Source organism: Paenibacillus sp. OK076, assembly GCF_900110055.1.
GTDB lineage: Bacteria > Bacillota > Bacilli > Paenibacillales > Paenibacillaceae > Paenibacillus.
The window spans coordinates 115,344-173,014 of the sequence record NZ_FOCH01000006.1 but is presented as its reverse complement, the minus strand read 5'-3'; the positions used below and the strand labels follow the sequence as shown (position 1 = coordinate 173,014).

Here is a 57,671-nt window from a genome sequence, read left to right as displayed (position 1 = left end):
GTGCCCGGAGTTGATGGATCTGGCGTGGATGTCCCAGGATTTGGTGTTCCTGTACTTGGTGTTCCCGGATTATAGGGCTCACTTGGCCCGCCAGGTACGGGAATGGCGATATTCGTCTTTTCCACCACTACGGTTTCCGTCTGTTTATCCGTAATCTCGAATTCAACCGACGTTTTGTCCAATTTATAACCTGCAGGTGCTTTTATTTCAACCAGTTGATACTTATTGGGTTCCAAATCCTTCAGAACGATTTCACCATTGGAATTGGTAGTCAGATTTGCTTCATCTACCCCTGTTACCACATCGAATCTCCAGTTTCCTTCCGCATCCAGCAGGGCCGTTTGAGCACGCAATTCAAATACAGCTCCTTGTAGATGCTGTGTTTTGTTTGCATTGAATTTAATCAGTTTCACGGAACGATCGTTTGCTTTGTTCTCAATGGTCAATTGCGTTTCCGGCTTCGTAATGTTGACTTGCGTTTCCGGCTGTTCGATTACAAAACCTTCTGCCTTGGTCTCAACCAAGGTGTATGGCCCATAAGGCAAGCTGTCAAATTGTATCATGCCGCTCATGTCCGTAACCTTCGTAGCGATTACGGTATCTGTACGATCGTCACGCAGTTCAAATTCGATTCCGCTTAACACCGACTTGTCCTTGGCATTTACTTTGGTAACCACCAGCTTGGCATTCATGCCCTGCCCATTGGTCTGGATGAGGGTTACAATCTGTGTTTGATCCGCTACAATCGTGAACGGTATGGGCGTTTCATCCAGTTGGTAGAATTCAGGCGCTGTTACTTCGACTAACTCGTAATTCCCTGGCGCCAGATCACCTTTGGCAATCGTTCCATCCTCACCCGTTGTTAACGTGTCGATCAACTCTCTGGTTTGAGCATTTTTCAAGTACAACTCGAACGTTGCGCCTTTTAGCTTTTTGTTGCTGTCAGCAGCATCTACCTTGGTTAATTGGAAACCTTGACGAATTTTCTCGTTGACAACTTCAAACGATTCATCTGCATCCTTAAACTGAATTGTTTTCCCTGTGGCAGCACTATATTCTGCATTAACAAGGTAACCCGCTGGTGCTGATACTTCCTTCAGCCTGTAGGCTACACCATCGGTTTGATGTAATCGATAATTCCGGGAGGTAACTGCCTCACCTTTCGCATCTGTCGGTTTCAACGTTTCCAGCAGCGTCGTTCCCGATGCATTATAGATCGCGAATACCGCTCCTTCCAGCGGAAGGCCTGCGTCATCGACTTTGTGAATTTTGATTTTACCCACACCTGTGGATGCTCCACCGCCAGCTCCAGCCATGTAAACGCGAATACCACTCTGCTGATCTGAACCCGTCACTGATGACGATTGACCCGCAAATTGAACTTTATTTTCGATTCTCGCACCACTATCGGCATTAATAAAGGATTGATATTCCAAAATTAAAGCACTTTTCATCTCATTCTTAAAGGTGAATGTAAAGGTGTTGCCTTCCACCACTAGCTCATACTCATCGGCATCCACCAAACCTGCCTTGGTTGATACATTGCCTGAGTTGTTCGCAGGCAGATCGGTTGCATACAGCTTTAACGTATCTGCGAGCAAAATCTGATTATCTGATAACTTATCCGTTAATACTGAGCCTGCTGCAATATATGATTGGCTTGGGTTGATATTTACCGTCCAGGAAGCTTTATCACTTGAACCGATTTGCTGCCCTGTTTTGTGTACATATATACCACCGTGTGCTGGTGTGACTTTCGCTTCTTTGTCAAATCGAACTGTGCCACCCTCACCATCTGTCAGGATCGCATGATTGGCGTACGTGCCCTCAACATCAAATTCCCCGTCCAAACTCGTTTTATACACGATCCGGTAGGCTGCTTTTCCGATGTTGCCAAGGTCTAAAGCGAAGCCTTTACCATCCGGGTTCAATTGGAATTGGTCTGGTGTCAGAGTAACCTCGTCACCAATCGCAGTGACATTATTGCTTCCCTGTAACAAGAGCTTATTCACTTTCAAAGAACCATCTACAAAAGATTGATCCCCCGTGTACGCATCCTTGAGAATAGCGTTCTGAATGTCGTACAAATTATAATTCACATCAATTGTCCAAGTGATCGTTTTGTCCTTGGCGCTATATTCTCCCTTTTTATTACCGTTCTGTATCGTGTAATCAAGCGGTCTAACTTCGGCAGATTTGGTGATTGAAGCTTGTGCTACATTCGCTTCTTTCCAATTCAATGTAGCCTCATTCCGATATACATTGTCGGTTGGCATACCTGCCGTCGGATCAAAGCTGGTCTTATACGTGATTACATGCTCTTTGTTGATCAACCCGCCAGCCTTCAATCGAATGGAGAAACCTTTTTCAAAGTTCACATCATCACTTGGGTCAGCTACGGGCTCCGTTTCAAACTGATCTTGCTGATCACCACTAATTTGCAGACTGCCCGGAATCAACTTCATATTTCTTCCTGCGTAGTTGTCTGTAATGACGATGTCCGTCATTTCCTTCAAATCACGGTTCAGCACAATCTGCCACTCGATTTCTTTCGTATTGAAGTTTTCACGTTTTACACTTTTCGCAAAAATGACTTCCTCAATATTCCTCGTGCCTTCTTTGGTTGTTCCATCGTGCATGGTCACTTTATTCTTTACCGTACCATTCGCATACACACGATCAATCGACTGGGTTTCATATTCGATCTCGTAGGCCTTCTTGATCCCCTCGTTAAAATGTAACTTGAAGCCTTCATCGAAGCCTGTGCCGACCCCGGTGAGTGTATATTCATTGGAATCTACTTGAGTCTTCCCTGCTGGTTTTCCGCTAGTATCGATGTCCACCTGGTATACTTTGACCGAGCCAGCAACCAATTGTTGTTTTGCAGTATCAAAACGATCTTCTATCCATGCATTCGCCTGAGCGATCTCTTGTTGATTGTAATTGTATTGCACTTTCCATGTGATCGTTTGGGTCACCGGGTTGTAGGCACTCTCTTGCCCTGACTTGTTCAGTGGTTCATTGAAACTCACTGTCACTCGACCGATATCCGTTTCGTTATGCTCGCTCTGATCCCCTGTAAGCTCCACCTTGTTCTCATACTCAATGTTTGTAAAAGGGGCAGTTGTTGGCGCTTTAATACTTGTTTTGTACGTCACCCGGTACGCTTTATCAATATCACCCAGGTTAATCGGAAATTGAGATTCGGTACTAAACAGATTTCCTAATTTGACAGATCCATCTAATTGAACCTGCAATTCACGAATCTCAATGTTCCCCTTGAGCTCCAAATTTGCCGGAAGTGTATCCGTCAGCACCGCATTTTGGATTTGTTTCTCCCCTTGGTTAAAATCAACAGTCCAGGTAATTTCATCCGAGTTAAAGCCGTTATTATTCGCGAATCCCGATTTCGTAAGTTCATCCTTGGCTGTATTCGCAAAGTGTACATTTAATGTAACAGCACCATCACGAATGAAATCAAATACGATCGGCTGCTTCAAGCCACCATCCATTTTGCTCTCGTCGAACTTGATCCAGACGTAGAAGTTTCCTTCTAATTTGGAACCAACGATCTGCTCGTTGAAGGTAAATACAACTTTGCCGTCTGGATGAACCACGTACTCCCCAACATCACCATCCAATGTTCCTTTTAACTGTGACTCGATCTTGAATTTGTCAGGCAGGTTAAACGTATACGTGGAACCTGCCTCATACCCATGAGAATCGTTTGGCAGTGCCCATGTAAAGAAGACAGCCACCTCATCCTTGATACTTGGTCTGACTGTCTCAATTTCGTCCCCTTGAGGCCGAACCGTGCCATTGCCATCCTCTATCGGTTTTTGATTATACATTTGAACACTTGTAATTAATTGATCCGTGATCTCTTGTGGAGCAGCACTGGCTGCCGCCATAGCAGCTTCATTCGCAGCATCATCTTGATCGAGATCAAGCTCTGCAGGTTCAACCGTGTCGTGTTCCAATAATGATTCCACCGTCGTATGTTCTGTCATCGTATCTTGTGCATATATGTTTGGTGAAAATAACCAGCCTTGCATCAATTGCGTGATCAACAGCAAAACAATGGCCACAATGCTCAATTTTTTCTTCATTTGTTGCTTATTCCTCCTCGTGCGTAGTGTCGGCATACGCCAAAGATCAGAATAACAAAGCAACCTATACAAAAAATATACAACACACATGCATGTGAATGTACACCATAATATCATTTTGAATCTAGGCGATAAGTGACTTCCCCTCGCCAATAGCCGGTGGAATAGAGTAATGCAACATGCTCACAGCAAAAAAAGAACGCTCCTCTTCGGAAGCGTCCCTGTAAAATAACAACATCAATTTACGATTGGAATAGTCCAAGCTACATATTACATGGTCCAGGTAATTTTCACACGCAGATCGACAGTATCCTCCATGTTGGACACGTAATACGATATCGACTTCATGCCAAGCTGATACAAATCCTGCAAATCCTCCACTAGCCCCGTTTCAGTACCCTTGTATCTGAAAGTCAGCGAGGTTCCGCCATCCTTGAGCACACTCTGAACTTTAGTTTTCAGCGCGGCATGACCACTAATCGCATCACTTTCGTCGTAGAGCGAGTATTCCAGTGTATGATACAGCTTCTGGTACGCGGTTGCCTTGCTTCCTCCCGCCTTCACCAAAGTTTGCAAAGCTTCACGATAGGGAGCAGATGCAGCAGGATACTTGCCTTTAGCTGTCCAGACATGGTCACGTGCCATCTCATCATCACTGAGCAAATAATAATTATGACTTACCTTACCCTTACGGTCAGGAGTAGGATCGTCCCACGTCGTATCCATATGGTACCACTTGCCATCCAGCTTGACGAGATTCCAGGCGTGTAATTGCTCACCAGCCGTTCCTTCCACAATCCGGTTTTCTATACCCACCTGCTCCAGCATGCGATAAGCCAGCAATGAATAGCCCTGACATACAGTACTGCCGGTAACAAGTCCATCGTATGCAGTATATTTCTGCAAGGATGTATCGTAGGAAAGGTTAAGTACAATCCAGTCATGAATGGCTTTAACTTTCTCATGATTCGTCATACCGGGCACGATAATCTCTTTCAGCACGTTGGTCACCTTACGGTTCACATAATCGGTCTGCTCCTTCGTTTCCCGATAGGCCAGCTTTACATGTACCTCTGCGGATACATTGGAGCCTTTATAATTAAATGCGTAACTTTTAACGGTATATTGAATATAGGGATCACTGGTCATTGCTTCGTCAATGGAGCTCTGCAACTGTTTTTTGAGGCCTTTCACATTGCCTTTGTATGTAAAAACAAGTTCCTCCGTTCGCTGGGACATCGCGGTAAGCAACGTCTCGCGCAGATCCGTATTCGTGGATATGTCTGATGTTCCCGACGCCGCATACAGCTGATCCAGATCGACTGCATGTGGCAGTGCCACAGCGACGAGACAGCCAGCCAGTAGCAGGGTTATCACTCGTTTTCCGTGCTTGCCCATGAAAGGATACCACCTCTCTTTGCAAAGTTCTCATGCCTCATTGTATCACAAAAGGGATTGACGGCAGGCTTCTAGTTTTGTCGAAAAGCATCAAAAGAGACCCTCCGCAGAAGGCCCCTCTGTCTTCAGTAAAACAAACCTAACCTACCCCGTTATCCTCATCATATGACTCTTCCGGGCAATTATGCAACAAACTCCAATCAATATAAACGATTTCCGCTCATAAAGGTATCCGTCTTGCCCTGAAGCTTGGCCAGACGTTCCAAGACCTGAGCCGCTTCGGCAACCGTCACTTTGCGTGCAGGCATGAAGCGTCCTTCGATCGACGGCAACAATCCCAGCTTGATACTGAGGGAGACAGCTCCCTTGTTGTTGACCGCACTGGCATCTGCCAGATTGGGAAGATCCGATGGCAATGTGTAGAATCCGGCTAATTTCTCATAGCGCAAAATGCGCACGAGCAATACCGCCAGCTCTTCACGAGTCATCTCCTCTTCTGGATTTAGCTTCGTTTCAGAGTCGGCACCCGCTAACCAGCGCTGATCGATCAATGTCCGCACAGCTTGGTAATAAGAGCTCTCTGGGGTAATGTCAGCATATAGCTTCTCGCTCCCGTTTCCACTGTAATACATATCCATATTCGGGTTGACCGCTCTTGCCAGATAGGTAAACCAATCACCCTTTGTGATGACCCGGTCTGGGAATACACGACCCTGCTCATCTGCAAGAATTACGGCATGTTGAGTCATATTCCGAAGTGCAGCCTCCGCCACATGACCTGAAATATCACTAGGTTCAACATTCGCAGTGGCACTTCCGCTACCATATAAAAACTTCCATTCTCCAGTATTAGCATCAAGTACTTCATAACTGGCGGAAATCGAATTTCCATCTCGTGTAGGCTGGTAAACCAGGTTTACAGCCGAGGGAACGACCTGACCGGTACTCATGGCATAACCACCGCAGCGGGAGTAAGCCAGTGTTAACTTGAATGCTTCCAGATAGGTTGCCTTTGCCTTTTCATAACTGATGGCTGGTTTGGTGTTTCCAGGCAACTGTTCAGGCGTTGCAGCAATCCTTGTATAAAATTCGTTGATGGCTCCATCCTTCAGGACTTGTACTTGCACTGTATCATCCATAACCGCAATTCCGTTCATATAGCGCTGGAACATAAATGTACGTGCACCTTCAAATTCAAGCACACTGGACAACCGGAATTGTTCTGATGCACTCGGAACCAATGCAATCACCTTATTGATTGCAAGTTTCTCGGCTTGTGTCCGGGTTACGGACTTAGTCTCATTCTCATCCGCTGGTTTCTCCTGCGCAGCACCCGGCTCCACCCGCTGATACAAGCTGTAACTGTAAATCTGTCCAGTAAGCGCATCTACCTGTGCTGAAATATCTCTCATGAACATGTAGGATACATTCGCATTTCGATTGCTCCAGCTCAGGCTCCATACTTGATTGTTAGGACTTGCATACTCACCTTTGCTTAACTGACTATGCTCCAACTTGTAACCTTTCGGAATATCAAAGTTCTTTTTAATTATGTTCTCGGCTTGTTGTGCATTTAATTTCTGACCGTTCGCTGCGACAAAAGGAGCTACACTTCCTTTTAAAGGTTTATTCTGCTGTAAAGAATCTTCATCACCAATAGCTTTTCCAGTCATCTCGTTAATCGGCTCCAGTGTACTAGCATCCAGCGGAACCATGCTGGAATTCTTCGGCATATAACCAAGATAATACTTTTGTCCTTTGGGCGAAGATAGACGATCAGTCGAGATATAAGCGAGCTGTACATCAAATTGCTCCTCAAATCGTTGACTGGCCTTCTCTTCCGATACTGCCGACTTCGATGAAGGATATTCAGCTCCGGTTGTACTTCTTGAATATCCTGTCACCAAGCCACTTTCATCCACACTTATGTAGATCGTCTCTGCCTCAGACAACAAACCTTCATGCTTGAGCTGGTAGCCATATCGATATTCCGTTCTGCCAAACAAAGATTGCTGTGCAGTAGATTGATACACATCTCCAAGAGAAGCAAACTCATTTTCTTTCAATCCGGGAATAGCTTTGAACAGTAATGCCTCTGCATACACCTCAGCCTCGTCTTTAGTCAATTTGACATCAGAATCAGTAGACTGCTTATCCAGTAATTCAGAAGGCAAATGTACGCTTAGTACTTCCCCCGTGCCCGCATGAACCGTTGCGCTGAATCCCATCGTATGATTTCCTTCGACAATTTGAAAGCCAATCTCCCACGCCTTGTAATCCGGCGGTGGATAAGAGTTCGGTGAATCGAATCGTACGGATGCAATCGTCGCCTTTTTCAACAATGGAAATAATTTCAATATATTCTCGCTGGCTTGCTTGGAGGAGATTTTGGCTCCTTCAGGCACCTCGTTGTCTGTTAATCCAAGTGGTTGTTCCGTTTCCCCCGCTGCCGATTCTGTTACCTGTTCCGCTGTCGCTGCCGACGCACTGCCTGCAAACCCTGGTGTCTGTGATGCCAGAAGCAAAGTTGCCATGGCTGCTGTAGCCGCTTTGGCTGTAAACATTTTGAATCGCACATTAAAATTCCAATCAAAACTCAAATCTGGACCTCTCCCTTCAATTTCATACAAGGATGCATGCAAAATAACCTCGCATGAATATTGCCAGTCTATTCTATGATACCATAAGCTTCCTTTTTAATCGTCATTTTCCCAACAATTTTACAAATGTGAATTTCTGCATATTGTATAGAAACAGCAAAAAAACGCCAACCGGGTTGGCGTTTCGAGGATCAGCCTGAGCATCAAGTGGGCTGAATTTTCTCTATATTGACGTTCGGTATAACAGATTCATTGGACTGAGCCTGCACCTGTACATGAGTTTTCAAGAAGGGAATCACCGTATTCCAGAACGCAGGATCCTCCTCTGAACAGCTATGGCCACCGCTATTGACCCACAGATGCTCCACGGGCGGGTCCGCTTTGGACATAAAATATTCAAGTTCGCTCGGTGGAATAAAGTTATCACCTTTGGAATGTACCATAAGCATCGGCAGCTGCATGCCTTTCCGCCGTTCATTCAGCAGCATGACTGGATCACGCTGGCGATATGTTTTCAGAGATTCACCAAGCCGCCAGAACCAGATTCGTGGAATCAGCTGGGCCAGGGGGAACAGAGGCAGACGCCGGCGCCTCAGCTCCGAACTGACGATAACCTCGAATTGGGATGGCATGGAGTCCGTGATCACCGCAGATACAGGAATACCCTCCGTCACAGCGAGGATCGTGCCTAGTCCGCCCAAGGAGTGCCCAAGCACACCGATTGCTGCTGGATCAATTTCCGGCCGTGAGGATGTATATTGCAATGCTGACAGCAGATCATCGCGGAATAGGTAAGCTGAAGCTGCTTTAACTGGATCACTGGCTCCATGGCTTCGAACATCGTACATAAAGAGCGCATAACCTGCTTCCCAAATGGGACGAGCATAACGGAGGACACGTGATCGATTGGAGCCCCATCCATGTGCAATAATAATCAAAGGCCAAGGCTTCGGGACATGAGCTCCAGCCGGAATGAACCAGCCATGGACTCGCCCGCCTCCACTCTCGAAGGTTATATCTTCAAATGGCATGGGCGGTGTGAGCGTAATCGGAATCTTTTTGGGGGTCTGACTCTTCACCGCTGCCTTCCATAAACCACCCGCAGTTACCGCGGCAACCGCAATCATCCCGCCAATCATCGTTTTAGCTTTCACTGGTGTCACTCCTCTCCGTTTTCTGGCCTGACTCCATCATACGACAGCAAGGTTAACAGGACGTTAATCCACATCACTTCTTATATTATCTATTTGGTTCAGAAGCACTTCTTAATATATAACCTGATGAGTGTAATCCACTTGCGTTGGCTTCAAGGTTCAATCCTTGATTTTCGCTATTTCCACAAAAGCACGAGTGCAAGTAGCAATATGCTCATCATTCCCTGCTGCAAGTGCTTCTCGTGGTAAAAGTGCACTTCCAAGCCCCACTGCCGCCGCACCCGCAGCATAATAATCCGTAATGTTATCCAGTGTTGCTCCGCCTGTTGCAAGCAGTGGAATATGATTTAGTGGTGCCTTGATTTCACGTAAATACGGAATGCCCAGACTCGCCATGGGGAACAGCTTCACCACTCTTGCTCCTGCTTCATAGGCAGCCACAATCTCCGTTGGAGTCATCGCTCCGGGCCAGATCTCCACGCCATGTTCTACAGCATATTCAATAACGGACAGATCGACATTAGGAGACACGAGAAATTGAGCGCCCGCTGCAACGGCTTCTTTGGCCATCTGCACATTGAGTACCGTGCCCGCTCCGATATAAGCCTTACCCTCATGCCTTGCACGCCAGTCTGCAATAATATCGTGTGCCCCAGGCGTGTTCAGCGTCACTTCCATCAGACGGATTCCCCCATCAGTCATCCCCTGCCCTGCTGCCTGAGCAGATTCCCGGCTAATACCACGCACAATAGCTACCAATCTCGATTCCAATAATACTTCCGTCAGATTCATGCCAACTTCCCCTTGTTTCATAGATTCGGCAGCCGAAGACAAGTATTCGTTATCACCGCTTTTCCGTTAGTCACTATTGTAAAGCATATCGTCCCCTGGATGTAATCATTTGATCCAATTTCTTGTGAGAGAGTGTGCATCCAAGTTTCCGGCAGACAGTTAAATAGAAACACAAAAACCTCTCCATGGAAAAGGGATTATCCATCCTCTTTATTCCAAAAGAGAGGTTCGCTTTAGGCTTTTTCCAGCACACTATTATCTTTCTCAAGATCCTTAAAATACCGATCGTTATACAACATGCTGGGATGTGTCGGATGGTACATCAAAGCAATGTCATTGTGCTCTTTGGCTTTCGCCCGATTACCCATCCGGTCATAACACACACACAATTGCAAATGCGGCATCCATGTCCAGGCAGCCTCATTCAATACTACCATTGGATCGGTCGGGCGTACGGCGCGGGTCGCCTGTTCATACCAGTATAAGGCTTTGCGGTAATCGGCACGATCGGCAAAATATCCACCCAATCGGCAGCAAATCTCGGCCCTCGGCAAATCAAAGGCAAAGGATCTCAGCAATGCCGAGATTTCCTTTTCCGAACGTTCAAGCGCTGCTTCGCAATCAGCTATCTTCTGGCATGCCGCAATCTGATCCTCCACCCATCCCAGCCCGGTGTCCAGAAATTTTCCATAGTACTGCACCGCATCTTCAAGATGCCCGTGGTCTTTCAATTCATTGCCAAAATAATATAAATCACGCGGAGAGAATTCCTCCCCTGCCTGTTCGCGTTTACGATAAATCTTTAGATTGCGATCCGTGTATTCCTTATCTTTCTTATGCGTGACTGCCACGTCGCTATGCAGCAGATGACCGGCCACTTCCAGATATTCATGCACTGCACCAAACCAGCGATAATTCCGATCCCGCCGCACCAGCCGGTTCCGCCTGAGACTATATGCCACCTTCCCCTCCGCCGTAAAGGACAGATGATAATCCATCGTGACACTATCCACAGCAGGGTCCAGGGAACGCTTCAGTTCAATGAGCTTCACACGATCATCCGGTTCAAACACATCATCTGCATCCAGCCATAGTATATATTCACTTGTTGCTTGTTCAAAGGCAAAGTTCCTTGCTGCCGCAAAATCATCCACCCATTCAAAATCGATGATGCGGTCCGTATAACGAGCTGCGATCTGACGCGTCTGGTCCGTCGAACCCGTATCTACAATCACAATCTCGTCAGCGATCCCGTTAACCGAGTCCAGACATCTGGCGAGGGAAGCCTCTTCATTTTTCACAATCATACACAGCGAAATACGGATCGATTCCTCTCCGCGTTTGGCTCTGCGATTAAAAGCAGCTACTCCCGGCAATTCCGATAGTCGGTAGATGTGATAGGCCGGATAATGTGTATCCACATATAAACGGAACCCCAATGCCTGAGCACGGATGCAAAAATGGCGATCTTCTCCCCAGAAAGATACATTCGGAATCTGGTTATACGAAACCCCGGACTCTAATACATTCCTGCGAATAAGGGTACAGGCCCCCAAGCCCCCCACTTCATAACAACCCGGCGTACGCAATTGCCTCAGGAATGTATCCGTTTGTGTACCTTCGTCCTCTGCTTCCTCCCCTGCATTGCGTTTGCCTCCCTTGCGAAACAGGGCGTACTCATCCTGCAACCAGACTTGTGGCATTTCCCTTGTGCCCGGCTGCCATCGTGTCCAGAAGATATTGGAAACAATATCCTTCCTGTTTGAAACGAGCTGTTCCAATGTGCGAGGATGCAGGACGAGATCGGAATCAATCAGGAACACGGCATCGTACTTCTGGTCACGGGCGTATGCCAATATCCGATTTTTCAGACCCGCCACCCGCCAGATCTGTTCGTCGCGCCAATAATGCCCGCCCTCGTCCTTGTTGTATATTCCTTTTCCCTGATTGGCATCTGCTTCATCTACATTGGCATCCATAAGGTTACCTTCGTACCGAAGGACAAACTCATGGAGCATATTGGATGCCGCTTCTTCTTCATTATCGTCCACAAACAGATAGTCGGTTGTTACCGCCGTTCGCTCAAGCGATTCCAGGGACTGGAGAAATTCATGGAGTACCGCTGCCGTCTGCCGAACAGGGCTGGCGATAAGAATCTTTTCCTTTGGCTCTTCTTTGCCTTTTTCTTTTTCCTTCTTCAAATCTAATGTCCTCCTTCCCTTATTCCGACCATTGCAGAAGTCTTGGCTCTGCATCCAAAATGGACTCGTACTGTTCCTTCCAGCCATATCTCGCATCCGGGTCAAGTTCCTGATAGCGCTCATATTTACGAATCCGGTCCTCTGCACGCGCCCAGCCATAATGCTTCACCCGAGGGGAATGACATCCATAGGCAAAATGCTGAATCGTTAGCGGAAAACGGCCGCAGTGCTGCGGAGTTTCCTTCCATTCATAGGTCCATTCCGGGCGGTATCTGACCAGAAATGGCCGATAATACGCATGAGCCTGCCAATATTGGTCTTCCCGGTAATGTGTATCGCTCCACATATCAAACAACCTGAAATAAATGGCGTCCTCCGTTCCACTCAACAGTTGATTCCGAACAGCACCAAAATCGGTTGTCAGAATTTCATCCGCATCCAGGTTTAAAATCCATTCCGGTCCGGTAGCCACCGTCGTCTCCCACTGCTGCTTGCGTAAACTTACCTCGTCTGCAAACAGGGAGCCCGGGTTCACAATCAACGTAAGCGGAATTCCCTCCAGCATTTCCTGGCATAAAGCGACGGTATGGTCCGTACTGCCGTCGTCAATAATCACTGCACGATCAATCCACGGTCGGTGAGTTTCGAGCGCCTGTCTGAGATACCTGTGCTCTTCATTGCGGACAATCATGGACAAGGTGACATGCGGCCTTGTGGTTTCTTCACGATCTTCCAACTCCACACCTCCAGGCTGAGTCTGTCACACGTAATAACTGATGTGTTATGGATAATTAATTGGCTGAACCTCTACTAACCTCAATATTTAATCTATGCGCGTCTGGAACAGGGTTATGTCTGGCAGGGAAACCTTTCATGACGTTTAGGAACCTTCAAAAACGAAATGTCCTTCTTTTCTCCGGACAACGACAAAAAAGGCACCCGCTTTCGCAGGTGCCTCCTTAATGTAATATTTCATTGGTTTAATATTTAACTGAATTCATATTGAATGACCTTAAGTCATTACCCTACCGGAAAACATTGAATTAACGGTACTCGGCCAAACGGTCATTCAGGCTGCGCGTTTGCCCGTACACATCCTGATACAGCGCGAACAGTTCATCATATACCTTAACCACTTCCGGGTTAGGCGTATAGGATTTGGCAGGACGAATGAATGCTGCTGCACAGTCCTGCAAAGATGGGAACCACCCACAGCCATAAGCTGCCAACATGGCTGCGCCCATTGCTGGGCCCTGCTCACTTTCCAATTTCACAATGGTTGCATTGAAGACATCGGCCTGCATTTGCAGCCAAGCTTCATTTTTGGCACCACCACCAATGGAGATCACTTCGTTGACCGTTTTGCCAGCGTTACGCAGAATATCGATGGACTCCCGCAGAGAGAACGTAATGCCCTCCATCACTGCACGTCCAAAATGCTCCAGCTTATGACCGGCATCCATACCGATAAAGCTGCCACGAATGTTTGCATCCGGGTGCGGTGTACGCTCGCCAACGATATAAGGCGTGAACAACAACCCGTTGCTTCCCGCTGGAATCGCATCAATGCCCTGCAAAAGCACATCAAATGATTTGTCCGCCGCAAACGTATCCTTGAACCAGGACAGGCTGTATCCTGCCGCAAGCGTTACTCCCATAATATAGAAGGCATCTTTCTCGCCATGGTTAAAAAAGTGCACTTTGCCTTCAAAATCGAGATCTTTACGCTCTTCATAGGAAAGCACTACCCCGGACGTTCCGATGCTGCACATCGTCTGTCCTTCACTCAGAATGCCTGCACCGATGGCTCCGCATGCATTGTCCGCACCGCCTGCATATACTTTCGTAGCGGCTGCAAGTCCGGTTTGATCCGCAATCTCAGGCAGCAATGTGCCTACTTCCTCAAATGACTCCACAAGTCGTGGGCACAAGGATAACGGCAGTTCAAAAGCTTCCGCGATTTCCTTGCTCCACTGCTTGCCTGCAACATCCAGCAGCAAAGTGCCCGCTGCATCCGAATAATCCATGGCATAATCACCTGTCAGGCGATACCGCACATAGTCCTTCGGTAACAGGAACAGAGCGGCCTGTTGCAGCAATTCCGGCTCGTTCTCCTGTACCCACAGGATTTTGGGCAGAGTAAAACCTTCGAGCGCACGGTTACGGGCAATACTTAACAATTTCCCGTCCAGTACTTTCTCAATGCGACGGCACTGAGCCGTTGTCCGTGTATCGTTCCACAGGATGGCATTGCGCAGCGGTTTACCCTCGGCATCCACCAGCACCAATCCATGCATCTGTCCGGAGAAACTCAGCCCTTCGATTTCCGAAGGATGCACGCCGGACACCTCCAGCAATTTGCGCAGTGAAACAATCGTCTGCTCTACCCAATCCTCGGGGTTTTGCTCACTGTATCCAGCTTTGGGCTGGTACAGCGGATAAGCCTCGGACGCTTCAAATGCCACTTTTCCTTCACGGTTAACCAGCACCGTTTTCACTGCGCTGGTTCCCAGATCGACACCAATTACGTAACTCATGAGTTAACTCCTCTCGTTTGTAACAGGATTGTATAAATGAAACTTTGATGCTCATGTGGGCACTCCGTGATCAGAAAACCCTCGGATCGCCGTTACCCCCGGATTTCCTTTATACCCTTTGGCAAGGGAGAAATCCGGGGATAAATGCGACCGCTTTGCTTCCTCCGGGTCCTTTCTGCTCACTCCGTTCTGCATGCACCATCTTAGACAAACATTTATATCAAAACAGTAAAAACGTACTCGTTCTTATAGCGGAAAGATTGATCCAATGACCTTGATTCGTCATTGGTTATAAATGAAACCTTGATACGCCTGTAGGTCACTCATGTATCATTGGCTTAGGTATCAAAAAACCGTCCCCGCCTTCCCAGGGGAAAGTCGGGGACGGTCCGAATGTCATGCTTGTTCAGGCGTTCCGTGGTACAAGCTTAGGCTATGCTGGCGTGCACACTTTGTTATACTCCTGCACAAGCGTCACTACAGGCAAAACGTATTCGTTGGTTCACAATCTTCCACACCCAAAGCTTAACCGGTATTAGTCAGCCAGGATGTATTGGTTGAGTTTTGCTCTCAGCAATTCCTGACGTCCGGATTGATTTTTGCGTGGGCTTTCGTTGTTCAGCGCGTATTCTGCAAGGGAAGCCAGTGTTGCTTTACCTGCAACCACATCAGCACCGATACCTTCGCTGAAGCTGCTGTAGCGTTTTTCGATGAAGTCATCAAATACGCGATCTTCAATCAATTTCGCTGCTACTTTCAAACCTTTAGCATACGTATCCATACCAGCGATGTGTGCGAGGAACAGATCGTCTGCTTCGAAGGAACCACGACGTACTTTGGCGTCGAAGTTCACACCACCACGGCCGATACCGCCGTTTTTCAATACTTCGTACATTGTCAATGTAGCATCGTACATATCAACCGGGAACTCATCCGTATCCCAGCCGATCAGCATATCGCCTTGGTTGGCATCGAGGGAACCGAGCATACCGTTTGTACGGGCAACGCGGATCTCGTGATCAAATGTGTGACCAGCCAGTGTTGCATGGTTAGCTTCCAGGTTCAGTTTGAAGTGTTTGTCCAAACCGTATTTTTGCAGGAAGGCAATGGAAGTTGCTGCATCATAGTCGTATTGGTGTTTCGTTGGCTCTTTCGGTTTAGGCTCAATCAGGAATTGTGCATCAAAGCCAATTTCCTTCGCGTAGTCTACTGCCATGTGGAACATGCGAGCAATGTTGTCTTGCTCCAGCTGCATGTCTGTGTTGAGCAATGTGTCATAACCTTCACGACCGCCCCAGAACACATAGTTTTCTGCGCCCAGACGTTTACCCACTTCCAGACCTTTCTTGATTTGCGCTGCAGCGTGAGCGTACACATCTGCGTTGCAAGTGGAAGCTGCTCCAAACATGAAGCGTGGGTTGGAGAACATGTTCGCTGTATTCCAGAGCAATTTTTTGCCGCTGGATTTCATGTGATCTTCAATCAGGTCAACAATCGTATCAATGTTGCTGTAGAACTCACGCAGGCTGTTGCCTTCTGGTGCGATGTCCACATCGTGGAAACAGAAGAACGGGAGATTCATTTTTTCCAAAAATTCAAATGCCGCTTCCACGCGGACTTTCGCGAGGTCCAGACCGGAGTATTTATCCCAAGAACGAACAGCAGTTTCTGCACCAAACGGGTCACTACCGCCCGCTGTTAATGTATGCCAATAAGCCATGCCGAAACGGAAGTGCTCTTCCATCGATTTGCCAGCTACAACTTCTTCCGGATTATAATGTTTAAAAGAAAATGGATTCGTGGAATCTTTACCTTCGAATGAAATTTTATTAACGGATTCAAAATAGGCCATGGTAAATGCCTCCTCAATAGTTTTGAAAGTAATCGTTTACAACGTTATCCTAACACATCAGTTATACTTTGTCTATTGGTTAAACAAAGTAAAAATAAAATTTTTTTTGCTCGTTTGTTTACGCTATAATAGTCGAATAGCTTGTTTACGGATTGCGGGTCTGAACCCTTTTTTAGAAGAATAGGAGTGCCATATGGATATGAAAATTACCGGAGACCAGATGCTGGTCAAAAAAATAAACAAGTCGATCGTCCTGGATACGATACGGCGTCATGCCCCCCTCTCCCGTGCACGGGTATCCGAGATTACAGGGCTGAATAAAGCAACGGTATCCAATCTGGTTGCCGATCTGATCAATGATGAGCTTTTGCAGGAAATTGGCCCTGGGGAATCCAGCGGTGGACGCAAACCTCTCATGCTGCTATTTCGCGGTACATCGGGATATGCCGTAGGCTTGGAACTTAGCGTGACCCACTTAAAAGGTGTGCTTACCGATCTGGAAGGTCACATCATCACAGAATATGCCGTTAAGTTGGAACATCATGATGTGTCCTCTGTATTTGAACAGTTGAAACTTGCAGCAGAACATCTGATTCAGGCAGCCCCTCCCTCCCCTCACGGGGTAATTGGTATTGGGATCGGGGTACCGGGCATGGTGGACGAGGAAGGAACGGTGCTGTTTGCACCCAACTTGGGGTGGGAGAAGGTTCCCCTGCGTGCCATGCTGGAAGAAGTATTCGAGTTACCTGTCACGATCGACAATGAAGCGAATGCAGGTGCGCATGGAGAATTGAATTTTGGTGCAGGCATCGGTGTACGTCATCTGATTTACATTAGTGCAGGCATCGGGATCGGTTCAGGCATTATGGTGGATGGCGAGCTGTACAAAGGAGCCTGGGGATATGCAGGAGAAACAGGCCATATGTCCATTGAAGCAGAGGGCAGACCTTGCTCCTGTGGCAATCGTGGCTGCTGGGAGTTATATGCTTCGGAGAAAGCTTATGAGCACCCGGATCATCAGTTGCTTTTGCCGGCACATACGACACGGGAATTGATTGATTATGCACAGCAAGGCCATGAAGATGTATTGAAGCTATACCAGGAAATTGGCCGCAAACTGGGAGTTGGCATCACCAATATCGTTAACAGTTTCAATCCTGAGCGCATTATTATCGGCGGCCCTCTCTCTGAAGCAGGACCCTGGATTGAAACGGCGCTGAAACAAGTGGTGGAGGAGCGTACGTTGCCCTATCACCGCCGCAGTTTGCAGATAGAATGGGCTGCTCTGGGCAGTCGGTCCACACGTGTTGGTGCCGCTTACTCAGCAATTTCCCAATTTCTAGGTAAAATAAGAGTTTCCGTCTAATAACCGCTGAAAATTGACATCATTTTGCCCCATTTCCTCCCTTTTTGTTAAAGAAATCCAGAGGTATAATAGGGTTATGTGATTTTTGTCATGGCGGCATGAATGTCGCTGTGTTAATTCCGATGACGAAACGGAGTGAAAATTCGTGACCTACGTGGATACTTCAGATATCTCGGCGCAAATGTTTGTCACCGTACTCCTGTTCCTGATCGTGCTTGCGCCGCTGTTCAGCCTTGGCATACTTCGATTGTTTCAGAGCAAAAAGAAGGCTGGTTTCATGTACATGCTGTCAGGCGTACTGGTGTATGTAGTATTTCAGACCTTTATGAGTATCTTTTTCTAGATAAAATATGTTTCATTTTACCGTCAAATCCCTTTTTACATCCACAAAAGAGTTCATGAAACATGTGCTCTATTGTAGCTGTGAAAGGGGATTTTTCATGTTGAAGATAAAAGAAGCCTCAGTCCTGATTCGGACCAAGGCTTCTCCAATATATATTCAAACGGCTCGCGCGAACCGGAATAGCTGCATGTGACTTGAACTTACCCTATAGAGGGTAAATTAAGCGTCAAGCGCTTTAGCAAATTGAGTTTTGTTCATACCCAGAATGCGGTGTTCACCAATGATAGTCAGAGGTACGGCACGTACGCCCATGTCCCATACTTGTTGTGCGAACTCATCGCTTGTCTCGATGTTGCGCTCTTCATAAGAGATGCCTTTGTCAGCCAGGAAGCTTTTTACCGATTTGCAGTTTGGGCAGTTGGTCGATGTGTATACAATTACGTTTTCCATGTTGATTCACCTCATATTGTTATTTTATAGACTGATCTATTGCTCAAAACAGCTCTTCCCTTACAGGACTACTGCGCTATGCTCCAAGCTCTCAATATATTTCTCTGTATCCATCGCAGCCATACATCCGCTACCTGCTGCTGTGATCGCTTGTTTGTAACGGGTATCCTGTACATCACCACAAGCGAATACGCCTGGGATATTGGTTTCGGATGTTCCCGGTGTAGTCAGAATATAACCGTGTTCGTCGGTTGTGATCTGTCCGCCCAGGAATCCAGTGTTTGGTGTGTGACCAATCGCTACGAATACACCACTAGCAGGAATGATTTCTTCTTCACCTGTTTCGTTGTTCAGTACTTTCAATCCTGTTACGCCGTTGTCGCCAGCCAACACTTCCAGAGGGGTACGGTTCAATGCCATTTCCACTTTCTCATTGCTGCGTGCACGATCCTGCATGATTTTGGAGCCACGCAGTTCTTCACGACGGTGTACCAGGGTTACTTTGGAACCGAAACGGGACAGGAAGCTCGCTTCCTCCAGCGCGGAGTCGCCACCGCCAATAACGATGATTTCTTTGTTGCGGAAGAAGAATCCGTCACATGTCGCACAAGTGCTGACACCACGGCCCACATTCGTTTCTTCTCCAGGAATACCAAGGTATTTAGCAGATGCGCCCGTAGACAGGATCAAGGTTTCGGATACGAGTTCACCCATGCCTTCAACCTGAATTTTGAATGGACGCTCGCTCATATCGATGTTGTTTACCCAGCCTGTACGGAATTCTGCACCGAAGCGTTCTGCTTGTTTGCGCATATTGTCCATCAGTTCAGGACCCATAATACCGTCAGGGAAACCTGGGAAGTTCTCCACTTCTGTTGTTGTTGTCAGTTGACCACCAGGTTGTGGTCCTTCAATAACGAGTGGGTTCAAGTTGGCACGTGCCAGATAGATTGCTGCTGTCAGCCCTGCAGGGCCTGTTCCAATAATAATTGATTTATACATGTATAGTTCCTCCCCCGGGTTCTGCAAAAAGGTCAGGCTCTCCGGCATCAAAAGCAAATGCTTTTGCATACACTAGAACGAAAGCCTACATCATGTCCACATGAACTGCCCGTTATGACAATTAACCTATGCAGAAACGGAATTCTAATTTATAATCATTCTAATCTGTTGTTCATTATGATCTCTTTTATGTACGGTGTCAATGCTCGGCAGCGATTATGAAGAAGTCTTCATCAGGAGGGAAAATGGAAGCATGAACGATGCACTCATTGGCAGCTTTATCTCAGCCATGTCTACCGGCCTTGGGGCCATACCTATTCTATTTATGCGCAAAGTAACTCACCGTCTGCGTGATATTTTGCTTGCCTACGCAGCAGGCATCATGACCTCTGCCTCGGTGTACAATCTCATACCGGAAGCACTCGGGCAATCCAATTTGTTCGTACTTGCCCTTGGTATCATGCTGGGCAGCATGGTTCTGCTTGTACTGGAGATGAAGATTCCCCATGTGGATCTGGAAAATCCCGAGAAGATGCCTTTCAAAATTGAAGCCAAAGCCTTCATGATTATTGCAGCCATCACCATGCATAACCTGCCCGAAGGGTTATCGGTAGGTGTCAGCTACGCAAGCAGTGACGCAGGACTTGGCAATCTGATTGCCTTTTCCATTGGATTGCAGAATGCGCCGGAAGGATTCCTGGTCGCCCTCTTCCTCGTCAATCAGAACATCGGTCGCTTCAAAGCGCTCGGTATCGCCACGCTGACTGGCGCAGTTGAAATTGTTACAGCCATGATTGGTTACACACTCAGTAGTCTGGTGTCCGGTCTGGTTCCTTATGGTCTTGCCTTTGCAGCGGGTGCGATGATGTTCATCGTGTACAAGGAACTGATTCCCGAAAGCCACGGCGACGGCAACGCACGGGCGGCAACGGTTTCCTTTTTGCTCGGACTGATCACGATGATTGGGCTGACTGAACTCTTTTAATGGAAAGAACAAAGAACAGCCCCCACATGAACACAAGAATGGACGGCAAAAAAACCTGAAAGCACAGCAGCTCGCTGAACTTCCAGGTTCTTTTTTTGTTCACAAATGAAGATTCAATGAATAGTTGAAACGATCTGTAAAGGTCGATTAACGATCAGATTCCGGATTTGATAAATCGAATCAGTTCGGCATTGAATTTTTCCAATTCATCATAGAACGCCCCGTGACCGCTCTCCTCAAAAGCAATCAATTGAGAACCGGCAATGCCTTTGTGCATCTCCTCGGCGAATTCAAACGGACATATCTCATCCTTCTTCCCGTGCAAAATGGCTGTAGGTACCTGAATCGAACTCAGGTCACCTCGCAAATCCTCATCTCGGAGTGCAATTGCACTGGAGATCGTAGCGTAAGACGAGGCTTCCATACCGAGTGCATGGAACCAATCCATAAACGGCTGGCTGTGCTGCTTCGCGAAAAACATGCCGCCAAACGTCTCCAGCAGCTTCGGACGATCTGCGAAGATCGGCTCAATAATCTGCTCGGTGAGCTGCGCCGGAGTAAGTCCATATGGATAACCCTCACGCTGCGTGAACACTGGTGCCGCCGCAGACAATAGTGCCAGCTTGGATACACCATGTCCCGCATGGCGGGCCATATAATGCACGGCAATCGCTCCACCCATGGAGAAGCCTGCAAGCACCACGTCGGTCAACTCCAGGTCATCGATAACGGCACGAACATCGTCCGCCATCCGGTCGTAGTCATAACCTGTGGACGGAGCGTCCGACTTGCCATAACCTCTGAAATCTATTGCAATGACACGAATGCCTTGATTCGGCAGTACATTTAATTGATATTCGAACATTTTATAATTAACTGGCCAGCCGTGCAAAAAGACAACCGGTGTTCCTTGACCAATATCTTCAACAAATACACTCACATTCGGTTCCACTTGTACGTAACGTCCCATTATTCACAGCTCCCTTGATTGTCATATCGTTGCAGCGGCAAATTACCGATCTGCTTGGTAATGTTGTAATAACAACGTTCCCTAAGTCATATTCCGTGTGGAACGTTCCTCTGGAATCGTCTCTTCGAATCATTACCCGCTGACCCAAGGTTCAAACGCCGTCGTTTTCAAATGGATTTACTTACCGCAGCAGTCTTAGTCCATTCAGAATAACCAGGATCGTGCTGCCCTCATGGCCTACCACGCCCAATGGCAATGCAACATCTTGTAAGAAGTTACCCGCGATTAGAGCCAGAATTACCGTGATGGCAAAAAACATATTCTGCTTCACCGTCCGCTGGGCCCGGCGAGCTTGCCTGATCACCCAGGCGATTTCTTCAATATTGTCATTCATCAGTACAACATCCGCTACTTCCAGTGCCGTGCCGCTGCCTGATACCCCCATCCCCATGCCAACCGTTGCCGCTGCAAGTGCAGGCGCATCATTCACACCATCCCCAACCATTAACACTTGCCCATACTGTTCGCGAAGTAGATGCACCTGCTTCACTTTATCTTCGGGCAACAGACCTGCGTACACTAGGCTCACACCTGTCTCACGGGCGATTACTGCTGCCGATTCAGGACGATCACCTGTCAGCATAGCCACCTTCACACCCATCGCTTCCAGCATTTTTACCGCTGCGGCCGCTTGTGGGCGCACAGTGTCCCTCATCGCGATCAGTCCGGCCATCTTCCCGTTCGCTGTTATGGCAGACACGGTCTTGCCTTCTCCCTCAAGTTGGGCACGTATGCCATGCCACACAGCAAGATCATTCATATCACAAGCAGCTAATTGCTTCTCTATATGATTTGCGTTATTTACCTCACTGATATGATGCGTATCTAACTCATCCGTTTTGCCAATTTTCCAGAGCACACCGTCTACTTTCCCCTCAATCCCCCAGCCCGTCAGCGCCTGAACCTGTTCAGCAATTGGGAGGTTGAGGTCCTCCTTGCTTGCCTGCTCCACAATGGCCCGAGCCAGTGGGTGCATCGAAAGATTCTCAATGGCAGCTACCGCACCCAACAACTGAGCCCGGTCATATCCGTCTGCCGTTATAATATCGGTCACCTGTGGTGTACCCATCGTCAATGTCCCCGTTTTATCAAAAGCAACCACCTGGGTCTGGGCCATGTTCTCCACATGAGCGCCACCCTTGAAGAGAATACCGCGACGTGCACTGCTGGACATCGCTGATAACATGACCGGCATAATGGAAGAAACCAGGGCACAAGGTGAAGCTACAACCAGAAAGACCATTGCTTTATAAAACGCCTCATTCCACGTCCAACCAAGCAATAGCGGTGTTCCCGCAATTACCAGCACCGTTACAGCGACAACAATACGAGCGTATACTCCCTCGAAACGCTCAATAAAGCGTTGGGAATCCGGCACTTCCGTCTGCGCTTCTTCCACCAGTTTAATGATTCTGCCAAACAACGATCCTTCAGCGGATTTGGTTACCTCCACATATAGAGCGCCTTCGCCGTTCACGGTACCTGCAAATACTTCGTCACCAGCAATTTTGTCTACAGGTAAGGATTCGCCTGTAATCGAGGCCTGATTGATAAAAGAGCTACCCCGGTACACGACACCATCTGCCGGAACCAGTTCGCCCGGTTTGACCAGCAACAGATCCCCCGGCTGCAAATCATCGATGGATACAAGATTCATTTTCCCGTCCTCAATACGCAGCGCCGTTTCCGGTTTGAGCGCCAGCAGCGATGAAATATCTTTGTGACTACGCTCCGTTGCATAGCTTTCGAGTGCACCACTTAACGCAAAAATAAAGATCAGCATGGCGCCTTCATTCCAGTAGCCGATGGCTGCCGCTCCCAACGCTGCTGCAATCATGAGCAGGTTCACATCGAGATCACGATCCTTGACCAAAGTCTCTATGCCTTCTTTGGCCTTGGTCCATCCACCTATGGCATAAGCAACAATATACAGTACTACGGATAACGGATTAGACCATGATGCCGTCACCCAGGCAATAAGCATCAAAAGTCCACTGCCCAGTGCAGCTTGCATTTCCTTGTTGCGCAGCATGGCCCGAAAATCTGGTTTGCGCCCCCGGCCCGGACCTGGTGTGTTGGCAGAGCGCTGTTCAGCTTTCGCTTTGGTTTGAATAGGTTGATGTATCGCTTGCATATGAATCACAATCCTTTCTGATTGTCGGGTTGTGGATTGCATTTTGCTGCATCCATGTCCCCTTTTTTGAAGTCGTATTGAGAATGAGAGCCATTGTTAATCCCCTAAAAATGACACATGCTGCTGCGGGAATCCCGCAGCAGCATGGTTATTGAATGATTTTCAAACTCATTTTGAATGAGAATGATAATCATTTTTGTACTTATGCAATTTTTTTTACCTAATACAACTCTAGCTTCATTATATGCCTGTGCTCTGCATTTGTAAATAGGTTTTTCATCTTAGCCGATGCAAATTAAAAAAAGCCACTCGTCCATAAGGACAAGCGGCTCGTGGTAATGGATTTATTAACGTTATGAATTAAACACTAACGCTTGATTGCTGGCTAGCCTTAATGGCTTGCTCCAGATCGTAGAGGATATCCTGAATATTCTCTGTACCTATAGATAGACGAATTAGCTCAGGATTAACGCCTGCTGCAGTCTGCTCATCTTCTGTCAGCTGTTGGTGCGTCGTACTAGCCGGGTGAATGATCAGTGACTTGGAGTCACCTACGTTCGCAAGGTGGGAGAACAGCTTCACATTTTCAATCAGTTTGCGTCCTGCATCCACGCCGCCTTTGATACCAAAAGTCAGAATGGCTCCCTGGCCTTTCGGCAAATACTTCTGTGCCAATTCATAGGAAGGGTGACTCGGCAAACCTGCGTAGCTTACCCATTCCACATCTGCATGCTTCTCCAGATATTTCGCCACAGCCAGTGCGTTGCTGCTATGGCGTTCAACCCGCAGATGCAGTGTCTCCAATCCTTGAATGAGCAACCATGAATTGAAAGGTGAGATCGTTGCACCAAAGTCGCGCAGTAATTGCACACGAGCTTTGATAATATAAGCAATCGGTCCAACCGCTTCCGTATATACAACACCATGATAGCTGGCATCCGGTTCTGTCAGTCCCGGGAACTTGCCACTCGCTTTCCAGTCGAATTTACCGCTGTCTACAATAACTCCACCAATGGAAGTACCGTGACCGCCAATAAATTTGGTAGCCGAATGAACGACAATATCAGCTCCATGCTCGATTGGACGAAGCAGATATGGACTTGGGAATGTATTGTCTACAATCAAAGGAATGCCATGTTCATGGGCGATAGCTGCCACAGCTTCAATGTCCAGGACGTTGCCTTGCGGATTACCGATCGTTTCAGCGTACAATGCTTTGGTCTTCTCCGTAATCGCCGCCCGGAAATTCTCAGGATCACTGGAATCTACAAACTTTACATCCAGGCCAAGTTTCGGTAGTGTGGTTGAGAACAGATTGTACGTTCCTCCATACAGACTCGCTGCGGAAACAATCTCGTCTCCCGCACCTGCGATATTTAAGAGGGAGAACGTAATCGCTGCCTGACCGGAAGCGGTAGCCAGTGCACCCGCACCTCCCTCAAGTGCAGCAATACGTTGTTCGAAGACATCCGTGGTCGGATTCATCAGACGTGTATAGATATTGCCAAACTCTTTCAATCCAAACAGATTGGCTGCATGCTCCGTATCACGGAATCCGTAGGATGTTGTTTGGTACAACGGTACAGCACGTGCATGGGTGGTCGGATCAATCTCTTGGCCGGCATGAATTGCCAATGTTTCAAATGAAAGCTCACGTTCGTTTGACATAAATCTGTTTCCTCCCTTAACTTATACGTTTGGCAAATCCCTAGATGTCATGACATGGTGGCGTATGTTTTCCATATTCTCTCACAAGATGTCGCTTTTGAAAAGAAGTATTTCCGATTTTTCCGATAAGAAATATTAATTATGTACTACGAGGACCGCTATACCAAAAAAACCTTTGCTCCCGCAAAGGTTTTCCGGAACTTTTTGCAACGATTCAACTGCCAGGCTGCTGCCGACTCTTTACCGTTTATACCCGAACGCCACTCCATATCTCACGTAAATGCTTGGCCGCTGGAACAGCTTCCTCCGCCGTTACCCCTTCTAGTGAAATATCGATATGTGGTTTATACGTCTTCAATAGTTCAAAAAATAACGGGTAATCCAGAATGCCCTCACCCGGCACCGGATTGAACTTATCACCCTGTGCATTGAAAGCCACATCTTTGGCATGAATGACAATGATGCGCTGATACAGCGTTTCCATCACTTCACGCAGGAATGCGGGCTGATCAGCCACATGCGGTTGTTTGATCAGATTACAAGGATCGAACAGCATGCCCAGATTGGATGAAGGAATTTCTTCAAACAGACGAATCATATGTTCACGCGTATGAAGTGTATGGGTAGATACAGGCTCGATCGCCGCATGAACGCCCCACTTTTCCGCCTCTTCCACCAGTTCCTCTACCGTCTCCCGCAGCACCGTCCACGCCTTTTCTTCATATCCGTCTGGATGAGAGTCGCGATACGTATCCAGGCCCCCCGTCTCCGTTGCCACCATGCTGCAACCGAAATCTCGGGCATAACGCAGATGCTCCTTGAATCGATCAATGTCTGCACGACGGGCCACAGGATCAGGATCAATCGGGTTAATATAGCAGCCTAGTACCGCAATCTTGACTCCGCGCTGTGCAAATTGATCTCCGATCTCATTCGCCAGTCCAGGGCTCAGCTTGCCATTGGACGAGTCCACATCCGATAACGCCTTGGCTAATGCCAACTGTACCGAATTGAATCCGTTATCCGCGATAGTCTGTGCAAGCTGCGCTGTAGGCTGTTTACCAAACGTATGCGCAAGAATACCAAGTTTCATATCACTGCCTCCTTTGCCATTGATCACTGACAGGATTAACGAGCCATCCAGCCGCCATCCACATTCAGTACATGACCATTCAAATAGTCCGATGCCGCCGATGCCAGGAAAACAACCGGACCTTTCAGATCCTCAGGTGTTCCCCAGCGTCCAGCCGGAATCCGTGCCGTGATGTCACGATACCGATTCTCATCGGCGCGAATCTGAGTCGTATTGTCTGTTTCCATGTAGCCTGGTGCAATCCCGTTGATCTGAACACCTTTGCCTGCCCATTCATTTGCGAGTGCTTTCGTTAAACCGGCTACCCCATGTTTACTGGCCGTGTATCCCGGTACATTAATTCCACCCTGATAAGACAGCATGGAGGCAATGTTAATGATCTTGCCACTTCCCCGTTCAATCATATGTCTGCCGGCCAACTGGCTCAGGAAAAATACCGTATTCAGGTTAAGACCTATGACATCATGCCAGTCCTGCTGACCGTGATCGGCTGCAGGTGTACGACGAATAATTCCCGCATTATTGACCAGAATATCAATTCTCCCCTGAAAGGCTAATGCCTTTTCAAACACCCCGGTCAGTTCATCCTCACGGCTCAAATCAGCTTCAATCACATACGCTTTGCGTCCGAGAGCCTCAATAGCACGTGCTGTTTCCGATGGATTGGAGTAAGACACCAGCACAACATCTGCCCCGGCTTCCGCAAGACCAATCGCCATTCCTTGTCCAAGACCTCCTGATGTACCAGTGACAAGTGCAACTTGTCCGCTTAAATCAAATGGGTTCATGAATGATTCCTCCGCATGGTTATTGAGTTGCAAACCGTGTCATTCAGCCTCGGCAGTCATGTAACCACTGTGAAACTGAAGATCAGCTCTGATAATCCACTTCGATACCATTTTGCCTGTAAAGGGCTGCTGTCTCCTCATCCAAGCGACTATCGCTGATGATGCAGTCCAACTCCGAACAGTGTGCAAAAGTCCGAAGGGCAAATTGTCCGAATTTATAATGATCCACGACGCCATAGACCTGCTGTGAAGCAGAGATCATTGCTTTTTTTAGCGGCACCAGATCGCCTGTATATATAGAAAGTCCAAATTCCGGATGAAGTGCCGTCGTTGAGATAAACGCTTTGTGAATGTTGAGACCGGAAATGAAGGCAGCTGTATCGTCTCCCACCAGCATATTGCGGACTCTTGCTCCGCCGGGCACAACCAGTCGCACCTGCTCCTTTTTGGTCAGCTCAGCAATAATGAACAGATCATTGGTTACCACGGTAATGGGCTGATTGTCCATACGCTTCGCCATCTCCAACGTGGTGCTTCCGCCGTCCAGCGCAACAATATCTCCTGGCCGGATATAAGCAAGGGCTCGCTCGGCAATCTCCGTTTTCTCCGAATGATGCTTTTCCGTAGCCCCTCGACTCGTCAGGATGCCATACTGGTCGTTCTGAGCCAGCATCGCCCCCCCATGGACACGTACGAGCAATCCCATGCCTTCCAGCTTATCGAGATCCTCCCGCACGGTCTTGCCCGTCACCTGCAGCAGTTCACTCAGATCACTAACGGTGACTTCCTGCCGTTCCAGCAGAGCCTCCATAATTTTTTCATGTCTTTTCAATGGATTCATCACAGATCAACTTCCTGTTTCTTTGGAATTTACGCGCCTATTTCAGGTCCTTCATCGCCACGCCGTCCATATCCTCGAACGTCTGGTTTTCACCAGCCATTGCCCAGCAGAACGTATAGCTGCTCGTACCAACACCACTGTGGATGGACCAGCTAGGAGAGATGATGGCCTGACGGTCACGCACAACCAAATGCCGTGTTTCGTTTGGCTCGCCCATCATATGGAATACGACACCATCTTCCGGCAGGTTGAAATACAAGTATACTTCGGAACGGCGGTTGTGGGTATGTGCAGGCATGGTATTCCACATGTTGCCCTTGTCGAGTTCCGTAATACCCATCACCAGCTGACAGCTCTGGATTCCGCCTTCTCCTTGGTGGATATAGCGATAGATCGTCCGTTCGTTCGAGCTTTCGATACTGCCGAGGTGGTTCGGCTGAGCTTGTTCTTGCGTTGCTTTTACTGTTGGATACGTGTGGTGAGCTGGTGTGGATACAAAATAAAACTGAGCCGGCTGATCCTTGCCGCTGCTCTTGAACACAACTTCTTTTACACCTCTTCCGATGTACAGGCATTCCTTGGCACCAATTTCGTATCCTTGACCGTCGGCTGTCACTGTTCCGTGGCCTCCAACATTAATGATACCGATTTCACGACGCTCCAGGAAAAAGTTCGTTCCGATATCCTTCAGATTCACTTCAAGTGCGATATCCTTGCTTTGAGGTACAGCCGTTCCTACAATATAACGATCCACATGGGAATATACCGTCACCAATTCATCTGTTGCAAACAGTTGCTCCATCAGAAATTCCTCGCGCAGACGGGAGGTATCATAGTTTTTCACTTCATTTGGGTGTGCAGCATAACGGTTTTGCATCATTAATCCATTCCTTTCGTTAGTCAGATAATGTTCATATAAGTTCATTTTAGTTCATTTTGTATCTTTTGTGTACCTTTTTTGAAAAATAAAAAAAGATTAACCAGTATTTATTGGCTAACCTCATAATACGAAGAGCGTCCTATGCTTCGATATTTTTACAGTCTATTGCACTAACTTAATAGAAGAACCTTTCCCTCGATGCTCGATTCAGAGACTGCAATGGCCTGTTTCACATATTCTAATCCAAACGTCGCCCCAATGTTTGCCATCAATAGCCGCCCTTCCCGAACTAACTGAATCACTTCATTGAATACCTGTTCCCATCGTTCTTGCGAACATCGCTCTACCCAATGCTTTAGCCAAAAGAGTTTAACGTTAACTTGCGTTCCGCGGGTCACCTCATGCCATAACGGTGAGATACCCGAGAGCAGTCCGACGCTTATTACGGTGCCATACGGTCTTATACAACTCACGAGTTGCTCTCCATCTGCCCCTCCGATGCAGTCGACGGCCGCATTAGCGCCACGCCCCTCCGTTAATTCTGCAATTCTCTCCTCTAACAACCCTTCCATTGTATTTACAACAGAGAACGCCCCAAGGCGATATAAATCAACCGTATGGAAATTATTTCTTGTAAGCGCAATCATGTGGAATCCCAGAATCTTCGATAATTGGGCGAAGATTCGCCCAATCGCGGAACCACCGGCATTGACAATCAAGATATCACCGTATGTAAGATGAAGTATATCCGTACATATCAGCCAAGCTGTTATCGGGTTAATGTAGATCTGACTTGCCGATTGATCATTAATATCATCAGGCACAATGATCGCATGTCGATCCAACGTTTTCACCACCTCTTGCCACGTGTTCTCACCTCTCAGCGGTAAGACGCGTTGGCCTAACAGTTGATTAGATACTCCCGGTCCTACTGCCTCCACGATCCCCACTCCCTCGAACCCAGGTACAGCTGGCAATGCCGTCCGATGCGGATATGCGCCTCGAACGGGAATGACATCTGAAGGATTAATAGGCCGAGCGCACATCCTCACCGCTAATTCACCGGGGCCAGGGGGCACTAACTCCTTCTCCTCTAGGTACAGCACTTCGCTAGGATCGCCAAAACGATAATAACGTATAACCTTAGTCTTCATTATTGCATCTCCTAAAATCATTTTTCTTACTAAAAAATATAACACTAGTCCCCCAATGTTGGGATAAATAAAAGAACCTGACGGGAAATCCCCGCCAGGCTCTGATGATCTTGCGATGTATTACAAGGAGTAAATGAGCGCCTCATAAGGAAGCAAATGAACGGTGCCGCTTCTAACCTCTTCCGAGGTTGACCGATCCAGATTGGCAATGACCAAGCGGGCATTCGTGGCTCGATCAGCGAATGAAGCAGGCAGACGATAGGACTGCTCCCGGTCCGAATGATTGAGAATGACAAGCCATGTCTCTCCATCCAGACTGCGGCTATATGCATATACATGCTCTTCCCCTGCCGATTGGTCACGATAATCTCCATAGACCATAACCGCGTGCGTTTTACGCAGGGCAATCAGCTGCTGATAATATGCAAATATGGAGTCCTGCGCGGCCAAATCCCTCTCCACATTAATCTCTTCATAGTTGGGGTTCACCTGCATCCACGGCTGCCCATCGGTAAAACCGGCGTGCTTGCTGCCATTCCACTGCATGGGTGTACGGGAATTATCCCGGCTCAGCGGCTGAAGACTTCGGAGGACTTCATCTGGCGCACGGCCTTTACCGATTTCTTCCTTATATTTGTTCTTCATTGCAATATCGTGATATTCATCAATGGAAGAGAACCGGACACCCGTCATGCCGATCTCCTCTCCCTGGAATACATACGGTGTTCCCGGAAGAGTATGAATCATGGTCGCCAGTTGTTTGGCCGATTCCACGCGGTATTGTCCATCATTGCCGTACCTCGAAACCTGCCTTGTGTGATCGTGATTGTTCAGAAACTGGGAGTTCCAACCTTCATTACGGAACGCTTCATACCAGCTCTCCTGAATTTCCTTGTACCGTGCCAGATCCCAAGTAGGCATGTCATCCGCCACCTGGAAATGGAATAACGTATGCAGCTCTTTACGGTTGTCGCCCACATACAAGAGACCATCCTCAGGTGTGACAAATGGAATCTCTCCTACGGTCATAATGTCATAATGCTGGAGAACCTCCCGGTTCATTTCCTGCAAATATTCATGAATGCCCGGATTATTGCCCAGATAATCAATGTTCTCCGGGTGCTCCGCATCCGGGAAATCTTCCAGCTTGGCGAGCAGATTAATAACATCCATGCGGAAGCCGTCAATGCCCTGATCCAGCCAGAAACGCATCATCCGGTATATCTCCTGACGCAGTTCGGGATTTTCCCAATTCAGATCAGGCTGTTCCTTCGCAAAGGAATGGAAATAATATTCTCCCGTCCGCTCGTCGTAAGTCCAGGTCGACGGTTCAAAATAGGAGCGCCAGTTGTTCGGCGGGCTATCCTGTTTCCCCGGCTTCCATATATACCAGTCGCGTTTCGGATTATTGAGGGATGAACGAGACTCTTCAAACCATGCATGCTGCTCTGATGTATGATTAACCACCAGATCCATAATGAGCTTCATGCCCAGTGCATGGACCTTGTCCAGCAACTGCCTGAACTGCTCCATCGTTCCGGCTTTCGCCATAATGCGGTAATAATCCGCTATGTCATATCCGTTATCTTTGTCCGGCGATTCATAAATGGGATTAAGCCAGATGACATCTATCCCCAGACTTTTGATATAGTCGAGCTTGAGCATCAAGCCCTCCAAATCCCCGATGCCGTCCCCATTCGCATCCAGGAAGCTCCGCCAGTAGACCTGATATACCACGGCTTCTTTCCACCATGCCCGGTTCATGCTGCATCTCCCCTTTTCCGCTTAATGGCTATGCTCCTGCAACGTACGCTCCAGGAATGACAGCGTGAGCTGTTTCGTATCCTTCAGCACCACGTCCGCTCCGGAACCTTTAAGTACAGCTTCTTCACCAATACCCACAGCGATCATGCCTGCGGATTTGATGGCCTCAATACCCGCCTGCGCATCCTCGATGCCGATGCAGGCTTTAACGTCAGCACCCACTTCTTCCGCGCCGCGCAGGAACAGATCAGGTGCTGGTTTGCCGTGTGGTACGGAATCCGGATGAACCACATAGCGGAACAGGGAGTCCAACTCCAGCGCCTTCAGAATTTGAGGAGCATTTTTGCTGGCCGAGGCGATCACCGCAGGAATACCGGAGGCTTGCAGCTCAAGCAGCAATTCCCGAATTCCAGGATAAGTATGCTCCGGTGTCAGCGAGTCCAGCAACGAGACGTAATGTTCGTTTTTACGCTGTGCGAATTCTTCCTTTTCCTCAGCCGAAAACGCATCTTCCTTGCCACCCAGACGTAAAATGCGCGCCAGCGACTCTCCGCGGCTAATGCCCTTTAACTGCTCGTTGAACTCCCGATCAAACGGAATATCCAGCGATTCCCCCAGCTTTTTCCACGCTACATAATGGTACTCCGCCGTGTCGGTAATGACACCATCCAAATCAAAAATAACGGCTTGAAGTGCTCCGTTCCCTTTCATCTTCCCGTTCCTCCCCATGTTATTGCTCTAGTTGCCATTCAATTCGTTTCTCGTTGCTTTCCCGTCTTTCGCCCTTCCAGTCCAGAACAACCGTCCAGCCCGAAGGGTTCGAAATGCTCGCATAACGTTTGCCTTCACGGGATTCAAAATGAATATCGAACTCTGCATCGCCTACCATCAGTTGCTCCAGACTGCATGTTTTGTTTTCCCATGCCTGCGGCATATCAGGTGATACGGTTAAACGGCGATGCTGTGCTTCCGGTTGAACGCCGAAGAAATGTCGTACCACAGGTACAGCCAGTGCATAGATGGTCCACGCCTGCACAACACAGCCGTAGTCCGGGGACATCTCCGAGAATGAACCCGGCAGTACACGCGAGAAGCTTTTCCCCATCCGGCGCAGTAAATCGAGTGCGTGATCCGGATGCCCGTACGCCGCTTCAGCAACCGCGTGCGCTCCGGTAGAGATTGTCATCGTACCCTGTTGATACATGGCAGCAAGATACGTACCGTATTCACCGATGAAGTCGCGGTTACGCATCGCTTCCAGCGCACGCTGTGCTTTGTCCTGATCGGCAATTCCTGCTTCCATCGGAGTGACAATGACCCAGTTTTTGTTCAGCAGCCAACCGCGATCTTTCTGATTCTCGCCTACATCGGCAAGCAATTCTTCCACGTACTCCCGGTAGTCTGTGATCCCTTGCTTTTCAGCGAGAGAAACCATGTAATCCACCTTGGGCACAATATCGGAAATAGGTGCAACGGCATCCGCATAAAGACTGTCTTTTTCAGACCAATACATATCATTCACCGCACGTACCGTTTGTTCGGCCAATTTTTGATATGTCTGGTGCCGCTTCGTTTCACCCAAATAGAGACTCATATGCTCCAGCGCCTGAAGAGCCTTCGCTGTATATACGGCACTATCAATCAGTTCCATATTCAATCCGGCAATCTCAATGATGCCGTAACCGGAAGGGAACAGGTCTCCGTCCGGGTCCATCTCACCCAGCAGCCAGTCGATTCCCTGGACACAGTAGTCATAATGCTCGCGCAGAAGTGCATCGTCTCCGGTCCACAGGAACATTTCCCATACAAAGGCGATATAGTGTGCCGTTTCCTGCGTGTTGCCGCGATTAGATACGGCTCCCATGGTGGTCACTTCATGCACAAAACGTCCATTACCGTTCGCTTCCTTGGACTTCTCCAGCAACAGATTAAGCGTATCCCGCACCAGTTGATGGTCTCCTGTAGCAAGCACACCCTGAAGTGCATACGTACTGTCACAGCCGAACCACCACGGATACGTGGGTCCACCTGCCGTCAATCCGCGACCGATTCCGTCTACTTGCTGCACCAGCCACTGATTATTGCGCTTCACCCAGGCAAATTGCTCGTTCAACTCATCTTCGCCTTCAATGAATAGTACTGCGCGCTGATCCAACTTGTCGTAGAGCTGCTGCTTCTGCTCTTTCAGACTGACGTGGTCACGTTCAATGGTTGAATAAGTCTGCTCACAGGCTTCACGGGACGACTCCGAACCGGCAACAAATAACCGGAAGCGAAACACATCCTTCTCCTCCAGTGTGCATTCGGTTACAAAAGAAATGCCCGTGCCCTTGCCTGCTGTCAGTTCCGGTCCGTAAATCTCAGGACCAACTGTCATTTCCGTTCCAGGCAGGTCACTTCCAATCATGGCGTACCAGTCTTGGGCATCATCTTTGACGATGACTTTACGCGAAGTAATGGCTTCTGCCGTTTCGCCCGCTCCTGGAATAATTCCGATCTCATCGGAATACCACACTGGACGGAGATCGGTACGTGACAGCAGCTCCAGCTTGAGCCGGGTTGTTCCTTTGCCGTAAGCGCTGATCTCATATTCTGCGACCATACCTTTTTCATAATCGGGGGCAAACTGACTCCGTTCGATAGATACCGGAATGTGGCTCAATCCGTGATCATAATCGAACCGACTTCCTCCCCACGACTCACTGGTGAAACCGTCGGCCCTTGCCCATACGGCAATGTTGCGGTCCAGATCAGTTACCTTCAGCCAGAAGCCGTCCAGCAGCTTGATTGGATGCAGCCATACCCCGCCCATTTCATTAGCCATATGATGCCCAAAATCAGGAAAGTACCCGTCCTGGGTACCGCAAATCTTTACATATTCACCTGCGTTATAATACAAATTAAAAGGATGTCTGCTTGTTAATGTGGCCATGGTAGTCCTCCTCTGCGGTTTGGCTTACCGCTCATCTCTTTCATTCATACGGACGATTAGCCCTTGATTGCAGAAGAGATGGAAATGCCTTCAATAAAGTATTTTTGTGCAACAAAGAATACAATGAGTGGTGGAAGCATAATCAGCATTGTTGCAGCCATTAACATGTTCCACTCCACGTTATACAACCCTTTGAACATGGACAATCCGAGAGCCAGCGTATACTTGTCACTGGAGTTCAAATAAATGAGCGGTCCTTGGAAGTCATTCCATACGCCCATAAAGGTAAAGATGGAAACAGCAATCAGCGGCGGCATGGAAAGCGGCAGCATGATTTTCATGAAAATCTGCATTTTGTTTGCTCCGTCCACGAAAGCGGACTCATCGAGATCACGCGGAATACCGCGCATGAACTGACGGATCAGGAAGATGTTAAACGCTCCACCTCCGAAGAATGCAGGGATAATGAGTGGTAAAAATGTATCAACCCAGCCGATTTCCTTGAACATGATAAACATCGGGATCATCGTTACCTGCGAAGGCAGCATCATCGTCGCCAGCAGAACCAGGAACAGCGTGCGTTTGCCGCGGAAGTTAAACCGGGCGAAACCATACGCACATAGGGCAGACGAGAATACGGTACCGACTAATACCGGAATCAGAATAATCAGCGTATTTTTCAAAAATGTAAAAAACGGGATGGCCAGAACGGCATTTTTATAGTTGGACCACATCCATACAGCCGGGAAAAAATCATCTTTGAACACCTCGGCAGGTGTTTTAAGAGACGTTGCAAACGTCCATAACAGCGGGATCAGCACGACGGCCGCACCAGCAATAAGAATGAGCATAGAAAATAGTTTTGAGTAGACCGGTTTCCGTGTCGTTGCTTGATTCATCATTTGTCCTCCTCTCAATCCTTTTCGTTATCGCCCTGGTAATAGACCCACATCGAAGAACTGCGGATGACCAGCAACGTAAACGCCAGAATGATGATGAACAATACCCAGGAGAGTGCCGAAGCATAACCCATTTCAAAATCAGTAAAAGCTTTATTGTACAGATACAAGTTATAGAACAAGGTCGAATTAAGCGGTCCCCCGTTGGTCATGACAAATGCTTGTGTAAAATACTGGAATCCTCCAATAATACCCATAATCACGTTGAAGAACACCGTCGGGGAAATCATAGGCAATGTGATGTTGAAAAACCGTTGAAACGGTCCCGCTCCATCCAGATTGGCAGCTTCATACAGCTCTTCGGGAACGCCCTGCAAGCCGGACAAATAAATGATGATTGTGTTTCCGACGCCCCACAAGCCCATGACAATAAGTGCGCCCAGCGCATAGCTCGGGTCTTGAAGCCAAGCTGGCCCCTGTACGCCGAATAAGGCAAGCGCCCGGTTCAGAATGCCGTATTCCGGATTGAAAATCATAATCCACATCATCGATGCTGCTACAGCTGGAATGATGGATGGCATGAAATAGATCAATCGGAAAAATTTCATCCCTTTATTCCGCATATTCAGCAGCAAGGCAATCAGCAGTGATGCCACCTGATACAGCGGTACGGATACCAGAGCGAAAATAAAGGTAACTTTCAACGATTGATAGAATAGCTCATCATGAAACATCGTTTTGAAGTTATCCAGACCGACCCATTCGATCGATTGTACGCCGGTAATAATATCCCATTTGCTAAAAGCAAGCAGCAAGGAAAACAACATTGGACCAATGGTAAAGAGCAACAAGCCTATAAGCCAGGGCAATATGAACCAATACCCGGCACGCTCGGATTTAGAATTACGCATAGCTGCCTCCTTGATGAAGAGGGTGAATCAGCATGGCCGCCGACTCACCCGCATGGTTTTTACTTGATTTTGCTGTCAACGTTCTTCGCAGCTTCATCCAGAGCGCCTTTGACATCCTGTTTGCCAAGCAGCACTTTTTCCAGCGCCTTGGTGAATTCTTCAACAAACACAGGTCCGTTTGTAGAACGCATGGTTACCGGTTTTTTAGCATAATCCATCATTTCGATGACCGGTTTGTCTGCTACTTCTTTGGCTTTGACTTCGTCCAGTTCTTTCACAGTCGCTGGCAATACTTTACCGTTCGCAGAGCGAAGCTTCTGTGCATCTGTACCCGAGAGCCATTTTACCAGTTCGTAAGCTGCTTCTTTATTTTTACCGGCTGCGTTGATCGCCCAACCCGCACTTGCGATAATGCTTGAACGAGTACCGTCCGTATTTTGTGGAATCAGTGCAGAACCATATTGAACATCGGATTTGTCGAGATCACCTTTGATCCAACGACCGGTAATCATCATAGCGAGCTTGTCTGTCATGAACATCGATGAATCTCCGCCAAGCGTTTCGGAATCCAGTGGCGTCGGGGATACACGGCTATCTCCTTGGGACCAAGAGACGTATTTATCCATTGCCGCGATTGTTTTTTCACTGTTCATGTAGCCTTCTGCAGCGGTTCCATCCTCATTCGCGATGTCTGTACCGTAATCCCACAGGTACGTATAAATCGGATATTCCCATTTACCTGCGTTGAATCCGAATTGAGTATATTTATTGCCATCTTTTTTAGTCAGTTTTTGTGCAGTTGCAATCATGTCATCCCAAGTCCATTCATCTGTTGGATAAGGGATTCCAGCTTCATCAAACATGCGTTTGTTGTACCACAGCGCAAGTGGGTTGAAATCTTTAGGCAAGTAGTATTGTTTGCCTTCGATTTTCATATTTTCAATGAGATCCTTTTGGAAAATATCCAGATTAAACGAAGTGTCTTTGCTCAAATAATCGTCAAGTGGCTCAATTACACCTTTATCCACGTATTTGTAGTAGTCGCCTTCACCAACCAGGAATACGTCTGGTGCCTGTCCTGCTGCCAGGGATGTAGTGAGTTTTGTGCCATACCCTTCACTTGGAATAGGCTCAAACTTCACTTCGATATCCGGGTGTGCAGCATTGAACTCTTCCGCAAGCTTCACTTCATCCGCACCGGAGTTGACATCTCCCCATACGGAGAAGGTGAGTTTTACTTTTTCTCCTTTTCCACCTTCTGCACTGTTGCTTCCACCTGAAGAACACGCGGATAATACGAATACCAAAATCAGCATCATGACCAAACTTGCGGACCCTTTTTTCATTTGAATGACCTCCCACATGGATTTATATTAAACCAAGGTTTGAAACCGTTTGCTGAAAGTAACTTGCTGACCGGACAGAAGTAGAGAAATTTCTTCCTCTGCATCACTCTCGATTAGAATACCCTCGGAAGTGATTGTGATATGCAGCAGCTGATTCTGCCAGTAGAGCGGGAATTTCAGACTGCTCCAGGATTCAGGCAGCTTCGGATCGAGATGAAGCTTGCCATCCAACATGCGAACTCCGGCAAATCCCATCACGACACATTCCCATATTCCGCCCAGCGAAGCGGAGTGGATGCCTGCATCCGAAGAATGCATATGCGGTCCCAGATCAATCTCGGAAGCCCGACGGAACAGATCATAAGCAAGTGGGCGATCTCCGAAGTCACTGGCAAGGATACTGTGCGTCGACAGGGATAATGAGGAATCATGCAAAGTTTTCTCCTCATAGTAGTCGTAGTTGGCGCGTTTGATATCCGGTTCGAATTTATTCTCAAGCAGGAAGAACAGCATCATGATGTCAGCCTGCTTCGAAATTTGCATTTCACCAACCTGATCCAGGTTGTAGTCATTGAAGATGCTGGCCACTTTGGTCTGATTTTTATAAGGGGTAAGATCAATGACTTTCTTCTGCAAGTAAGTATCATCTTGTGGAATAAGTCCTTGTTCATTCGGCCCTGGCAGATACATTTGATCCAGCTTGTTCCACGTTTCCCGAGCAGATGTCAGGTTAAGCTTCGCAGACAATGCTTTGAGCAATTCAGGTTTCTCCTGCTGAAGCTTTTCATAATATTGAATGGCCAGCTCCATATTGAAGTGAGCCATATGATTGGTGAATGCATTGTTGTCCACATGCTCCTTATACTCATCCGGTCCAACAACCTCATTGATGTGATAACATTCTTTGGCCTCATCCCACTCCAAGCGGCTGGCCCAGAACGTTGCTGTATCAAAAATGATCTCGTAGCCATATTCATCCATGAACGCCTCATCGCCTGTAGACTGGACATAATGCCAAACGGCATAAGCGATGTCAGAGGTAATATGCTGTTCAATAAAGCCGGACCAGATCTTCGTCTGCTCTCCGGTTACGATATCTACATCTCCCCATACCGGTGTAACTTCGCCATCTTCGATCCAGGCTGCTTCCCACGGATACATGGCTCCTTCGAATCCATTCTCCTTGGCCTTGCTTCTAGCTCCATCCAACCCCTGATATCGATATTCCAGCAAGGATCTTGCGATTTTGGGATTGCTGTAGATGAAGAATGGAAGGATGAAGATTTCCGTATCCCAAAAGGAATGTCCCTTGTACCCTTCACCACTTAATCCTTTCGCCCCGATTCCCATGCGATTATCATGCGCAGGTGTCATAATGACGAGATGATAGATGGCGAAACGGATGGCAAGCTGGTCATATCCACTTGTGCTGTCCACTTCAATGTTGTACGTGGACCAGGTATCCGCCCAAGCGTTAGCGCTTTCACGAAATAGCTGATCATACCCTTTTTGCGACTCTTGCTTCAGTTCTGTCAGTGCAGATTCACGAATTTGCTCCAGTGAATATCCACCGTTGCTGTACACCAGATCGCGGCTGGTATGCACATTCGAGATTTTCTCCAGTGTTACCGATTGTCCGGCTTCCACGGTTACTGTTCCTTCGATGCCAACCTTGCGGCGCCCCATCGTTAGACGCAATTCCGGCTCAACCTTTTCACCATTCAGCTGCCAGTGATGCACTGTATTGGTTACAAAATCAATAGCCGATTGTGTCGTCGTTGACGTCATTTGAATATAAGTCTTTTCAAATATCCGTTTTTCGCCTTCCGTGAAATGCTGTGCACCCGAGTTCGTCCATTGTCCATTAATACCGGATGCAATGTGAACACGTGCCTGACCATCCAGTGGCTTGATGCTCACCGATGAACCAACCAGATGACGGTTGCTCAAGGAAACAAAACGACGGAATTGAAGTTCAAAGCTTTCTCCTGTTGGGCTCTGCCACACCACGTTACGAGTGAGCTCACCGTTTTTGAGATTCAGTTGACGACTGTAGCTGATCGTTCTTCCTTTTTCCAAGCTGAAGTTTTCCCCGTTCAGGGTGATTGAAAGCTCCGTCACATCTGCTGCATTTGGGAGTTCTGTTACTTCATGTTCATCAAACTTATTGAAGGTTCCAGCTACGAACCAGTTCCGCACCTGTCCAACATAATTCTCGTCCGTTGCAGAGCGAAGTCCCATGTAGCCGTTTCCAAGTGAGAGAACAGCTTCGCCTTTCCCTTGATGAGCCGGATCAAACCCGGTTTCAGTGACCAGCCAGTTACTCCATTCTCCTTGTCCTGCATCGTATTTCAGCAATGTGTATTCCCCCTATGTCTATCTTATGTGGTATCCGAAACGTTTTGGATTTGATTGAAAATAATACCGAAACGTTTCGGATTTAATAAAACATTTCGGTGCTCTCTTCATCTCGTTTATTTTGCAATTCCTCGTGAACCGTATTCTCAGCTAAACTCAGCGACCTGGTTTGGCTGTCGAGGATCTCAAAACCAATTCATTTTGCAAAATATTAAATTTGGGGCTGTCTTCCGATCTCAGCATGCCCATCAGCAGATTTGCAGCTTCATGTCCCAACTGATACATATTCTGTCCGATGGTGGTGAGTGGTGGTTGAAAATAAGCGGCTGTTGGAATGTCGTCAAATCCCACTACAGATAATTCATCTGGTATCGAAATACCTAATTCATTCGCAGCTTTCATTACACCCAAAGCCATCATGTCGCTTGCACAAAAGATTGCGGTAATTTCCGGATAAGCCTTCAACAACTCTGAAGCTTGCTGCTGTGCTTCTTCTTCCGTGAAATTCCCGTTTACGATCCATTCAGGCTTCAAGCTCAATCCTGCACTTCGCATTGCATCGGAATATCCTTCATAGCGCTCCTTGGAAACAAAAGCCTCCGGGTAACCGTTCACCATGGCAATCTGCTGATGACCCAAACCAATAAGGTGCTCTACAGCAGTCTGTGCACTTTGTTTGTGATTCGTTGATACAAAACCAACATACTCACTGTGTATGGGGATATCAATCAATACACATGGAATGTCACTATCCAATACTTCCTGCAAATACGGATCATCCGTCTTCACACCCTGAAGAATGACGCCATCCACCTTTCGTTCCCTACACAGTTGTGTGTACGTTTTCATCTTTTGCTTCGCTGTATTCGTGCTGAACAAAATCAGATCATAGTCTGAATTGGCAGCGCTATCATTAATACCGCAAAGCACTTCGAAAACAAAGTTGTTATCGATGTTTTTGTACGTCATGCCTGATACGAGCAACCCCAGCGTTTTGGTTTCCTTCATGACCAGGCCTCTCGCTAGACCATTTGGACTATAATTCAGAGTTTCGGCGGCTTCTTTAATCCGTTTGCGCGTACTATCGCTGACGTCCGAGTACCCATTCAGAGCTCTGGATACGGTCGTAATCGAAAATCCTGTCATTTGTGATATGTCTTTAATTGTAGCCAATTGCTTTCCTCCAAAACGTTTCGGATTACTTATATGTCTGAGTATACGGATTCGAGAAAAAAAATCAAGAACTTTTTTCGACAATATTCTTGCCTTATTGGAATTCATCGTCCCTTCCCTTATTCTACCCGCATTCCGTGCAATCCAATAGGTAAAAAAAAAAAGATCTCCCGACCTTTAAATAAAGTCGGGAGATCCCTTAAGCTATTGCATAGAACTTAATGTGCAACTGTATTATTCAACATGATCCAGACAGAACCAATGACGATGGTCAGCATGATCAATAGACCAAAAATCAGAGCCATTACATTCCAGCGTGGCTTCTCCGATTCACGGATATGCATGAAGAAGAAGAGCTGAACCACGAACTGAAGTGCAGCTGTTACCAAAACAACAGCCAGTGTAGCTGTTCTGCCCATCATATCATTCAGAACCACCACAAGTGGGATGATTGTGAGGACGACGGACAGAATGAAGCCGATGACATAGGACTTGAGTGAACCATGCTGCTCGTGGCCATGGGATTCATGTGAGTTATGTTCTGCCATCTACATCACCCCCATCAGATAGACGACCGACAGGAGGAAAATCCAGACGACGTCCAAGAAGTGCCAGTACAAGCTGATTACGTTGATTTTACCGCGAGTTACATCGGTAATTCCACGTTTTTTCAGTTGCAGCATCAATCCGATCATCCAGATCAGACCGAGCGATACGTGAAGTCCGTGAGTACCCACAAGGGTGAAGAATGCACCAGAAGCTGCACTCGTTGTATAACTGAACCCTTCATGAATCAACTCAATAAACTCCGTTACTTCCAGGACGATAAAGCTCGCACCCAGAACAGCAGTAACTGCCAGCCAGCTGATCAATTGCTTCACCTTGCCCTGATTCATGGCAAGAACCGCAAGTCCACTTGTAAATGAACTTGTGAGCAAGATAAATGTTTCGGCAATAACGCCAGGCATTTTGATCAATTCAGACAACACAGGTCCGCCCGCCGTATTGTCACGCAACACAATAAAGGTTGCGAACAATACGGAGAACAGGATAACGTCGGAAATCAGGAAGAACCAGAATCCGAGTATTTTCAATTCTTGCGGGTCATGGTGACCATGGTCATGATCATGTGCATGGTCATGACCGTGCTTCGCGGCTGCTTGAGCCATTTATACCGACCCCCTTAACGACGCTTCGGTACGCTTAATTTCGTCAACCGGAATATAATAATCCGTATCGTATGAGAATGAACGAGCGATCATGCAAATTCCTACGCCAGCGAGTCCAAGAATCGCCATCCACAGCCATCCGAATACAAAGCCGAAACCAGCGATGAACCAGAATATAGACATGATGAACGGAATCGCGGAATTCTTAGGCATATGAATCGGCTCAAGCGGCTGTTCAGGTGGATAAATTCCTTTGGCACGACGTTCTTTCTCTTCCCACCACTCATCAATATCGTCTCCGCGCGGTGTAATGGCGAAGTTATACTCAGGAGCAGGTGAAGGAATCGACCACTCGAGCGTACGACCACCCCAAGGGTCGCCAGAAGCTTTGAGTGTTTTGTATTTCCGAATGCCGTCTGCGATTTGTGCAACCTGGAACAAGAATCCGACACCCATCAGGAATGCCCCGATTGTGGATACAAAGTTCAGTTCCCACCAGCCAGTATCCCAGCCATAGGTGCTCAGACGACGTGTCATACCCATCAAACCGACAGCGTACTGCGGCATGAAGCAGACATAGAAACCGATATTCCAAGTCCAGAAAGCCCATTTACCCAGTTTTTCAGGTAGTTGGAATCCAAACATTTTAGGCCACCAGTAGTACAGACCTGCAAAGTATCCGAATACTACACCACCGATCAATACTTGGTGGAAGTGGGCAATCAGGAAGTAACTGTTGTGGAACTGGAAGTCAGCAGGTGCAACGGACAACATAACCCCCGTCATCCCTCCGACGATAAAGCATGGTATAAATGCTATTGTCCATAGCATCGGGGTATCCATGCGTATCCTTCCCCGGAACATCGTAAACAGCCAGTTAAATATCTTAACCCCTGTTGGTATGGCAATCAACATCGTGGTAACGGCGAAGAATGCATTAACGTCTGCTCCCGAGCCCATGGTGAAGAAGTGATGCGCCCATGTAAAGAAGGACAGGAAGCTAATAATCAGCATCGCAAATACCATTGATTTGTAACCAAACAATTTTTTCTTCGAGAATGTACTTACAATCTCGGAGAACACACCGAATGCCGGCAAGACAACGATATATACCTCAGGGTGACCCCACATCCAGATCAAGTTGATATACATCATCGGATTACCGCCCAGATCAAGTGTGAAGAAATGCGCTCCCGCAAACCTGTCGAGGAAGAGCAAAGCAAGTGTCACAGTCAAGATTGGGAATGCAAACAGAATGATAATACAAGTGGAGAATACCGACCATGTAAACATCGGCATTTTCATCCATTTCATGCCTGGCGCACGCATTTTAATGATGGTAACCAGGAAGTTGATACCGGTAGCCAGGGAACCGATACCCGAAATCTGAATACCCCATATATAGAAGTTTTGTCCCACCCCCGGGCTATGCGATAGCTCCGATAAAGGCGGATAACTGAGCCAGCCTGCGTCCGGTGAACCACCGATAACGAAGGACAGGTTGAACAGCATTGCTCCCAGGAAGAATAACCAGAAGCTTAGTGCATTCAGGAATGGGAACGCAACGTCCCTTGCCCCGATTTGAAGCGGTACAATAACATTAAATAAACCGAACATAAATGGCATCGCCATGAATAGAATCATGATCGTACCGTGAGTCGTGAAGACCTGATTATAATGCTCGGGATGTAAGAAATCCATGTTAGGCATAGCTAGCTGAAGACGCATCATCAGAGCATCCACACCACCACGGAAGAGCATGATAATGGAAGCAATAATATACATAATACCGATCTTTTTATGATCGACGGTAGTTAACCAGTTACGCCAGAGCCAGCCCCATTTTTTGAAATAAGTCAGCACCGCTACGATGGTAATCATCGTAATTCCGATCGCCACGTCCGCACCATAAATCAGCGGATCACCGGTAACGAAAAACTCCGATGCAAACTCCTTAAGTCTCTCTAACATTGGGGGCCTCCTTTCGAATCTTTAGTTAGCACTCTTGTCCACATCGTTCGTAGTAATTTCTTTGGTACCTGAAGCTTCACCGTGCTTGCTGTGGGCACTTTGACCATCAACAACATACTTGGTCACGATGTCCTGGAACAATCCTTCAGGGAAGGAAGAATAATAAGCTACATTACTTGTTCCCGGTTCCGCCAGTGTTTTATACATTTCTTGCGTCAGCGGTTGGGATTGTTGCTTCACTTCATTCACCCATTTGTCGAAATCTTCTTCTGATGTAGCATTGACATCAAAACGCATTTGGGCGAAGTGTTCCCCGGTAAAGTTGGCACCTGAACCCCAATATTGACCTTCATGATCAGCTTGCAAGTACAAGGTCATCGCCATACCCGACATTGTATAAATCTGTCCACCAAGCTGCGGAATCCAGAACGAGTTCATCGGTGAATCCGCGGTGAGCTCAAATTTTACAGGCCGGTCTGCCGGGATATTCAACGTGTTGACCGTTGCAATACCTTGCTCCGGATACATAAACAACCATTTCCAGTCCAGTGAAGATACTTGAATGGTCACCGGTGCTTTCTCGGAAGCCATTGGCTTCGAAGGTTCCAGATCATAGGTGTAGCGGATAGTTACAATCGCCAGCAAACCAATAATGATAATTGGAACGGTCCACCAGATAGCCTCCGCTTTAGTGCTATGAGACCAGTTAGGCTCATATGCAGATTTATTGTCCGGTTTGTCGCGGTAACGCCATACAATTACAGCAGACAAAATCAATACAGGCACAATAACGACTGCACACAGAATTGTCGAAATGACAATCAAATCTCTCTGCGAAGCGCCAATAGGCCCTTTCGGATCCAGAACAACGTACTGCCCGCCTGCCAGCATTGGCCAGACAATCAATGCAATTGTAACCAACGTCAGGACAACCGGAATGATTATCCGAATTAGCGACCTAGGTTTCTTGTTCATCTTGATCCCCTCTCCTTAAATTCGCTCATACTGAAAAAACAGTATACTACTCTCTTCTTTCTAAAGATATCAGAAATGAGCAACTTTTTTGTTCATGTTAACAAATTTGTCGATTTTACACCTTAAATGTGTGAATTTTTTCTCACAAATCGCTTGCACACTTGATATTTCTTCATTGTAATCTTTACACTTCAAGTCACAAAATAAAACCCTTTGCAGTCCCGTTGAACATGATCAACGAATCCGCAAAGGGCTTTATTGACTGGGATTCCGGGTGCTCATCCAGTCTTATTATGAACGAATTAACGCAAGATTATTTAATCGGCGCCTTCGTCTTCCCGGCGTGTATGAACTAGTCCAATCGATTTGGCAATTACATAAATAAATACACTACCCACCAAGAAACCGATACCCACCATTAATCCGAGGTTGCGATCATTAAAATCATTCAGGTTGATCAGGCACATGACTACTCCCGTAATGAGGGCAATCCAAGCCAGAACTGTCATCGTTAACACTGCACGCCGCATATTTTTATCTTTGCGCTCCAATTGGCTTACCATTGCTGTCTTCGATGCCATAGTAAACACTTCCTTTTCCCTTTTTGTAAGTGCTTTCCTTATACCAATATACCACATCAGTATGATTTTTAGTCAACAAATGTTCAAATTTATTTCGCAATTTGGACACTTTATTCATATTTTAACTGTTGACAAGAACCAATTCACTTCTTCTTACTTCTTATAACCCAAAAATGCTCTTCTCATAACATGAAACACCCTAGACCTTATGAAACCTTCATGAACTTGTGAGTCTTGACCAAAATTAAATTACAAAAAAAGACGGTGGCATCGGATTTCCGACGCCACCGTCTTTTCTGATTCAGCATATATGTCCCTGCATTTAACAATTGAACTAACGTTATTGCTTATTTAGATCAGGTACATGACACTTCTCCCTGAACATTGAATTACAGCCTTAAATTCGTGTCTCCAACCAATTATTTTTGATGACATTCTGATACCAATAAAAGCTCTCTTTAGGTGTTCTGACCAGCGAACGGTAATCGACATGCACAAGACCAAAGCGCATACGGTAACCCTCCGCCCACTCAAAGTTATCCATCAAAGACCACGCCATGTAGCCTTTCAAATTAATGCCGTCGTTGATAATCCGATGAATTTGAGCCAAATGCTGCTCATAGTATGCAATACGGCGGTCATCATTGATTTTGCCATTTTCCAAATCATCATTGATGCAAGCACCATTTTCTGTGATGTAGACATCCACATTTCCGTATTTTTGCAAATAATGCATGAACTCATACAGTCCTCGTGATTCCACAGGCCAGCCGATGTCAGTCTTGGTAAGTCCCATATCCACCTCTTCAGATTGCAATACACCCGCCTCTGGATTGTAACGATTGATTCCCATCGTGTAATAGTTGATGCCCAGCAGGTCAATGGGTTGCGAGATGATCTCCATATCGCCATCTTGAATTGGTACGGTCGCGCCAGCTTCTGCGAACCAGTCCACCATAAATTGTGGATAAGCTCCTTTGTAGATCGGATCAAGGAACCAATCGGTATTCAGTGCAATGGAACGGTCGCAGGCTGCCTGATCCTCAGGTGATTTGCTGTAAGGCTCAGCCCAGCATACATTGGGTGCAATCCCAATCTGTCCTGTTGTACCCAAGCGACGGAAGGACTGAACGGCTTTACCGTGAGCAACGAGCAGTCCGTGTGCAACATTAATGGATGTTTGCAGGTCCTTATTTCCTGGCGCATGAATACCAAGCAGGTTGGACAGAAACGCAATACACCATGGTTCATTAAAAGTCAGCCAAAAGTTAATTTTACCGGAAAACTCCTTGAAGATGACTTCAGCATATTTTACAAATGCATCCACCGTTCTGCGATTGCCCCAACCTCCGATATCCTCCAACGTCTGAGGCAGGTCCCAATGATACAGCGTACAGAATGGTTCGATTCCCGCTTCAAGCAGCTTGTCCACGAATCGATGATAGAAGTCCAATCCTTCCCGATTGATCTCGCCATCTCCATCAGGAATAATACGTGGCCAGGCGATCGAGAATCGGTAGGTGTTGATCCCAAGCTTTTTCATCAGCTCGATGTCTTCCTCGTAACGGTGGTAACTGTCACAAGCCACATCACCATTGTCTCCATTGAATACTTTGCCGGGCGTGCGGGCAAACGTATCCCAGATGGATACCCCGCGTCCGCCTTCCTGCGCTGCCCCTTCTATCTGATAGGAAGCTGTTGCTGTTCCCCAGCGGAAATCTTGTGGAAATTGAAAAATCGTCATCGTTTACTCCTCCGTCTCATGATGACACGCGGATCATCTGTCCTGCGGTCATGGTTAAAATAACTACATAATCACCCTGAAGTGTAAGCTGCGCCTTGACCTGATCTTTTCCTTCCACACGCAGTGGGCATGCACTCCGAATGGTTATTGAACCGGCGTGATCAGCCTTTATTTCGGCGTGTGTGAGTCTACCGTCTGTCCAATCGATTGCCACTGTATATGCCCCTCGTGCCCGAAGTCCCTTTACACTGCCACTGGCCCAGTGCTCAGGCAGCGCTGGCAGCAGATGTAATTCACCCAAATGGCTTTGTAATAGCATCTCGGCAATACCGGCAGTGCCACCAAAATTGCCATCGATCTGGAACGGCGGATGATCATCGAACAGATTGGGATGTGTGGATCGAGCCAGCAACGTACGGACAAACTGGTGTGCCAGCTTGCTATCCAGCAGCCTCGCATACAGATTGATCAGCCAAGCACAGCTCCAACCTGTATGCCCGCCACCTTGTGTGATGCGACGTTCAAGTGACACTCGTGCTGCTTCCACAAGTTCCGGCGTATCCAATCGATTGATCTGCTCCCCCGGATACAGACCATACAGATGGGAGACGTGACGATGCCCCGGTTCGGATTCGGCAAAATCCTTAAACCATTCCTGCAGCTGCCCCTCGCTTCCGATCTTGAATGGATAGAGCCTGCTGCGCGCTTCGCCCCACTCATTTGCCAGCTGCTGATCCACATTCAGCTGTTTGGTCGCCTCAATACATCGATCGAACAACTCACGAATCAATGTCATATCCATCGTCGAAGCCATGGAGATACTACGAGCCTCTCCTTCCTCAGTGAGGAACTTGTTCTCTGGAGAGGTTGATGGAGCCGTAACCAAATATCCGTCCGGTCCCTCTACCAGCCAGTCCAGACAGAAGAGTGCCGCTTCCTTCATGATTGGATACGCACGTTCCGCGAGGAATTGCTGATCACGGGTAAACAGATAATGCTCCCATAAATGTGAAGTCAGCCACACACCGCCCATTGGCCAGAACGCCCAACTTGCGTCTCCGCCTGTAGGCGTGGATGTCCGCCATATATCCACATTATGATGGGCTGCCCAGCCGCGCGCTCCGTACAAAATGCGTGCCGTCCTTCTCCCGGTATCGCTTAGATCCTCCAACAAACCAAACAGCGGCTCATGGCATTCACTCAGGTTGCATACTTCTGCCGGCCAGTAATTCATCTCGGTATTGATGTTAATCGTGTAATCACTGTGCCAGGGCGGCTCCACCTGATGGTTCCAGATTCCCTGCAGATTGGCAGGTTGGCTTCCTTCACGCGAACTACCCATTAACAGATATCTGCCATACTGAAAATAGAGTGCCTCTAGGCCGGGATCATCGGCTCCAGCCTGGTAAGCTTGCAGCCGTTCATCGGTAGGCAAAGCTTCATTGGTAGACACGCCGAGATGAATAGATACTCTTGAAAATAAAGCCTCATGATCCATCACATGCCGCTCTCGAAGAGCCTTCATGCCATGGGCCATCGCTTTAGTGATTACCTCGCTGCACTCCTGATCCAGAAGCACACCATCTTTAACAGGAGTCACATCATAGCCTTCAAAGGCAGTCGCTGCTGTCAAATAAAAAATAACCTGGTCTGCTCCCTGAATATGAAGCTTCCCGTTCATATCCGATACTTCGGCATTCTTACCTGTCACAGTTGTGGCCAGTCGCATAGCATAAGCCGTTCCCCGATCTTCTTCGTAAATGACGGACTCCGGATGATCCCTGAAATAATTCGATTCAACATGACTTGGACAACGACTGAACAAGGTAAGTGCATCGCCCGAAGCCTGAACGTTATAAGGATGTGGACTGTCCAACGTAACGCTTACGTTTACAGATCCCTCACGATCAGCAGTGATGGTACAGACCATGAGATCATCCGGTGCACTGGCATACACCTCACGTACATAACGAATCCCTTTATATGAATACTTCGTCGTTGTAATCCCGGTGTGGAGATTAAGCTCCCGCTCAAATTCATCGTACGGAATCCCATCCAGTTCAGTGTGCTGCAACTTAAAGTGACCCATCGGCTGGTAAGCTTCCACATCACGTCCCAGCATTTCGCGATTCAGCAATTGTTCAGCTTCGCTGTATTGCCCGGACATGATCAGTTCGCGGGTCTGCTTCAGGTATCGCTGACTACTGTACTGGATGGTGTCACGTGGAAATCCAGACCACAACGTATCTTCATTTAGCTGGATTTGTTCATCCGCTGCTCCGCCGTACACCATACCGCCAAGGCGACCATTGCCGATAGGCAATGCCTCTTCCCAGCGAGTAGCGGGCTGACGATACCACAGACGGTTTTCTTTTGTGCTCTCATTAAATGGGGACATAGATAACTCCTGTTCCTGAATCAGCTATTTTCAATCATTACTAAAACGTTTTCGATATAACTAAAAAATCACTATAAATACTGTTTTACTTGTTCCTAACTCGCTTACCCACAAGGCTAAATCGTCGTTTATCTGAAAGTGCTTACAGTAAGAAAATTATATTTGATTTCGAAATTTGCGTCAATGTTAAACATCACATCGTCAGCAAAAAAAGACCCTTGCTCAGGGCCTTTTTTTGAATATCCACCTATTCAATTAAAACTAAGTTATTTTACGTCCTTACCTGTCCACAGGGAAACACGATCCTTAACCCAAACCGTGTACTGTTTCTCCATCTCAACTGCGCCGGCTTTGTCCAACTCAGCGAGGAAATCATCGTATACTTTATCAAAGTTCGCAGCTGAAGTCAGAACTGCTTCAGGAATACGTTTGCGCACGATATCCTGTGTTTTTCGGAACGTTACCTCATAATCTGTACCCGAAGGTACTGGCATGTTGTATGCTGCGCCCCAGTCTTTCAGCTTCAGATCATCCTCTGAAGGATAGAAGTCTTTCCATGTTGTAATGCCATATGCTTTCAACGTTTCTTTCTCTGCCGCCGTATAACCAGCCTGGATCTGCTCAGGGAAGTTCGTTGTGTAATAGTTATCCGTGGAATCTTTCACACCATCACCGTATCTAGCACTAAACACGCTATACATCCCGATTCCTGTTTCTTTGGTGAAGTTGGAGTTGTCATTGGTTTTACGATCCTGGATATCTTGAGGAATCACCCGTTGACCATCTTCTACATTGTAGTGTTGGCCTTCAATACCCCAGTTTCTTAACACTTGACCTTCGTCCGAAGCGAGCCAGTCCATGAATTTGATAATGCGAACCGGATCTTTGGCAGAAGTTGTGATTCCGATACCATATCCGTCAAATCCAGTTGGTTGGAATGTATGGTCCACAATGTCCTTGTTCAAAGATACAGAGAAGTGAGCATATGTGCTGTCATCTTTGCCTGCTGATTTGAGTGCATTTTCAGCTTCTTGGTAGTTCCACTCTTGGTCAATCAGACCGAGTACACGGCCACTTGCAATTTTGGATTTATATTGGTCATCCTTCTGCACAAATGTATCTTTGTCCAGCAGTCCTTCATTGTACATATGATTCAACCAGCGGAAATATTCTTTTTCCTCTGGACGTTTGTAATGGAGCGTGGCTTCATAAGTCTCAGGATCGATGTAATATTCTCCATCATCCGGTGCTCCTGTTGCCTGGAATGCCGGGTTCGTTACCGTAATCATAATCTTCCAATCATCTGCATTCAGCGTCAATGGAATAGTCGGCTGTCCATCAATTGTTGGGTGTTTTTTCACATATTCTTTTAATACATTCTCGTAATCCTCAAGTGTTTTCACTTCAGGGTATCCGAGCTCTTTCAGTACTTTTTGCTGAATTTCAAATCCTCCTGTTGCGTCAAACGCAACATTATCAACACCCATATTTGTTGGGATTGTATAAATGGCCTGATCCTCCGAACTGTATTTCAGCCGGTTCATCTGGTCCCCATATATTTTTTTCAGGTTTGGAGCATGCTCCTCAATCAGATCGGTCAGGTCAAGCATCGCGCCTGCATCCACAAGTTTAGACAAGTTACCTTTTGGAAAAACAATATCAGGGTACTCACCACTAGCAGCCATAAGCGCAATTTTTTGATCGCCACCATTGTTCACATCATACTCAGCCTCAATTGTAACGCCTGTTTGCTTGGTAATCTCTTTACCGACTGCATCCTGCATTTTGTTCCAGGTTGGACTGGCGTCCGCACCAAAGAATGTAATGGTAACCGGTTCGGTTCCAGTCGACTCGGAGGTTTCTTTGCTTCCCGAATTTCCGCAGCCAGCTGTAACCAGCATTGCACTTGCGAGCATCAACATTGCAAACGTCTTGGGTGTATTGCCTTTCATTTTGCCTCTCATTGTCTAGTCCCCCTATTATTTATGAAGGTTTTATCTGTATAACAGGCTTTAAGCCTGAGGATACCGCTCGTAAGACACATTTCTGTATGCGCTTACTAAAAATTTAATTTTGTACTCTTTTTTTTCTCAAAACCTAAACTCTTAAAACTCTCTTCAGAATACGTAAAACGTTTTCGTAAATAATTTAAAACGCTTACTGAAAGTGCTTACATTAACGATTATATGCTATCCTATCCCTTTCGTCAACAACAAAAAAGACCCCTTTCGAGGGACCTTTTTTGCTATGAAAATGATCATATATTATGTCTTGTTTTCACTATTATTTCACGTCTTTACCTGTCCACAGAGCTACGCGTTCTTTGATCCAAACGGTATATTGTTTCTCCATCTCTACAGCACCTGCTTTATCAAGCTCAGCCAGGAGACCATCATACACTTGGTCGAATTTCTCAGGTTTGGCAAGGACGGCTTCAGGAATACGTTTACGGATAATGTCCTGCGTTTTCTGGAACGTTACGTTATAATCCGTATCCGAAGGTACAGGCATGTTATATGCTGCGCCCCAATCTTTCAGCTTCAAGTCGTCTTCAGAAGGATAGAAATCTTTCCACGTTGTAATGCCATAGGCTTTCAATGTCTCCTTCTCTGCCGCAGTATATCCTGCTTGGATCTGCTCAGGGAAGTTCGTTGTGTAGTAATTACCTGTGGAATCTTTGACACCATCGCCATATCTAGCGCTGAAAATGTTGTACATTCCGATACCAGTTTCTTTGGTAAACGCCGAGTTATCATTGACTTTGCGGTCCTGCACATCAGCAGGGATGACACGTTTGCCATTTTCAACGTTGTAGTGTTGGCCTTCAATCCCCCAGTTTCTCAGCACCTGACCTTCATCCGAAGCGAGCCAATCCATGAATTTGATAATACGTACAGGGTCTTTTGCCGTTTTCGAAATTCCGATGCCATATCCATCGAAGCCCGTTGGTTGGAACGTATGATCCACAATATCCTTGTTGAGGGATACAGAGAAGTGAGCGTACGTATTCTCGCCATTGTTAACTGATTTCAAAGCATTCTCAGCTTCACCATAGTTCCATTCCTGGTCAATCAGCCCCAGTACCCGACCGCTTGCGATTTTGGATTTGTATTGATCGTCCTTCTGCACAAAAGTATCTTTGTCCAGAATGCCTTCATTGTACATTTTGTTCAACCAGCGGAAATATTCTTTCTCCTCTGGACGTTTGTAGTGCAGCACAGCTTCATACGTTTCAGGGTTAATGTAATATTCACCGTCATCCGGTCCACCTGTTGCCTGGAAGGCTGGATTCGTTACCGTAATCATAATCTTCCAGTCATCCGCATTCAGCGTCAGCGGAATGGTTGGCTGTCCGTCAATGGTTGGATGTTTAGCATAATATTCTTTCAGAACTTTCTCGTAATCCTCAAGTGTTTTCACTTCTGGGTAGCCGAGTTCTTTCAATACCTTTTGCTGAATCTCGAATCCGCCTGTAGCATCAAACGCAACATTATCTACACCCATGTTCGTTGGGATCGTGTAAATGGACTGATCTTCCAAACTATATTTCAGACGGTTCATTTGGTCCCCATAGATCTTTTTCAGGTTTGGTGCGTATTTGTCAATCAGATCTGTCAGGTCAAGCATCGCATCTGCATCCACAAGCTTAGACAAGTTACCTTTAGGATAGATAATATCAGGGTATTCACCGCTGGCAGCCATCAAAGGTATCTTTTGGTCGCCACCATTATTCACATCATACTCGGCTTCAATTGTAACACCTGTCTGTTTCGTAATTTCTTGGCCGACTGCGTCCTTCATGTTGTTCCAGTTTGGACTTGCGTCAGCACCAAAGAACGTAAAGGTGATTGGACTGGTCGTATCCCCTGTGTCCTTTGGAGTGTCTGAAGCCGTATTTCCTCCTCCGCTACCGCTGCATCCTGCTGTAATGGCAAGAGCGCTGGCTAACAGAAGCATTGCGAATGTTTTTGGTGTTTTGCCCTTCATGTGTAATCCCCCTTATGGATAAAATGAAGCTATCTATTGTAGAACAGGCTTACCTGCACATACCGTGATCGGGTGGCTCATTGTAAAACGTTTGATTTTATAACATAAAAAGCGTTTTCTAAATGAAGTGAAAAACACTCTCTCTTCTCAGATTTCGAGCAATAGATCTGTACTCCTTATGACTGGATAGATTCGTGTACATACCTTGATAAACCAGTAATGAAAGTGCTTTCATATTTGAATAATAATCCCTCTAAAAGTCCTTGTCAATAGTGAATTCACAAAATTGAAAACGTTTTTCGGAAAACGTTTTAGGTATAAAAAAGAACCCAGTTTCCCGGGCCCTTTTTTTTGAAAAAATAGTCTGCTGAAACGTATTACTTGCTCTCTTCACCGCTCCACAATTGAACACGGCTTTGCACCAGCTCAGTGTATTGTTTTTCCATGTCCTCTGCTCCGGCTTTGTTCAGCTCGGCAATCATCCCATCATAAATGGAATCAAATTTTTCAGGGGAACTGAGGATCGCTTCTGGAATCCGTTTACGGATAATATCCTGTGTTTTTTGGAAAATAACATTGTAATTCGAGTCACCTGGAGTCGGCATATTGTACGCTGCTCCCCATGGTTTAACCGGGAACTCATCTTCACTTGGGAACAGATCTTTCCATGTTGTTGCGCCGTATGCTTTGAGTGTCTCTTTCTCCGCATCGGAATAGGCCGCTACAATCTGTTCAGGGAAATTCGTTGTGTAATAGTTATCCGTAGAATCTTTAACACCATCTCCATAGTGACCAGACATATTGGTATAGAGGCCAATACCTGTTTCTTTCTGGAATACGGCAGCATTATTCGTTTTTTGGTCCAGCACATCAGCAGGAATCACACGTTTGCCATCTTTCACTTCGTACTGCTTGCCTTCAATACCCCAGTTCATCAGCACTTGACCTTCATCCGAAGCCAGGTAATCAAAGAATTTAATGGTACGAACCGGGTCCGGATTCGATGTTGTAATCCCTACACCCCATCCAGATACAAAACCAGGGTCCTGGAAGGAATGATCCTTGATATCTTTAGACAGAGTTACCGGGAAGTGTGAATAGGTCGCTTCATCTTTGCCCGCTGCTTTCAATGCATTCTCGGCATCGGAATAACCCCAATCCTGGTCAATGACCCCCAGTACACGTCCACTTGCGATTTTGGATTTGTATTGATCCGTTTTCTGTACGAAGCTATCCTGATCAAGCAGTCCTTCCGCATACATGTGGTTCAACCAACGGAAATACTCTTTCTCTTCCGGACGTTTGTAATGCAGACTTGCCTCATAGGTCTCAGGATCAATATAGTACTCGCCATCATCCGGAGCGCCTGTTGCGAAGAAGGCCGGATTCGTTACGGTAATCATGATTCTCCAGTCATCTGCGTCCAGGGATAACGGAATTGTTGGCTGTCCGTCAATCGTTGGATGTTTCTCCTTATATGCCTTCAATACATTTTCGTAATCCTGGAGCGTACGCACTTCAGGGTATCCAAGCTCTTTCAATACACGCTGCTGAATCCCAAATCCGCCGCCTGCATCAAAATACTTCTGGTCTACCGCATAATACGTAGGCAGTACATAAATCCCTTGATCTTCGTTGCTATATTTCAGCCGGTCCATGTAATTACCATACAGCTTCTTCAGATTGGGAGCATATTGCTCGATCAGATCAGTCAGATCGACCATTGCCCCAGCATCCACGAGCTTGCTCAGCTCTCCTTTGGGTGACACGATATCCGGATACTCTCCGCTTGCTGCCATCAAAGATACTTTATCCTGACCACCACTGACGGCAAATTCACCGTTAAGGGTTACTCCTGTTTTCTCTGTAAGGACTTTACCCACTTCATCCTTCATACCGTTCCAGTTCGGACTTGGATCTACACTAAAAAAGTCAAAAGTAATCGGAGATGTATCACCGCTTGTGTCCTTGAACGACGTATCGCCGCTGTTTCCTCCACCGCAACCTGCGAGCAAAGACATCGCAAGCACTGGAGCCAGTGCAATCTTCATTTTGTTTCTTGCCATAATGGTAATCCTCCCGTTTCATATGTCTGTCTATTCGGGACTTTTTGTCCCTGTCTATAGCTTCATGAATGCCACTCCGCAGCCCTATACGGTGAAGCGCAGGCCAAATGGCTGCGCTTCGGGCATCCTGATGCTTCTTTTATTATACGGCCGCTCTATCTATGTGGCGGCCTGTATAAACTAGCTTAAGCTTTTACTGCACCCAGTGTCATACCTCCTACAAAATACTTTTGCAGGAATGGATACACAATCAGGATTGGAACCGTAACAACGATCGTGATCGCCATTTTGATGGATTCCGGTGAAATCTGTGTCATTTGCTGTGCCATGTCATTGGCGTTACGTCCGGCACCTGAGCCTTGTTGTGTACTTTGCAGTACTTTCATCAGCTCATACTGGAGCGTTGTCAGATGAGCCTTCGAACCATTATACAGATACGTATCGAACCAGGCATTCCACTGGCCTACTGCCAGGAACAACGCGATGGTTGCAAGTACCGGTTTACAGAGTGGCAAAATGATTTTGTAATAGATCTTAAAGTCATTCGCACCATCCAGCTTCGCAGATTCCTGCAAGGCATACGGCAAGCCGTCAATGAAGGAACGAATGATAAACACGTTAAACGCACTGATCATACCTGGCAATACATATACCCAGAATGTCCCGATCAGGTTCAGGTCACGCATCAGGATGTACACCGGAATCAGACCACCGGAAAAATACATCGTGAGTGCAAGTGTAGTGGAAACAAACTTTCTCAACTTGAAGTCCGGACGACTCAGTGTAAATGCGATCATTGAGGAACTGATCAAACCGAGCACAGTACCTACAATGGTACGTAGAATGGATACCTGCAAACCTTGCAGCAATCCATCATATTGGAAAATCGTTTTGTAGTTCTGCAATGTGAAATCACGAGGCCACAAGTAAATCCCACCACGTACGGTATCTGTCGAGTTATTGAGTGAGATAGCCAGTACGTTCAGGAATGGATACAGTGTTACAATCAGCACCAGGGTC

41 protein-coding genes and 1 pseudogene (2 of these 42 cut by a window edge) are annotated in these 57,671 nt (G+C 47.1%); 3 read left to right on the top strand and 39 right to left on the bottom strand.

Annotated features, from left to right (window positions below):
• The 10 genes and pseudogenes from BMY78_RS29080 to xylA form a co-directional block, all read right to left on the bottom strand.
• Positions 1-4,109: the 5' portion of an LPXTG cell wall anchor domain-containing protein gene (locus BMY78_RS29080; RefSeq protein WP_177185909.1), read on the bottom strand. 367 nt of this gene lie to the left of the window's left edge; only the first 4,109 of its 4,476 coding nucleotides appear in the window; it begins with the start codon at positions 4,107-4,109; the stop codon falls past the left edge of the window.
• 270 nt (positions 4,110-4,379) lie between these two features.
• Positions 4,380-5,507 carry a transglutaminase domain-containing protein gene (locus BMY78_RS29075; RefSeq protein ID WP_090904703.1) on the bottom strand — a complete coding sequence of 376 codons (1,128 nt, stop codon included), beginning with the start codon at positions 5,505-5,507 and terminating at the stop codon, positions 4,380-4,382.
• 200 nt (positions 5,508-5,707) lie between these two features.
• Positions 5,708-8,107: a YcdB/YcdC domain-containing protein gene (locus tag BMY78_RS29070; protein ID WP_090904702.1), complete on the bottom strand. Its 2,400-nt coding sequence runs from the start codon at positions 8,105-8,107 to the stop codon at positions 5,708-5,710.
• A gap of 203 nt (positions 8,108-8,310) precedes the next feature.
• Positions 8,311-9,261, bottom strand: a complete 951-nt coding sequence (locus BMY78_RS29065) for an alpha/beta hydrolase (protein WP_256222506.1) — start codon at positions 9,259-9,261, stop codon at positions 8,311-8,313.
• 159 nt (positions 9,262-9,420) lie between these two features.
• Complete coding sequence (locus tag BMY78_RS29060) at positions 9,421-10,053, bottom strand: bifunctional 4-hydroxy-2-oxoglutarate aldolase/2-dehydro-3-deoxy-phosphogluconate aldolase (protein ID WP_090904701.1); 633 nt, start codon at positions 10,051-10,053, stop codon at positions 9,421-9,423.
• A 233-nt stretch (positions 10,054-10,286) separates the two neighbouring features.
• On the bottom strand, positions 10,287-11,360 hold the full coding sequence (locus tag BMY78_RS33825) for a glycosyltransferase (protein WP_371129205.1): 1,074 nt from the start codon (positions 11,358-11,360) through the stop codon (positions 10,287-10,289).
• 423 nt (positions 11,361-11,783) lie between these two features.
• A pseudogene (locus BMY78_RS33820) lies at positions 11,784-12,308 on the bottom strand (hypothetical protein); the annotation flags it as partial.
• Positions 12,274-12,990, bottom strand: a complete 717-nt coding sequence (locus BMY78_RS29050) for a glycosyltransferase family 2 protein (RefSeq protein ID WP_339846310.1) — start codon at positions 12,988-12,990, stop codon at positions 12,274-12,276. The gene BMY78_RS29050 and the pseudogene BMY78_RS33820, both read right to left, overlap by 35 nt.
• Before the next feature lie 307 nt (positions 12,991-13,297).
• Positions 13,298-14,791, bottom strand: a complete 1,494-nt coding sequence (gene xylB, locus BMY78_RS29045) for a xylulokinase (protein ID WP_090904699.1) — start codon at positions 14,789-14,791, stop codon at positions 13,298-13,300.
• Between the two features lie 535 nt (positions 14,792-15,326).
• Positions 15,327-16,643 carry a xylose isomerase gene (gene xylA / locus BMY78_RS29040; RefSeq protein WP_090904698.1) on the bottom strand — a complete coding sequence of 439 codons (1,317 nt, stop codon included), beginning with the start codon at positions 16,641-16,643 and terminating at the stop codon, positions 15,327-15,329.
• Between the two features lie 199 nt (positions 16,644-16,842).
• On the opposite strand from xylA, the gene BMY78_RS29035 reads away from it, so the two are divergent.
• Together BMY78_RS29035 and BMY78_RS29030 are read left to right on the top strand one after the other, a co-directional pair.
• On the top strand, positions 16,843-18,009 hold the full coding sequence (locus BMY78_RS29035; protein WP_090904760.1) for an ROK family transcriptional regulator: 1,167 nt from the start codon (positions 16,843-16,845) through the stop codon (positions 18,007-18,009).
• Between the two features lie 145 nt (positions 18,010-18,154).
• The gene (locus BMY78_RS29030; protein ID WP_053779005.1) at positions 18,155-18,352 is read left to right on the top strand and encodes a hypothetical protein; all 198 of its coding nucleotides are present in this window, start codon (positions 18,155-18,157) and stop codon (positions 18,350-18,352) included.
• Positions 18,353-18,571: 219 nt separating this feature from the next.
• Here BMY78_RS29030 and BMY78_RS29025 read toward each other — a convergent pair whose 3' ends face one another.
• Complete coding sequence (locus BMY78_RS29025) at positions 18,572-18,802, bottom strand: glutaredoxin family protein (protein WP_090904697.1); 231 nt, start codon at positions 18,800-18,802, stop codon at positions 18,572-18,574.
• A 60-nt stretch (positions 18,803-18,862) separates the two neighbouring features.
• Positions 18,863-19,804 carry a thioredoxin-disulfide reductase gene (gene trxB / locus BMY78_RS29020; RefSeq protein ID WP_076291238.1) on the bottom strand — a complete coding sequence of 314 codons (942 nt, stop codon included), beginning with the start codon at positions 19,802-19,804 and terminating at the stop codon, positions 18,863-18,865.
• A 253-nt stretch (positions 19,805-20,057) separates the two neighbouring features.
• Between trxB and BMY78_RS29015 the strand changes: the two genes are divergently transcribed.
• The gene (locus tag BMY78_RS29015; protein ID WP_053779008.1) at positions 20,058-20,789 is read left to right on the top strand and encodes a ZIP family metal transporter; all 732 of its coding nucleotides are present in this window, start codon (positions 20,058-20,060) and stop codon (positions 20,787-20,789) included.
• 154 nt (positions 20,790-20,943) lie between these two features.
• On the opposite strand, the gene BMY78_RS29010 is transcribed toward BMY78_RS29015, so the two are convergent.
• The 27 genes from BMY78_RS29010 to BMY78_RS28880 form a co-directional block, all read right to left on the bottom strand.
• Positions 20,944-21,759, bottom strand: a complete 816-nt coding sequence (locus BMY78_RS29010) for an alpha/beta fold hydrolase (RefSeq protein WP_090904696.1) — start codon at positions 21,757-21,759, stop codon at positions 20,944-20,946.
• Between the two features lie 181 nt (positions 21,760-21,940).
• Positions 21,941-23,953 carry a heavy metal translocating P-type ATPase gene (locus tag BMY78_RS29005; RefSeq protein WP_090904759.1) on the bottom strand — a complete coding sequence of 671 codons (2,013 nt, stop codon included), beginning with the start codon at positions 23,951-23,953 and terminating at the stop codon, positions 21,941-21,943.
• Between the two features lie 360 nt (positions 23,954-24,313).
• Positions 24,314-25,621, bottom strand: coding sequence for a homocysteine synthase (locus BMY78_RS29000; RefSeq protein ID WP_090904695.1), 1,308 nt, complete (start codon positions 25,619-25,621; stop codon positions 24,314-24,316).
• 247 nt (positions 25,622-25,868) lie between these two features.
• Positions 25,869-26,714, bottom strand: a complete 846-nt coding sequence (locus BMY78_RS28995; RefSeq protein WP_090904694.1) for a sugar phosphate isomerase/epimerase family protein — start codon at positions 26,712-26,714, stop codon at positions 25,869-25,871.
• Positions 26,715-26,749: 35 nt separating this feature from the next.
• Positions 26,750-27,502 carry a 2-dehydro-3-deoxy-D-gluconate 5-dehydrogenase KduD gene (gene kduD / locus BMY78_RS28990; RefSeq protein WP_053779016.1) on the bottom strand — a complete coding sequence of 251 codons (753 nt, stop codon included), beginning with the start codon at positions 27,500-27,502 and terminating at the stop codon, positions 26,750-26,752.
• 82 nt (positions 27,503-27,584) lie between these two features.
• Positions 27,585-28,343 (bottom strand): DeoR/GlpR family DNA-binding transcription regulator, encoded by a 759-nt coding sequence (locus BMY78_RS28985; protein ID WP_167434846.1) that lies wholly within the window; start codon positions 28,341-28,343, stop codon positions 27,585-27,587.
• 37 nt (positions 28,344-28,380) lie between these two features.
• Positions 28,381-29,220: a 5-dehydro-4-deoxy-D-glucuronate isomerase gene (gene kduI / locus BMY78_RS28980; protein ID WP_053779017.1), complete on the bottom strand. Its 840-nt coding sequence runs from the start codon at positions 29,218-29,220 to the stop codon at positions 28,381-28,383.
• Between the two features lie 173 nt (positions 29,221-29,393).
• Complete coding sequence (locus BMY78_RS28975) at positions 29,394-30,377, bottom strand: zinc-dependent alcohol dehydrogenase family protein (protein ID WP_090904692.1); 984 nt, start codon at positions 30,375-30,377, stop codon at positions 29,394-29,396.
• Positions 30,378-30,497: 120 nt separating this feature from the next.
• The gene (locus tag BMY78_RS28970) at positions 30,498-32,141 is read right to left on the bottom strand and encodes an alpha-glucosidase (protein WP_090904691.1); all 1,644 of its coding nucleotides are present in this window, start codon (positions 32,139-32,141) and stop codon (positions 30,498-30,500) included.
• Positions 32,142-32,162: 21 nt separating this feature from the next.
• Positions 32,163-32,852, bottom strand: coding sequence for a beta-phosphoglucomutase (pgmB, locus tag BMY78_RS28965; RefSeq protein WP_090904690.1), 690 nt, complete (start codon positions 32,850-32,852; stop codon positions 32,163-32,165).
• A 19-nt stretch (positions 32,853-32,871) separates the two neighbouring features.
• Positions 32,872-35,073, bottom strand: a complete 2,202-nt coding sequence (locus tag BMY78_RS28960) for an alpha-L-rhamnosidase-related protein (protein WP_090904689.1) — start codon at positions 35,071-35,073, stop codon at positions 32,872-32,874.
• Between the two features lie 56 nt (positions 35,074-35,129).
• Entirely contained in the window at positions 35,130-35,975 is an 846-nt protein-coding gene (locus BMY78_RS28955; protein ID WP_371129204.1) for a carbohydrate ABC transporter permease, read from the bottom strand.
• A gap of 11 nt (positions 35,976-35,986) precedes the next feature.
• Positions 35,987-36,883 (bottom strand): carbohydrate ABC transporter permease, encoded by an 897-nt coding sequence (locus tag BMY78_RS28950; protein WP_090904687.1) that lies wholly within the window; start codon positions 36,881-36,883, stop codon positions 35,987-35,989.
• Between the two features lie 59 nt (positions 36,884-36,942).
• A complete protein-coding gene (locus tag BMY78_RS28945; protein ID WP_090904686.1) occupies positions 36,943-38,229 on the bottom strand; it encodes an ABC transporter substrate-binding protein in 1,287 nt (428 codons plus the stop codon).
• 27 nt (positions 38,230-38,256) lie between these two features.
• Complete coding sequence (locus tag BMY78_RS28940; RefSeq protein ID WP_090904685.1) at positions 38,257-40,587, bottom strand: glycoside hydrolase family 65 protein; 2,331 nt, start codon at positions 40,585-40,587, stop codon at positions 38,257-38,259.
• 156 nt (positions 40,588-40,743) lie between these two features.
• Positions 40,744-41,760 (bottom strand): LacI family DNA-binding transcriptional regulator, encoded by a 1,017-nt coding sequence (locus BMY78_RS28935; RefSeq protein ID WP_090904684.1) that lies wholly within the window; start codon positions 41,758-41,760, stop codon positions 40,744-40,746.
• Between the two features lie 218 nt (positions 41,761-41,978).
• Complete coding sequence (gene cyoD, locus BMY78_RS28930) at positions 41,979-42,308, bottom strand: cytochrome o ubiquinol oxidase subunit IV (protein ID WP_090904683.1); 330 nt, start codon at positions 42,306-42,308, stop codon at positions 41,979-41,981.
• Entirely contained in the window at positions 42,309-42,929 is a 621-nt protein-coding gene (gene cyoC / locus BMY78_RS28925; protein WP_090904682.1) for a cytochrome o ubiquinol oxidase subunit III, read from the bottom strand. It abuts the gene before it with no gap.
• Positions 42,930-44,900 (bottom strand): cbb3-type cytochrome c oxidase subunit I, encoded by a 1,971-nt coding sequence (locus BMY78_RS28920; protein ID WP_090904681.1) that lies wholly within the window; start codon positions 44,898-44,900, stop codon positions 42,930-42,932.
• A 21-nt stretch (positions 44,901-44,921) separates the two neighbouring features.
• A complete protein-coding gene (gene cyoA / locus BMY78_RS28915; protein ID WP_090904680.1) occupies positions 44,922-45,875 on the bottom strand; it encodes a ubiquinol oxidase subunit II in 954 nt (317 codons plus the stop codon).
• Positions 45,876-46,192: 317 nt separating this feature from the next.
• The gene (locus BMY78_RS28910; protein WP_024631414.1) at positions 46,193-46,456 is read right to left on the bottom strand and encodes a hypothetical protein; all 264 of its coding nucleotides are present in this window, start codon (positions 46,454-46,456) and stop codon (positions 46,193-46,195) included.
• A gap of 397 nt (positions 46,457-46,853) precedes the next feature.
• Positions 46,854-48,200, bottom strand: coding sequence for a GH1 family beta-glucosidase (locus BMY78_RS28905; protein ID WP_090904679.1), 1,347 nt, complete (start codon positions 48,198-48,200; stop codon positions 46,854-46,856).
• A gap of 16 nt (positions 48,201-48,216) precedes the next feature.
• Positions 48,217-50,598 (bottom strand): glycoside hydrolase family 95 protein, encoded by a 2,382-nt coding sequence (locus tag BMY78_RS28900; RefSeq protein WP_090904678.1) that lies wholly within the window; start codon positions 50,596-50,598, stop codon positions 48,217-48,219.
• Between the two features lie 266 nt (positions 50,599-50,864).
• Positions 50,865-52,562: an ABC transporter substrate-binding protein gene (locus BMY78_RS28895; RefSeq protein ID WP_371129203.1), complete on the bottom strand. Its 1,698-nt coding sequence runs from the start codon at positions 52,560-52,562 to the stop codon at positions 50,865-50,867.
• Between the two features lie 319 nt (positions 52,563-52,881).
• On the bottom strand, positions 52,882-54,585 hold the full coding sequence (locus tag BMY78_RS28890; protein WP_090904677.1) for an ABC transporter substrate-binding protein: 1,704 nt from the start codon (positions 54,583-54,585) through the stop codon (positions 52,882-52,884).
• Positions 54,586-54,962: 377 nt separating this feature from the next.
• On the bottom strand, positions 54,963-56,651 hold the full coding sequence (locus tag BMY78_RS28885) for an ABC transporter substrate-binding protein (RefSeq protein WP_090904676.1): 1,689 nt from the start codon (positions 56,649-56,651) through the stop codon (positions 54,963-54,965).
• A gap of 185 nt (positions 56,652-56,836) precedes the next feature.
• A protein-coding gene (locus BMY78_RS28880) for a carbohydrate ABC transporter permease (RefSeq protein WP_090904675.1) crosses the window boundary here: on the bottom strand, positions 56,837-57,671 show its 3' portion. 68 nt of this gene lie beyond the right edge of the window; 835 of the gene's 903 nt are visible here — the last part of the coding sequence; its start codon lies beyond the right edge, outside the window; the stop codon is at positions 56,837-56,839.

Coding starts and splice junctions, on each gene's coding strand:
- BMY78_RS29025 (WP_090904697.1), bottom strand. CDS start 18,802: ATGGAAAACGTAATTGTATACACATCGACCAACTGCCCAAACTGCAAA.
- BMY78_RS29010 (WP_090904696.1), bottom strand. CDS start 21,759: ATGGGACGTTACGTACAAGTGGAACCGAATGTGAGTGTATTTGTTGAA.
- BMY78_RS28910 (WP_024631414.1), bottom strand. CDS start 46,456: ATGGCATCGAAGACAGCAATGGTAAGCCAATTGGAGCGCAAAGATAAA.
- BMY78_RS29015 (WP_053779008.1), top strand. CDS start 20,058: ATGAACGATGCACTCATTGGCAGCTTTATCTCAGCCATGTCTACCGGC.
- BMY78_RS28985 (WP_167434846.1), bottom strand. CDS start 28,343: ATGAATCCATTGAAAAGACATGAAAAAATTATGGAGGCTCTGCTGGAA.
- BMY78_RS28945 (WP_090904686.1), bottom strand. CDS start 38,229: ATGAAAAAAGGGTCCGCAAGTTTGGTCATGATGCTGATTTTGGTATTC.
- BMY78_RS28890 (WP_090904677.1), bottom strand. CDS start 54,585: ATGAAGGGCAAAACACCAAAAACATTCGCAATGCTTCTGTTAGCCAGC.
- BMY78_RS28970 (WP_090904691.1), bottom strand. CDS start 32,141: ATGAACCGGGCATGGTGGAAAGAAGCCGTGGTATATCAGGTCTACTGG.
- BMY78_RS28955 (WP_371129204.1), bottom strand. CDS start 35,975: ATGATGAATCAAGCAACGACACGGAAACCGGTCTACTCAAAACTATTT.
- trxB (WP_076291238.1), bottom strand. CDS start 19,804: ATGTATAAATCAATTATTATTGGAACAGGCCCTGCAGGGCTGACAGCA.
- BMY78_RS28905 (WP_090904679.1), bottom strand. CDS start 48,200: ATGACGATTTTTCAATTTCCACAAGATTTCCGCTGGGGAACAGCAACA.
- BMY78_RS29075 (WP_090904703.1), bottom strand. CDS start 5,507: ATGGGCAAGCACGGAAAACGAGTGATAACCCTGCTACTGGCTGGCTGT.
- BMY78_RS28920 (WP_090904681.1), bottom strand. CDS start 44,900: ATGTTAGAGAGACTTAAGGAGTTTGCATCGGAGTTTTTCGTTACCGGT.
- cyoC (WP_090904682.1), bottom strand. CDS start 42,929: ATGGCTCAAGCAGCCGCGAAGCACGGTCATGACCATGCACATGATCAT.
- BMY78_RS29005 (WP_090904759.1), bottom strand. CDS start 23,953: ATGCAAGCGATACATCAACCTATTCAAACCAAAGCGAAAGCTGAACAG.
- BMY78_RS28960 (WP_090904689.1), bottom strand. CDS start 35,073: ATGGCCACATTAACAAGCAGACATCCTTTTAATTTGTATTATAACGCA.
- xylB (WP_090904699.1), bottom strand. CDS start 14,791: ATGAGTTACGTAATTGGTGTCGATCTGGGAACCAGCGCAGTGAAAACG.
- BMY78_RS29060 (WP_090904701.1), bottom strand. CDS start 10,053: ATGAATCTGACGGAAGTATTATTGGAATCGAGATTGGTAGCTATTGTG.
- kduI (WP_053779017.1), bottom strand. CDS start 29,220: ATGCAAAACCGTTATGCTGCACACCCAAATGAAGTGAAAAACTATGAT.
- pgmB (WP_090904690.1), bottom strand. CDS start 32,852: ATGAAAGGGAACGGAGCACTTCAAGCCGTTATTTTTGATTTGGATGGT.
- BMY78_RS33825 (WP_371129205.1), bottom strand. CDS start 11,360: ATGATTGTGAAAAATGAAGAGGCTTCCCTCGCCAGATGTCTGGACTCG.
- BMY78_RS28975 (WP_090904692.1), bottom strand. CDS start 30,377: ATGAAGACTAAGGTTATACGTTATTATCGTTTTGGCGATCCTAGCGAA.
- BMY78_RS29000 (WP_090904695.1), bottom strand. CDS start 25,621: ATGTCAAACGAACGTGAGCTTTCATTTGAAACATTGGCAATTCATGCC.
- cyoA (WP_090904680.1), bottom strand. CDS start 45,875: ATGAACAAGAAACCTAGGTCGCTAATTCGGATAATCATTCCGGTTGTC.
- BMY78_RS28900 (WP_090904678.1), bottom strand. CDS start 50,598: ATGTCCCCATTTAATGAGAGCACAAAAGAAAACCGTCTGTGGTATCGT.
- BMY78_RS28950 (WP_090904687.1), bottom strand. CDS start 36,883: ATGCGTAATTCTAAATCCGAGCGTGCCGGGTATTGGTTCATATTGCCC.
- BMY78_RS28995 (WP_090904694.1), bottom strand. CDS start 26,714: ATGAAACTTGGTATTCTTGCGCATACGTTTGGTAAACAGCCTACAGCG.
- xylA (WP_090904698.1), bottom strand. CDS start 16,643: ATGGCCTATTTTGAATCCGTTAATAAAATTTCATTCGAAGGTAAAGAT.
- BMY78_RS29035 (WP_090904760.1), top strand. CDS start 16,843: ATGAAAATTACCGGAGACCAGATGCTGGTCAAAAAAATAAACAAGTCG.
- BMY78_RS28895 (WP_371129203.1), bottom strand. CDS start 52,562: ATGAGAGGCAAAATGAAAGGCAATACACCCAAGACGTTTGCAATGTTG.
- BMY78_RS28885 (WP_090904676.1), bottom strand. CDS start 56,651: ATGGCAAGAAACAAAATGAAGATTGCACTGGCTCCAGTGCTTGCGATG.
- kduD (WP_053779016.1), bottom strand. CDS start 27,502: ATGAACCCATTTGATTTAAGCGGACAAGTTGCACTTGTCACTGGTACA.
- cyoD (WP_090904683.1), bottom strand. CDS start 42,308: ATGGCAGAACATAACTCACATGAATCCCATGGCCACGAGCAGCATGGT.